52 protein-coding genes, 1 pseudogene and 1 riboswitch (1 of these 54 only partly in view) are annotated in these 57671 nt (G+C 39.9%); of the genes and pseudogenes, 18 read left to right on the forward strand and 35 right to left on the reverse strand.

Translation table 11 applies throughout. The annotated features are described in order from the left end of the window. Positions 1 to 49: 49 nt before the first annotated feature. Both F948_RS13715 and omp33-36 read left to right on the forward strand, forming a co-directional pair. Positions 50 to 727 carry an IS1595-like element ISAju1 family transposase gene (locus F948_RS13715; RefSeq protein WP_004880421.1) on the forward strand — a complete coding sequence of 226 codons (678 nt, stop codon included), beginning with the start codon at positions 50 to 52 and terminating at the stop codon, positions 725 to 727. Between the two features lie 807 nt (positions 728 to 1534). Continuing rightward, positions 1535 to 2401, forward strand: a complete 867-nt coding sequence (gene omp33-36, locus F948_RS13720) for a porin Omp33-36 (RefSeq protein WP_004964892.1) — start codon at positions 1535 to 1537, stop codon at positions 2399 to 2401. Between the two features lie 116 nt (positions 2402 to 2517). Here omp33-36 and F948_RS13725 read toward each other — a convergent pair whose 3' ends face one another. Further along, on the reverse strand, positions 2518 to 3168 hold the full coding sequence (locus F948_RS13725; protein ID WP_004909861.1) for a response regulator: 651 nt from the start codon (positions 3166 to 3168) through the stop codon (positions 2518 to 2520). Positions 3169 to 3521: 353 nt separating this feature from the next. Between F948_RS13725 and msuE the strand changes: the two genes are divergently transcribed. Both msuE and sfnG read left to right on the forward strand, forming a co-directional pair. Then, the gene (msuE, locus tag F948_RS13730) at positions 3522 to 4262 is read left to right on the forward strand and encodes an FMN reductase (protein WP_004964895.1); all 741 of its coding nucleotides are present in this window, start codon (positions 3522 to 3524) and stop codon (positions 4260 to 4262) included. A 22-nt stretch (positions 4263 to 4284) separates the two neighbouring features. After that, positions 4285 to 5397, forward strand: coding sequence for a dimethylsulfone monooxygenase SfnG (gene sfnG / locus F948_RS13735; protein ID WP_004964898.1), 1113 nt, complete (start codon positions 4285 to 4287; stop codon positions 5395 to 5397). Between the two features lie 73 nt (positions 5398 to 5470). Here sfnG and F948_RS13740 read toward each other — a convergent pair whose 3' ends face one another. Next, on the reverse strand, positions 5471 to 5884 hold the full coding sequence (locus tag F948_RS13740; RefSeq protein WP_004909867.1) for an Lrp/AsnC family transcriptional regulator: 414 nt from the start codon (positions 5882 to 5884) through the stop codon (positions 5471 to 5473). A gap of 102 nt (positions 5885 to 5986) precedes the next feature. Between F948_RS13740 and F948_RS13745 the strand changes: the two genes are divergently transcribed. Then, positions 5987 to 6529, forward strand: coding sequence for a cysteine hydrolase family protein (locus F948_RS13745; protein WP_004964900.1), 543 nt, complete (start codon positions 5987 to 5989; stop codon positions 6527 to 6529). A 55-nt stretch (positions 6530 to 6584) separates the two neighbouring features. Here F948_RS13745 and acs read toward each other — a convergent pair whose 3' ends face one another. Next, positions 6585 to 8528: an acetate--CoA ligase gene (gene acs / locus F948_RS13750; RefSeq protein ID WP_004964902.1), complete on the reverse strand. Its 1944-nt coding sequence runs from the start codon at positions 8526 to 8528 to the stop codon at positions 6585 to 6587. Between the two features lie 281 nt (positions 8529 to 8809). Between acs and F948_RS13755 the strand changes: the two genes are divergently transcribed. Continuing rightward, on the forward strand, positions 8810 to 9379 hold the full coding sequence (locus F948_RS13755; protein ID WP_004964904.1) for a DUF805 domain-containing protein: 570 nt from the start codon (positions 8810 to 8812) through the stop codon (positions 9377 to 9379). Between the two features lie 107 nt (positions 9380 to 9486). Further along, the gene (locus F948_RS13760) at positions 9487 to 10467 is read left to right on the forward strand and encodes a mechanosensitive ion channel family protein (RefSeq protein WP_004909876.1); all 981 of its coding nucleotides are present in this window, start codon (positions 9487 to 9489) and stop codon (positions 10465 to 10467) included. Here the strand turns inward: F948_RS13760 and F948_RS13765 are convergent. The 5 genes from F948_RS13765 to prfB all read right to left on the reverse strand — a co-directional run bounded on the left by F948_RS13765 (position 10447) and on the right by prfB (position 15225). Continuing rightward, positions 10447 to 11157: a 16S rRNA (uracil(1498)-N(3))-methyltransferase gene (locus F948_RS13765; protein WP_004964907.1), complete on the reverse strand. Its 711-nt coding sequence runs from the start codon at positions 11155 to 11157 to the stop codon at positions 10447 to 10449. The two genes, F948_RS13760 and F948_RS13765, sit on opposite strands and share 21 nt — an antisense overlap. Then, a complete protein-coding gene (locus F948_RS13770; RefSeq protein ID WP_004964912.1) occupies positions 11154 to 12473 on the reverse strand; it encodes a 3-deoxy-D-manno-octulosonic acid transferase in 1320 nt (439 codons plus the stop codon). The genes F948_RS13765 and F948_RS13770 overlap by 4 nt, the downstream gene beginning before the upstream one ends. 101 nt (positions 12474 to 12574) lie before the next feature. After that, entirely contained in the window at positions 12575 to 13639 is a 1065-nt protein-coding gene (locus F948_RS13775) for an alkene reductase (RefSeq protein WP_004909880.1), read from the reverse strand. 26 nt (positions 13640 to 13665) lie between these two features. After that, positions 13666 to 13968, reverse strand: coding sequence for an ArsR/SmtB family transcription factor (locus F948_RS13780; RefSeq protein WP_005403396.1), 303 nt, complete (start codon positions 13966 to 13968; stop codon positions 13666 to 13668). A 161-nt stretch (positions 13969 to 14129) separates the two neighbouring features. After that, a protein-coding gene (prfB, locus tag F948_RS13785; protein ID WP_099947891.1) for a peptide chain release factor 2 occupies positions 14130 to 15225 on the reverse strand; the annotation gives its coding sequence in 2 pieces (ribosomal slippage) (positions 14130 to 15152 and positions 15154 to 15225; 1095 coding nt in all). A gap of 406 nt (positions 15226 to 15631) precedes the next feature. Here prfB and F948_RS13790 point away from each other — a divergent pair. Together F948_RS13790 and F948_RS13795 are read left to right on the forward strand one after the other, a co-directional pair. Beyond that, positions 15632 to 16399 (forward strand): putative porin, encoded by a 768-nt coding sequence (locus tag F948_RS13790; protein WP_004909885.1) that lies wholly within the window; start codon positions 15632 to 15634, stop codon positions 16397 to 16399. Positions 16400 to 16654: 255 nt separating this feature from the next. Continuing rightward, the gene (locus F948_RS13795) at positions 16655 to 17578 is read left to right on the forward strand and encodes a putative porin (protein WP_004964918.1); all 924 of its coding nucleotides are present in this window, start codon (positions 16655 to 16657) and stop codon (positions 17576 to 17578) included. Positions 17579 to 17612: 34 nt separating this feature from the next. Here F948_RS13795 and recJ read toward each other — a convergent pair whose 3' ends face one another. From recJ to F948_RS13825, 6 genes are all read right to left on the reverse strand, one after another. Then, entirely contained in the window at positions 17613 to 19313 is a 1701-nt protein-coding gene (recJ, locus tag F948_RS13800) for a single-stranded-DNA-specific exonuclease RecJ (protein WP_004964921.1), read from the reverse strand. Continuing rightward, entirely contained in the window at positions 19314 to 19970 is a 657-nt protein-coding gene (gene pdxH / locus F948_RS13805) for a pyridoxamine 5'-phosphate oxidase (protein WP_004909891.1), read from the reverse strand. Positions 19971 to 19982: 12 nt separating this feature from the next. Further along, a complete protein-coding gene (glmM, locus tag F948_RS13810) occupies positions 19983 to 21320 on the reverse strand; it encodes a phosphoglucosamine mutase (RefSeq protein WP_004951321.1) in 1338 nt (445 codons plus the stop codon). Positions 21321 to 21446: 126 nt separating this feature from the next. Beyond that, the gene (gene guaB, locus F948_RS13815; RefSeq protein WP_004909894.1) at positions 21447 to 22913 is read right to left on the reverse strand and encodes an IMP dehydrogenase; all 1467 of its coding nucleotides are present in this window, start codon (positions 22911 to 22913) and stop codon (positions 21447 to 21449) included. Positions 22914 to 23052: 139 nt separating this feature from the next. Beyond that, positions 23053 to 23418, reverse strand: a complete 366-nt coding sequence (locus tag F948_RS13820; RefSeq protein WP_004909895.1) for a YkgJ family cysteine cluster protein — start codon at positions 23416 to 23418, stop codon at positions 23053 to 23055. 135 nt (positions 23419 to 23553) lie between these two features. Beyond that, positions 23554 to 24354, reverse strand: coding sequence for an oxygen-binding di-iron domain-containing protein (locus tag F948_RS13825; RefSeq protein WP_004909897.1), 801 nt, complete (start codon positions 24352 to 24354; stop codon positions 23554 to 23556). Between the two features lie 213 nt (positions 24355 to 24567). Between F948_RS13825 and F948_RS13830 the strand changes: the two genes are divergently transcribed. After that, positions 24568 to 26697 (forward strand): TonB-dependent siderophore receptor, encoded by a 2130-nt coding sequence (locus F948_RS13830; protein ID WP_004964929.1) that lies wholly within the window; start codon positions 24568 to 24570, stop codon positions 26695 to 26697. Positions 26698 to 26754: 57 nt separating this feature from the next. Here F948_RS13830 and F948_RS13835 read toward each other — a convergent pair whose 3' ends face one another. The 5 genes from F948_RS13835 to F948_RS13855 form a co-directional block, all read right to left on the reverse strand. Next, positions 26755 to 27333 carry a TMEM165/GDT1 family protein gene (locus F948_RS13835; RefSeq protein WP_004951316.1) on the reverse strand — a complete coding sequence of 193 codons (579 nt, stop codon included), beginning with the start codon at positions 27331 to 27333 and terminating at the stop codon, positions 26755 to 26757. An 83-nt stretch (positions 27334 to 27416) separates the two neighbouring features. Beyond that, positions 27417 to 27558, reverse strand: a riboswitch (yybP-ykoY riboswitch). Positions 27559 to 27592: 34 nt separating this feature from the next. Further along, entirely contained in the window at positions 27593 to 27880 is a 288-nt protein-coding gene (locus F948_RS13840) for a hypothetical protein (protein WP_004909902.1), read from the reverse strand. 133 nt (positions 27881 to 28013) lie between these two features. Next, the gene (locus tag F948_RS13845) at positions 28014 to 29963 is read right to left on the reverse strand and encodes a 2-oxo acid dehydrogenase subunit E2 (RefSeq protein WP_004909906.1); all 1950 of its coding nucleotides are present in this window, start codon (positions 29961 to 29963) and stop codon (positions 28014 to 28016) included. Positions 29964 to 29965: 2 nt separating this feature from the next. After that, positions 29966 to 32683: a pyruvate dehydrogenase (acetyl-transferring), homodimeric type gene (aceE, locus tag F948_RS13850; protein WP_004964934.1), complete on the reverse strand. Its 2718-nt coding sequence runs from the start codon at positions 32681 to 32683 to the stop codon at positions 29966 to 29968. Between the two features lie 203 nt (positions 32684 to 32886). Continuing rightward, positions 32887 to 33594, reverse strand: a complete 708-nt coding sequence (locus F948_RS13855) for a M23 family metallopeptidase (RefSeq protein WP_004909910.1) — start codon at positions 33592 to 33594, stop codon at positions 32887 to 32889. Positions 33595 to 33701: 107 nt separating this feature from the next. Here F948_RS13855 and F948_RS13860 point away from each other — a divergent pair, with 107 nt between their 5' ends. Beyond that, complete coding sequence (locus tag F948_RS13860; protein WP_004964937.1) at positions 33702 to 34142, forward strand: DciA family protein; 441 nt, start codon at positions 33702 to 33704, stop codon at positions 34140 to 34142. Positions 34143 to 34240: 98 nt separating this feature from the next. On the opposite strand, the gene lpxC is transcribed toward F948_RS13860, so the two are convergent. The 9 genes from lpxC to F948_RS13905 all read right to left on the reverse strand — a co-directional run bounded on the left by lpxC (position 34241) and on the right by F948_RS13905 (position 44268). After that, entirely contained in the window at positions 34241 to 35143 is a 903-nt protein-coding gene (gene lpxC / locus F948_RS13865; protein ID WP_004909915.1) for a UDP-3-O-acyl-N-acetylglucosamine deacetylase, read from the reverse strand. 111 nt (positions 35144 to 35254) lie between these two features. Further along, a complete protein-coding gene (gene ftsZ, locus F948_RS13870) occupies positions 35255 to 36436 on the reverse strand; it encodes a cell division protein FtsZ (protein ID WP_004909919.1) in 1182 nt (393 codons plus the stop codon). A gap of 166 nt (positions 36437 to 36602) precedes the next feature. Then, positions 36603 to 37865: a cell division protein FtsA gene (gene ftsA, locus F948_RS13875; protein ID WP_004909921.1), complete on the reverse strand. Its 1263-nt coding sequence runs from the start codon at positions 37863 to 37865 to the stop codon at positions 36603 to 36605. A 65-nt stretch (positions 37866 to 37930) separates the two neighbouring features. Next, positions 37931 to 38788 carry a cell division protein FtsQ/DivIB gene (locus tag F948_RS13880; protein WP_004951291.1) on the reverse strand — a complete coding sequence of 286 codons (858 nt, stop codon included), beginning with the start codon at positions 38786 to 38788 and terminating at the stop codon, positions 37931 to 37933. A gap of 6 nt (positions 38789 to 38794) precedes the next feature. Then, positions 38795 to 39721, reverse strand: coding sequence for a D-alanine--D-alanine ligase (locus F948_RS13885; protein ID WP_004964941.1), 927 nt, complete (start codon positions 39719 to 39721; stop codon positions 38795 to 38797). A gap of 110 nt (positions 39722 to 39831) precedes the next feature. Further along, the gene (gene murC / locus F948_RS13890) at positions 39832 to 41277 is read right to left on the reverse strand and encodes a UDP-N-acetylmuramate--L-alanine ligase (protein ID WP_004909932.1); all 1446 of its coding nucleotides are present in this window, start codon (positions 41275 to 41277) and stop codon (positions 39832 to 39834) included. Positions 41278 to 41290: 13 nt separating this feature from the next. Next, entirely contained in the window at positions 41291 to 42388 is a 1098-nt protein-coding gene (gene murG, locus F948_RS13895; protein WP_017397599.1) for an undecaprenyldiphospho-muramoylpentapeptide beta-N-acetylglucosaminyltransferase, read from the reverse strand. A gap of 229 nt (positions 42389 to 42617) precedes the next feature. Then, entirely contained in the window at positions 42618 to 43562 is a 945-nt protein-coding gene (gene gshB, locus F948_RS13900; RefSeq protein WP_004909938.1) for a glutathione synthase, read from the reverse strand. Between the two features lie 223 nt (positions 43563 to 43785). Next, a complete protein-coding gene (locus F948_RS13905; RefSeq protein WP_004951282.1) occupies positions 43786 to 44268 on the reverse strand; it encodes a glutathione peroxidase in 483 nt (160 codons plus the stop codon). 179 nt (positions 44269 to 44447) lie between these two features. On the opposite strand from F948_RS13905, the gene F948_RS13910 reads away from it, so the two are divergent. After that, positions 44448 to 44900, forward strand: a complete 453-nt coding sequence (locus F948_RS13910) for a MarR family winged helix-turn-helix transcriptional regulator (RefSeq protein ID WP_004964947.1) — start codon at positions 44448 to 44450, stop codon at positions 44898 to 44900. After that, positions 44901 to 45086: pseudogene (locus F948_RS16755) on the forward strand (DUF3565 domain-containing protein); the annotation flags it as partial. A gap of 50 nt (positions 45087 to 45136) precedes the next feature. Here the strand turns inward: F948_RS16755 and F948_RS13915 are convergent. The 3 genes from F948_RS13915 to F948_RS13925 all read right to left on the reverse strand — a co-directional run bounded on the left by F948_RS13915 (position 45137) and on the right by F948_RS13925 (position 48625). Continuing rightward, on the reverse strand, positions 45137 to 46462 hold the full coding sequence (locus tag F948_RS13915) for an ISNCY family transposase (RefSeq protein ID WP_008942541.1): 1326 nt from the start codon (positions 46460 to 46462) through the stop codon (positions 45137 to 45139). A 170-nt stretch (positions 46463 to 46632) separates the two neighbouring features. Continuing rightward, positions 46633 to 47367 (reverse strand): RloB family protein, encoded by a 735-nt coding sequence (locus F948_RS13920; RefSeq protein ID WP_004964955.1) that lies wholly within the window; start codon positions 47365 to 47367, stop codon positions 46633 to 46635. 19 nt (positions 47368 to 47386) lie between these two features. Further along, entirely contained in the window at positions 47387 to 48625 is a 1239-nt protein-coding gene (locus F948_RS13925) for an AAA family ATPase (RefSeq protein WP_004964960.1), read from the reverse strand. Positions 48626 to 48901: 276 nt separating this feature from the next. Between F948_RS13925 and F948_RS13930 the strand changes: the two genes are divergently transcribed. Next, positions 48902 to 50227 carry an ISNCY family transposase gene (locus F948_RS13930; protein WP_008942541.1) on the forward strand — a complete coding sequence of 442 codons (1326 nt, stop codon included), beginning with the start codon at positions 48902 to 48904 and terminating at the stop codon, positions 50225 to 50227. Between the two features lie 229 nt (positions 50228 to 50456). On the opposite strand, the gene pyrE is transcribed toward F948_RS13930, so the two are convergent. Continuing rightward, positions 50457 to 51107 carry an orotate phosphoribosyltransferase gene (gene pyrE, locus F948_RS13935; RefSeq protein ID WP_004964964.1) on the reverse strand — a complete coding sequence of 217 codons (651 nt, stop codon included), beginning with the start codon at positions 51105 to 51107 and terminating at the stop codon, positions 50457 to 50459. A gap of 39 nt (positions 51108 to 51146) precedes the next feature. On the opposite strand from pyrE, the gene F948_RS13940 reads away from it, so the two are divergent. Continuing rightward, positions 51147 to 51971, forward strand: a complete 825-nt coding sequence (locus F948_RS13940) for an exodeoxyribonuclease III (RefSeq protein WP_004964967.1) — start codon at positions 51147 to 51149, stop codon at positions 51969 to 51971. A gap of 438 nt (positions 51972 to 52409) precedes the next feature. Further along, complete coding sequence (locus tag F948_RS13945; RefSeq protein WP_005403416.1) at positions 52410 to 52760, forward strand: arsenate reductase; 351 nt, start codon at positions 52410 to 52412, stop codon at positions 52758 to 52760. A gap of 61 nt (positions 52761 to 52821) precedes the next feature. Here the strand turns inward: F948_RS13945 and F948_RS13950 are convergent, their stop codons facing one another. Next, positions 52822 to 53259 carry a DUF2147 domain-containing protein gene (locus F948_RS13950; protein WP_004964971.1) on the reverse strand — a complete coding sequence of 146 codons (438 nt, stop codon included), beginning with the start codon at positions 53257 to 53259 and terminating at the stop codon, positions 52822 to 52824. A gap of 188 nt (positions 53260 to 53447) precedes the next feature. Here F948_RS13950 and F948_RS13955 point away from each other — a divergent pair, with 188 nt between their 5' ends. Both F948_RS13955 and F948_RS13960 read left to right on the forward strand, forming a co-directional pair. Further along, a complete protein-coding gene (locus F948_RS13955) occupies positions 53448 to 54359 on the forward strand; it encodes an alpha/beta hydrolase (protein ID WP_004909966.1) in 912 nt (303 codons plus the stop codon). A gap of 284 nt (positions 54360 to 54643) precedes the next feature. Continuing rightward, a complete protein-coding gene (locus tag F948_RS13960; protein ID WP_004964973.1) occupies positions 54644 to 55825 on the forward strand; it encodes a GGDEF domain-containing protein in 1182 nt (393 codons plus the stop codon). 37 nt (positions 55826 to 55862) lie between these two features. Here F948_RS13960 and F948_RS13965 read toward each other — a convergent pair whose 3' ends face one another. Both F948_RS13965 and dsbD read right to left on the reverse strand, forming a co-directional pair. Next, complete coding sequence (locus tag F948_RS13965) at positions 55863 to 56561, reverse strand: glutathione S-transferase family protein (protein WP_004964976.1); 699 nt, start codon at positions 56559 to 56561, stop codon at positions 55863 to 55865. Beyond that, positions 56558 to 57671, reverse strand: partial view of a protein-disulfide reductase DsbD gene (gene dsbD / locus F948_RS13970; protein ID WP_004964978.1) — the 3' portion only. 731 nt of this gene lie beyond the right edge of the window; only the last 1114 of its 1845 coding nucleotides appear in the window; its start codon lies off the right edge, out of view; it ends in the stop codon at positions 56558 to 56560. Before dsbD ends, F948_RS13965 begins: the two co-directional genes overlap by 4 nt.

Below are 57671 nucleotides of genomic sequence, written 5' to 3' on the forward strand. Positions count from 1 at the left end.
AAGGGGCTTAGGAAGTTAAGCATATCAAAAAGTATGGTAACTTCCTTATATGAAAGCAAAAAATAGATACTATTCCCGTTCAAGAATCACAGAGGCAAAATTCAGACAGATCATTCGCTTTTTTGCCATGGATTTAACTGCTTCAGATACAGCTAAACTCACCAATATTTCTGTACGTTCCATCAATACAATTTACATCAGGTTGCGTAAAAAGATTGCGGCTCAATGTGAGGAAATATCTCCTTTCAACGGTATCGTTGAACTTGATGAATCCTACTTTGGTGCTCGTCGTATTCGAGGAAAACGTGGACGTGGTGCATCAGGAAAAACCATTGTATTTGGACTACTCAAAAGAGATGGAAACGTATACACAGAAATTGTGCCTGATTGCTCCAAAGCTACGCTACAGGGCATTATTCGGGGGCAGATAGAGCTTGATTCTGTGATCAATACAGATGGATGGAGAGGCTATGATGGTTTAGTTGATATTGGTTTTGACAAACATTTAAGAGTGAATCATGGGAACAACGAATTTGCATGCGGGGAGCGTCATATTAACGGCATAGAATCATTCTGGGGATATGCTAAAAAGCGACTCGTCAAGTTTAATGGAATTGACAAAAAGATGTTTTATTTGCATCTTAAAGAAACGGAGTATCGCTTCAATCATCGGAACGGTAATTTATATCTCGATTTGCTTAAATTACTCCGTAACAATCCTCTTTAACTTCCTAAGCCCCTTTTTAAAACTAACTGCATGTGGTTTTTTTTAATATTGTCATACTTTGTCTTACAACATGATGTCTGAAGCTGATCAAAACAGTCGATCGAACAGCTATTTCATAGATTTATAAATAATTTTTTATTTGAACAACTTATAAATCAAATTTCCTACACTAAAAAATTGATAAAAAAAAGCTCAGCCTTGGGGAAAGCCGAGCTAGTAAAATCAGATGCTTTTAAACATCGAATACTCAAGAAAATGTTATGAGATAGAATGCTAAACAAATATCTCTTGGGTGCAATTATGTGAACTAAGTCTCCAAATGTAAAGTCGATTAAATAGATCAGGATTCTTTTTTTGATCGTTTTTTGGAATCAAAAAATAACACTGTTCAATTAAATATTCTATTAAATAGCAAACCTTGACCCGAACTACTGTTAAAAAATATGATTTATCATTCCAATTTGTAAAAAAAATAGATTTTGAACACAATTTTTCCAGCCAATTATGACAGTTTTAAGAAACCAATAATTGATAAATTAGATTAATACAATCGTATTTATCAATCAAAATAGTAAATTATGAACCCCAAATAATATGTGCTTTTATTCACTATTTTGAATCTATCTATTTGTAAGATATAAACTTCAATCTCGGTTGACAGCACCACACACAGTTGTATGTATTTTGATCACAACCTGAGTGCATTATGATCGTTTATCGGGTTCTCAGATTTATTACATTGACATCATATTTTGTTACAATACAATGACTCAACTTTATTCATTACTGTTAAAGCTGGAAATTATTATGAAAAAACTCGGTTTAGCCACTGCTTTAGTATTAGCCATGACCGGTGCTCACGCTTACCAATTCGAAATACAAGGTCAGTCTGAAGCTCTAGATTCTAACGATGAAAACAGAGATTTTAATAATTACACTGTTGGCGGACAAGCAACTTACTACTTCAAAAATGTAGATGCTTCTAAAGGTCCTTTAGCTGAAGCAGCTTTTGTTAACCAAGCTTCTAACGTATCTCTTGGTTATAACTTTGCTAATCTTGACGAAGTTAAATCTCAAAACGTAGGTGTTAAAGCTGAAGCTTATGTACCAACTCCATATACACCAGCGTATGCAAGCTTAAGCTATAGCGCGACTGACAATGACGGTAAATATGGTCTTAATGATGACCGTGGTCAGCGTTGGGCTGTTGAATTTGGTTCGGTAATCGCTCCAAACTTCCTTGTTGCTGTAGGTTATACAAACGTTGTTGAACAAACATCTTTGGATACTTTCAAAATCTTAAATAGTGGTTTTGCTAAAGCAGTTGGTGAAACAGCGACTATCGCTGATGACCAAGATGCAATCACTGCTCGTACTAAATACGTGGGTGCGATCGATGGTACTCCAATGTCAATCGGTTTTGAAACTGGTCTCGTTTATGGTGAAGACACTGCATACGAGTTAAAAACTGATTTGTACTTAAACTCTCAACTTAGCGCTGGTGTTTCTTACGCTGAATCTAGCTTTGCTGGTTCACCAGACTCAGCTTGGGGCGTGAACGTAAATTACTTCATCACTCCAGCGATCGCTGTTGGTGCAAGCTACTTAAATGCTAATGGTGTTAATGCAGCTGATATGCAAACTGTAGGCTTAAACGCTAAAGTACGCTTCTAATGCAGTCATAGATGTTCTAATTAAGCATCTATGCATAAAAAACCCAGTTCATATGAACTGGGTTTTTTATTGTCTTTAAACATTTGAATAACCGAATGAGTTATTCAACTTGTTAATTACATCTTTTTATCTTCGATATTTAATGCACTAATCGCAAGTACTGCCTGCGTACGGTTTTGTACGCCTAATTTGCGGAAAATTGCTGTCACATGCGCTTTAATTGTCGCTTCTGATACATCTAGCTCATAAGCAATTTGTTTATTTAACAAGCCTTCAGCAACCATCATCAACACACGGAACTGTTGTGGTGTGAGTGATTGTAAACGTTCTGCCAAAGCCGTTTCATCGGCAGCTCGAGGATCAAAACCTGAATGTGTCGGTAGATTTGGAGGTAACCAAATCTCACCTTCCAAAACATGTTTAATAGCTTCACCAATATGACTTGGATGAGATGATTTTGGAATATAACCCATCGCACCATGTGCAATCGCACGCTGAATGATGGAGGTTTCTTCATGTGCAGAAACAACAATGATAGGAATTGCAGGATATTGCGCTCTCACATATACCAACGCAGAAAAACCAGAGGCACCTGGTAGATTTAAATCCAACAAAACTAAATCTGGCTCTGCACCATGTTCTAAGCGTTCATAAAATTCATCAACATCCGCAGTTTCCTGAATTTGTGCCTGCGGAATGCTATAACGAACCGCTTGAATCAAAGCGTGTCTAAATAACGGATGGTCGTCTACAATTAAAATATTCATAAGCGCTTTACGCAATCTGCAAGTACGTCACTGTACGGTGTTTATTCAAATCTAATCTATCTTAGCCTATTTTTGAAATAAACTGTTGTAAGAGCATCAAAACTTATTTATTTCGCAAATATGAAAAATAAATCAGATAATGATATAACTCACACAACCTAGATCATTCCCAAACTACTATACCGAAATAGCGAATAGAAACAGAGCATTAAATTCATTTAATTTGCTTCAAAACGTGATTTTTCAACTTATATTTAAAAAAGATAAGCTTGCAGCATTTCCTTATTTTACAGTCGACAGGAGCTATAGATAAATAAATAGCAATTCCTTATTGCTGATTTAGGCGTTTATCCATGTCACATCAAAATAACCTTTCTACTCCCTTAAATATTGTTGCGGTCTCAGGTGGCTTAAATAGCCCATCAAAAACAGAAAGCTTGGTACAAGCAATTTTGGATGAACTTGCGGAGGCAACTCAGATCCATGTGCATTTTATTAAACTCAGTGAGATTGGTCCCTTATTAGGAGGTGCCATCTATCGAAATCAGTTACCACAACGTGTCCAAGATGATTTAGCTGCAGTTGAAGCTGCCGATGCATTGATCGTGGGAACACCTGTTTACCGTGCTTCATTTACAGGGTTGTTTAAATACTTTTTTGATTTCGTAGAGCAAACCGCTTTAGTTGATGTACCTGTTTTGTTGGCTGCATCAGGAGGAAGCGACCGCCATGCTTTGGTACTAGAACATCAATTACGCCCGTTATTTAGCTTTTTCCAAGCACAAACCTTACCTATCGGGGTTTATGCAACTGATCGCGACTTTACCCCAGAATATACTGTTAAAAGTGAACAATTGGCGGATCGAGTCACCTTGGCTGTAGCACGAGCTCTGCCTATTTTGGAATGGGCACCCACCAAAGGCAAACGTGCCGAAGTTATCAAAGCAAAAACTGAACAGGCCAATCAGAATCTCGGCATTAATAAACAAATTGAACAAGCCGAAGTTCTCCCTTCAGCCGCTGTCCCAGATTTGGATGCTGCGGAATCACGTTTACATCAGAAATCTAATAAAAATTTAACTCAGGTTGCATAAGCGACCTGAGGGAGGAAAATCTATGTCCTTGCAATCATCAGAAATTAAGTTTGCATATTGGGTTCCAAATGTGAGTGGTGGTTTAGTGGTCAGTACAATTGAACAACGTACTGACTGGAGTTATGACTACAACATTCGTTTGGCGCAAACAGCAGAAAAAAATGGTTTCGAATATGCACTCACTCAAATCCGTTTTACTGCGGGCTATGGTGCAGAAAATCAGCATGAATCGGTGAGCTTTAGTCACGCTTTGTTGGCAAAAACAGAGAAACTCAAAGTGATTGCGGCCATTTTGCCAGGGCCGTGGAAACCAGCACTTGCAGCAAAGCAATTGGCAACGATTGATTATTTAACTCAAGGTCGTATTGCCATTAATGTGGTCAGTGGATGGTTCCGTGGAGAATTTGATGCAATCGGTGAGCCTTGGCCTGAGCATGATGAACGATATATCCGTTCTGAAGAGTTTATTCGAACCCTTAAAGGCATTTGGACTACAGATAATTATAGTTTTGAAGGTAAATATTACCAATTCCAAAACTATACGCTAAAACCAAAGCCAGCACAGAAACCCTATATCGAAGTCTTTCAAGGTGGTAGTTCACGCGCCGCACGAGACATGGCAGCTCGTGTTTCTGATTGGTATTTTACCAATGGGAATAGCGTTGCAGAGATTAAGAAACAGATTGATGATGTCCGTGCCAAAGCAAAACTCGAAAATCGCCATGTGAAAATCGGAGTGAATGCTTTTATTATTGCACGTGATACGGAGCAAGAAGCTCAAGCCGTGCTGAATGAAATCATCGCTAAGGCAAATGTCGAAGCAGTCAATGCATTTGGTGATGCAACACGTGAAGCAGGTGCAGCAGCACCAGAACAAGAAGGAAATTGGGCTAAATCAACCTTTGATGATCTAGTACAATACAACGATGGTTTTAAAACTAATTTGATCGGTACACCACAGCAGATAGCTGAACGAATCGTGGATTTAAAAAACGTAGGCGTTGATCTCATCCTGTCAGGCTTTCTGCATTTCATTGAAGAGGTTGAGTATTTCGGTGAAAACGTTCTACCTTTGGTTCGACAAATCGAACAGCAGCAATTACAACACTTGCAAGTACCTGCCAAATCAGCTTGACACACTGTGATATAAGAAGAAAAAGAAAGAGTAAAAAACCTTTTCCTCAAGACTCGGCTTGGGGATTTTTATTTTAGTGAAGCTCTATTTCTCGCATCACAGTTTCAACTGAATAGCGACTCCACTGCGATAATTTCTCTATAAACTGATTTAATTGGGATGGATTAAAATGACTCACAATCATATAGCAGCCATTTCCTAAGGTTTTAAAACATTCATCAATCTGCGGATATTGCTTGACCAGTTGCTCAATCTCTGTAAAAGCCTGTTGCTCATTTAAGAACAGTTGAATGAATTGTTTATATTCATAACCTATCGTGATGGTGTAATTCTTAATAATACCCGCATCCATGAGTTGTGCGATGCGAGCACCTACGGCTTGCCCTGTACGATGCACGTGTTGTCCGATCTGCTTATGAGTCAGACGTGAATCGTGTTTGAGTAACGCAATAATTTTTAAATCAATTGGATCAAGTTCAATATTCATTTTTCATTACGAAAGAAAATAGGATTCAAAGCTTTCATCAGACTATAGCTGATTTTTCATCATCTCCCTAAGCTTGTTTTATCTCCTATTGGGACATTTAAAATGAAACAAGCACTCCTCATTATCGACGTTCAAAATGATTATTTTAAAGATGGCAAAATGGAATTAGTGAATCCAGAGCATGCTTTAGAAAAAATCAATCAATTAGAATATTACTTTAATCAAAACAATTTACCGATTATTTATATTCAACATATCAACCCTGCATCTGCGGGCTTTTTCCTTGAAAATACGCTGGGTGTTGAATTACATCCTGAACTTCTACTTAGCGACTCATCACTCGTTGTGCAAAAGCATTTTCCGAATAGTTTCTTGAAAACAAATCTTCAATCAATGCTTCAAAAGCTTCAGATCGAACAACTCGTGATTACAGGCATGATGACGCATATGTGTATAGATTCAGGTACACGTGCCGCATGCGAGCTTGGCTATCAACCCATATTAATTGCCGATGCAACAGCAACTCGTGATCTAGAATATAAAAACTCCATCGTCAAAGCATCGGATGTACAGTCAGCGTTTTTATCAGCTCTAAATGTTTTTGCGAAAGTACAAAATACCTCTGATTTCCTGAACAATCAGTAAGCGCGAAAATAAAAAAAGAGCGTTCAGATGAACGCTCTTTCCAGATATTTTAAATTCAACGATTTGGATAAACCGTTGCAATCAGGTTTTCCACCACTGCTGGCTCAGCCAATGTTGAAGTATCTCCTAAGCTATCTAACTCATTTGCCGCGATCTTACGCAAGATACGACGCATGATCTTACCTGAGCGTGTTTTGGGTAAAGCAGGCGCCCAATGCAAAGCATCTGGTGTCGCCACAGGACCAAGTACTTTACGTACCCAATCCACGAGCTCTTTACGAAGTTCTTCAGATTCTGCAACATCAGCCTGCAAAGTGACAAAAGTACAAATTCCTTGTCCTTTAATATCATGTGGCATACCAACGACCGCCGCTTCAGCGACTGCCTCATGCGCAACTAGCGCACTTTCTATTTCAGCTGTTCCCAAACGGTGTCCTGAAACATTCAGCACATCATCTACACGTCCAGTAATCCAGTAATAGCCATCAGCATCACGGCGTGCACCATCTCCTGTGAAATAGCAGTTTTTAAAAGTTGAAAAATAAGCTTCGATAAAACGCTGCGGGTCACCCCAAATCGTACGCATTTGACCTGGCCAAGAATCTTTAATCACAAGATTCCCTTCTGCTGCACCCTCTAACTCGTTGCCTTCACCATCAACTAAAGCAGGTTGCACACCAAACAATGGACGTGTTGCAGAACCTGGTTTGAGTGCAGTTGCACCTGGTAATGGTGAAATTAGAATACCGCCTGTTTCAGTTTGCCACCATGTATCAACAATTGGGCAACGGCCTTCACCGACCACTTCGTGATACCAGTTCCATGCTTCAGGGTTAATTGGTTCACCCACCGAACCAAGCAAACGTAAACTGCTGCGATCACTTTCACGGACATAGGCATCACCTTCACGCATCATCGCGCGAATCGCAGTTGGTGCAGTATACAAAATGGTAACGTTATGCTTATCAATTACATGCCCGATACGTGCCCACGTTGGGTATTGAGGAATCCCTTCAAACATCACTGTGGTGGTTGCATTGCTTAATGGACCATACAACAAATAGCTATGTCCTGTAATCCAACCCACATCAGCAGTACACCAGTACACATCATCTTCTTTTAGATCAAAGACTTCTCTAAATGTGGTGTTCACATAAACTAAATAACCACCTGTGGTATGTAATACCCCTTTTGGTTTGCCTGTAGAACCCGAGGTATAGAGAATGAATAGAGGATCTTCCGCTTTCATCGGTTCAGGTGGGCAATGCTCATCCACTTCCATGATGGCAAGGTGGTACCAAACGTCACGATCATCATTGAATTGAATTGGGTTTCCAGTACGATGAACCACGATTACATGTTCAACACTTTCTGTCCCTTTGATTTGCAAAGCAGCATCTACATTCTCTTTCAATGGAATAAGCTTGCCACCGCGCATGCCAGCATCTGCAGTAATCACTAATTTTGCTTGGCTATCTTCAATACGACTCGCCAATGAGTCGGGTGAGAAACCACCAAACACTACACAATGGACTGCCCCAATGCGTGCACAAGCCAACATCGCAATTGCTGCTTCAGGCACCATTGGCATATATAAAACGACACGATCACCCTTCACAATGCCCTGCTTTTTCAATACATTTGCGAAGCGGCATACTTCGTCATGTAATTCAGCAAAAGAAATAATTTTATGACGTGATGGATGATCACCTTCCCAAATAATGGCAGGCTTTAAAGGGTTGGTTTTTAGATGGCGATCCAGACAGTTTGCGGAGACGTTCAACTCCCCATCTGCAAACCATTCGATCTTGAAATTGTCCTGTTGAAAACTAGTATTTTTCACTTGGGTAAAAGGCTTGATCCAATCGACCTTTTTCGCTTCTTCAGCCCAGAATGCATCTGGCTGCTCGATAGAGTACTGATAACGTTTGAAATAGTCTGTTTCCGAGATTCTTGCCGTTTCTTTAAATTTCTCTGGCACTGGGTAGATTTCTTTCATAGCTCACTTCCTTGGTTTTTTATTTCATACCTTAGATATACTCATCTAGCATTGGTATGTTTTGTTTTCTCTTGCAGTATGGTCACCATTAACAAGAGCAAACAATTCGGCTTTGGTCGTAGGACTGTTATTGTTTTACAACCAATTTTATTTCAAAAATTTACTCAAAATAATTTAAAATTTAACAGCTTGTCTATGCTTTTTCTTTTTAAAATAAGTGAATATTTTGATCATTATGCATAGATTTAAAGATTAAATAATCAAAAAAATAGGTATCTGTAATGTTTGACTCTTCATCCACTGGTCGTAATGCTTTAGTAAAAGATAATCCACTGTCACCTAAAGGACGTTTTAATCGTCTAAGTTATTTGGGTTGGTATGGGTTACTGACCATCGTTTATCTCGCCACCTTCATTTGTATTATTGTCTTTGCAGGTCAATTGAGCATCAACAGTGTCAATGTAAATGATCCTATCATGCCTGCATTTTCAGGCATTGCGGTACTCGCACTAGTGATTTCATGGTTTCTCGCTTTTTATTTTCAAATCGTTTTTCTTATTCGACGTTTACATGATTTGAATAAAACAGGTTGGTTAAGCTTGTTATTACTGGTGCCATTTATCCAATTAGTTTTCACTCTCTATGTATTACTTGCAGCAGGAACACCTCACCGAAACGATTATGGGGATGTTCGCCCATCAAGAACTTGGGAAAAATTACTCGCTTGGATCATGATTCTCCTCAGTCTATTTATGATTTTCGGCATGTTTATTTTTGCTTATTATTTCGCAAGTCCTGATTTTTGGGATGCGCCGACACAGATGATTCAAAACACAACCGAATATTTCTAAATCGACATCAATCGCTACTGTTAACGAATTTTTCATGCGTGCTGACGATAAATTTATTATGATTGCGTTCCTCATCACACCCAACTTTGCGAAATAGAGATTTTCTTGTGGCAAATGAACAACCGACATTGACTGATGTCGCAAAAGATACTGGCGAATTGATTCACCAAGCAGGTGCCAAAACAACGCAAACTGTATTGGCACACACTGAAAAATATCAAGATGCATATACGACCATCGATAAGATCATGGACAGTTTCTGGGAACGTGTTCCTTATATTTGTATTGCCTTGGTCGTTTTTATCATTTTCTGGTTACTGACCAAACTATTTAAATTGTTTATTCGTAAAACCTTGGAAAATCGAACTTACACGCGTCAAAATTTGGTGTTGGTATTAAACCGTGTCGGAAGTACCTTTATTATTTTCTTTGGTTTTCTAATCGCACTTGTGATCGCAATTCCAGGTTTTACACCGAGTCAATTGATTGGTGCTCTTGGAATTGGTTCGGTAGCAATTGGTTTTGCCTTTAAAGATATTTTCCAAAACTTACTGTCAGGAATCTTAATCTTGCTCAGTGAGCCTTTCCGTATCGGTGACGATATCGTAGTCAATGGTTTGGAAGGAAATGTTGAAGATATCCAAATTCGTGCAACATTTTTACGCTCTCCCGATGGTCGTCGCATCGTGATTCCAAACGCAACGGTATATACCAGCGCTGTTATTGTGAACAGTGCGTATCAACGTCGCCGCTGCGAGTTTGTTGTAGGCATTGGGTATGAAGATGACATGCAAAAAGCTAAGAAAATTATTCTGGATATCCTGAATAATAATATGACTGTACTCAGTCAGCCTGCTTTTTCTGTAAATGTCACTGCTTTGGCGGATTTCTCAATTAATTTAACCGTGCGTTGGTGGGTCAACACCACCGAGACATCGACCTCTGCATCGATCAGTGAAATTCAAGAATTGGTTGTTACGGCTTTTGATGAGAAAGGGATTTCGATTCCTTACCCTGTGCAAGAAGTCAAAGTCTATCGCGGTGATCAATCAGATAACACCGAAAATTTAGACAAACAAACGACCTAAGATATTCGACACCGCTGTTTCAGTTCGCAAAATTCGGTTGCCTAGACTCATTGCTTGGCAACCATTTTTTTTGAGTAACTCAATTTCGTACGGTATAAACCCACCTTCTGGCCCTACAATTAAATTACAGCCATGAGCTATCGCATGGGGCATCGATTGTTCTGCATAAGGATGTGCGACATAAGCAGGTCTTTGCTCTGAGATCAAAGTTGGTAAGACATCTTCAACAAAAGGTTTAAACCGTTTGTAGAGTTGAATTTCAGGAACAATCGTATCGCCAGCCTGCTCTAAGCCGAGTGTCACATAATCATCGAGTTGTTGCAGAAAAGGACTTTGCCAATAACTTTTATCAACCCGATAGCTATGAATCAAACTTATGCGTTCCACACCTAGCGTCACCGCATCCATAATCATACGTCGCAACACTTTGGGGCGAGGTAAAGCCAAGATCAAATGCACAGGAACTTTGTTCGGCACACTTTCTGTTTGAATGGGTCTTAGCATAATCTGCTGTGCTGTAAAACTCTGCACCTCAGTGAGATAACGCTGACCATCACGAACGCCTACCTTTAAAGTATCTCCAACCTTTAATTGAAGATGTTGATTCAAGTGCTTGATTTGACGTTGATCCTCGATTGACCAAATATCACTTGAGCAATCTTGGTTAGCGTTCAGTAAAACGATATTCATGAAGCAGTTCGTTGCGCTAAATAATGGTCAATTAATTGAATATGTTTTTGCAATGAGCCTTTATTGCGTTGCAACACCAATTCAGCTTGATGAATCAATCGCTGGCTTTGCTCTGGATGATTTAGGCAACTCATCAGATTTTGTATAACTAGTTCAGCATTTTCAGCAACAAAGATCCCTTGTTCCGTCACAAACTCATCGACAATCGTTTGAAAATTAAAATAGCGAGGGCCAATCACAGTGGGTACATCTAAAACCATTGGTTCTAAGATATTGTGCCCACCTCCTGGCTCATTGAGTGAACCACCAACAAAACATGCCTGACTTAATGCATACCATAACCACATCTCACCCATACTATCTGCAAGATATACCTTTGTATCCGCTGTAATCTCTTGTTTAAGACTACGCCGCTGCGTATTTAAATTCAGGGTTTGGCAGATCTTATGTACCTCATCAAAACGCTCTGGATGACGTGGTACAACGATACACAACAAATGAGGGTTTGAATTTAAATGTGGCTGTAACTGTTTAAGTAACTGTTCTTCTTCAGGTGCATGTGTGCTGGCTAAAGTAATTATTTGGCGTTTCTCTAACTGCCATTCCTGTTTTAACTGTTCAGCTTGCTCAATAAAGGAGGTTGGAGCACTAATATCAAATTTAATATTTCCAACAACCTGACTTTTGGCTTTCTCTAATCCTAAATCCACATAGCGTTGCTGTGTCGCTTGATCTTGCGCCAACATCCACGTTAATTGTTGCAACATGGCTTGGGTAAGTCGACTCACCTTGGCATAGCCTTTGGCGGATTTTTCGGAAAGACGTGCATTAAGCAAAATACATGGAATCTGTTGCTGTTTCGCTTGGGCAATTAAATTTGGCCAAATCTCAGTTTCAACTAAAGCGAGTAGCTTCGGCTGATACAAATCAAAAAATTGCTTGAGTAATGGTTTTTGATCAACAGGCAAATATACAGCTTGAAATAACGCTAAGTAGGGTGCTTTAAGAAAAAGTGATTTGGCACGGGCTTGTCCCGTTTTTGTGGTATTGGTCACTAAGACAGGATGACCTAATTTTAAATAATGCTCGATAAGAGGTTGTGCAGCATTGGTTTCACCTACAGAAACCACATGGAACCAGATCGTATGCAGGTTTTTTGGCGTTTGAAATGGTCCAAAACGCTCAAGGCATTCTTGTTGAAAGAGCTCTTCGCTTTCAGCACGTTGTTTTATTTTCCAGCGGTATAAAGGCTTGAGACAAGCCAATAAAATGTTATACCAAAATGGTGTTTGTTGTGCTGCGATTTCCTGCGCCATCCTAGACCATATATTTCGATTTGATTTCAGCACATTATGCGGAATTTCAAAAAAAAACTCATGCCATTTTGGTAAATGACATGAGTAATTCTAAAAACAACTTAAGCTTCGAGTTGTTCAAAAACAGGATAATCCGTATAACCTTCGGCACTCGGACCATACAAGGTATCGAATTGAACCTGATTAAGCGGTAGATCATTTTCCAAACGCTCGAATAAATCAGGATTTGCGATATATGCTAAACCAAATGCAACTGCATCCGCTTGTTCAGTCGCTAAAATACGCTTGGCTGAATCTGGCGTTAATTTTTCGTTGGCAATCCAAGCACCTTTGAATTTAGGACGCAACTTTGGTTGTAAACTATCTTCAGCTTCATACTCGCGAGTAAAGATAAACGCAACATTACGCTGATCCAATTGCTCAACGACATAACCAAAAGTTGCTAATGGATTATCATCACCCATATCATGAGAATCAGCACGTGGCGCTAAATGTACACCGACACGACCTGCACCCCATACTTCAATAAAGGCATCCACGACTTGCAACAACAAACGTGCACGGTTTTCAATTGAACCACCGTATTCATCTTCGCGAGTATTGGTTTTACTTTGCAAGAATTGATCGATTAGATATCCATTGGCAGCATGCAGCTCAACACCATCAAAACCTGCAGCCTTTGCAAGTTCAGCAGCGTGTTTATACTCAACTACAATTTCTTGAATTTCTTCGTGCGATAAAGCTCTAGGTGTCACAAACGGGCGTTTCGGACGAAGTAAACTCACTTCCCCTGCTGGCTGGATTGCACTTGGTGCGACAGGTGTATCACCATCTAATAAGTCTGGATGTGAAATACGTCCTACATGCCATAACTGAACGACAATTTTTGAACCTTGCGCATGCACGGCTTTTACGATTTTATTCCAAGCTTGCGCTTGTTCTTGTGACCATAAACCTGGGGTATTGGCATATCCTACCGCTTTCGGGCTAATCACAGTCGCTTCAGTAATAATCAGACCTGCATTAGCACGTTGTTGGTAATACTCAACCATCAGATCATTTGGGATACGTTGTTCACCGCTACGTGCTCTTGTTAACGGTGCTAAAACCAAACGGTTCTTGATTGTAAAGTCACCGACTTGCAATGCAGAATTTAACTCAGCCATAATCGCCTCAACTTACACTTGTTACTTTAAAGTGTTTGTTTTAAATGTTCGATGTATTGCTGAATCAAAGCTTCATTACGCGTAAAATATGACCATTGCCCATATTTCTCAACCTTAATCAAACCTGCTTGCTGTAATACAGACAGATGATTTGACATGGTCGATTGAGCAACCTTTCCTAAACGTTCGATGTGTCCTGCACATACGCCGCGTTCGAAACTGCCACCACATTCTTGTACAGGTAAAAATTGCTCAGGCTCTTTTAGCCATTGCAAAATCTGTCGACGCAACGGATTGGCTAAGGCTTTGCTTATAACATCAATATCCATAGACTCACCACGTTTCTCAACAGGCAAAGCTTTGTTCAGCATCTCAACCCAGTATATCGAATTTTATAAATATTAATATCTATTTTTTTCGATATTAATATCATATTTTTTCGATTAAGGGTCGAGAGCTGAACGAGATTGCCGTTTTTATTGGATAAAACTTACAGACCTTGTTTTAAACTCGCTTCAATAAACTTGTCTAAATCCCCATCAAGCACAGCTTTTGTATTGGAGTTTTCGACACCTGTACGCAAGTCTTTAATACGTGAGTCATCAAGTACATAAGAGCGAATCTGACTTCCCCAGCCAATATCCGATTTAGAATCTTCGAGCGCCTGAGCTGCTTCGTTGCGCTTGCTCATTTCTAACTCATAGAGTTTGGCACGTAGTTGTTTCCACGCATGGTCACGGTTGGCATGTTGTGAACGTTGGTTCTGACATGCAACCACAATACCTGTTGGCGCGTGAGTCAGACGAACAGCTGAGTCAGTTTTGTTAATATGCTGACCACCCGCGCCTGATGCACGATAGGTATCCGTACGGACATCTGATGGATTGATATCAATTTCGATATTGTCATCAATCTCTGGTGAAACGAATACTGCAGAGAATGAAGTGTGACGGTTATTATTACTATCGAATGGAGATTTACGAACTAAACGGTGTACACCACTTTCTGTACGTAACCAACCATAAGCAAATTCACCATCAACTCGAATCGTCGCTGATTTAATACCCGCCACGTCACCATCAGAAACTTCCATCAGTTCTGCTTTGAAACCATGACGCTCGATCCAACGCATATACATACGTAATAACATCGAAGCCCAGTCTTGTGCCTCTGTACCACCCGAACCAGATTGGATTTCAAGGAAGCATGGGTTTGGATCCATCGGATTACTAAACATACGACGGAATTCGAGGTTCCCAAGAGCTTGTTCAGCGCTATCTAATTCTGCTTGCACATCTTCAAGTAAGCTTTCATCATCAGCTTCAACAGCCAGATCAAGCATTGCTTTTGCATCATCTAACTGTTCTGCAAGACGATCAAATACACCTAAAGTATTTTCTAAACTGCCCTTTTCTTTCGCAATTGCTTGCGCACGACTTTGGTCATTCCAAATCGCAGGGTCTTCTAATTCTCTTAAAACTTCTTCTAAACGCTCTGCTTTTAGATCGTAGTCAAAGATACCCCCGTAGTGTTTGGCTACGATCAGATAAATCTTTCAATTGGATTAAATACGGATTGATTTCCACGCGTCTGTTCTCACAAATTTTCACCTAACCTAATATTTTAACATAAGTGCTTTATGCGACACAGCCATAACCTTTTAAAGTGTTTTTCTTATAGATTTACTACTTTTTTATCAGAAATACTGAAAAAAAATAATCGTACTTTGAAACATCTAGCGACAAGATTGTCACTTAAATACACGAAAATTACCTAAACACACAATCTCTCCTAAGTTTTAATAAATCAAAACATTATTAAATATTAAATATAAATCAATATCTTATATTTTAAATTTTACACAAAAATTACATTCGTACAGTTTGATTACTTTCCTTTGATTGACCCGCTAAAGTTTTTAACTAGACTGAGAGTTGTAACAAAACATGTAATTAACATTCAATTGGTTCATTATCTCAAAGGGGAGTAGCCATGAAAAAATTAGCAATTGCATCAGCACTTTTATCTGCTTTGGCAGTAACAGGTACTGCACATGCGTATCAAGCTGAAGTCGGTGGTTCATATACTTATACAGATTGGGATCAGTTCGATAGTACACATAGTTTTGGTGTAGATGGGACTTATTACTTTAATCCAGTCCAAACACGTAATGCACCTCTTGCTGAAGCAGCGTTCTTGAACCGCTCTAGTAATGTAAATGCAAAAGTGAATTATGCCGACAATGACGGTGTGAAGAACTCGCAATACGGTGTTGGTGTTGAATACTTCGTTCCGAACAGTGACTTTTACTTAAGCGGTAATTTAGGTCGTGACGAACTTGAAGTAGACAACCTGCCAATCGATCAAAAAGTAACAACTTATAGTGCTGAGGTAGGTTATTTACCAGCACCAGGTTTATTACTTGCGCTTGGTGTTAAAGGATACGATGAGAAAGATGGTGAAGATGGCGCTGACCCAACAGTTCGTGCTAAATACGTCACTCAGGTTGGAGCGAATGATGTCAACCTGGAAGCTTATGGTGCATTTGGTGATTTAGATGAGTACGGTGTTAAAGGTGACTTCTATCTCGACAAAACCTTAAGTGTCGGTGCAGATTACTACAACAATGACCTCACAAAACGTGATGAATGGGGTATTTCTGCGAAGAAATTCCTAAATCAACAAGTAAGTTTAGAAGGTCGTGTTGGTTTTGGTGATGACTACAATACCTATGGTATCCGTGGTGCATATCGCTTCTAAATAAGAAAGTGACTAAACATCACTTCATACGAAAAGACAAAAGCCCTGCTCTTTAAGATCAGGGCTTTTTTTAATTTCTTAGATAAAAGTACATAGAAAAAGAATTAAGTCTCAAACCAATGGGTCGAAAAAAATATCAATAAAATTTTACTGTCCATTTAAGCATTATTGACGTGTTTTCAAATATCACTACACTACATCGCGCAATAACTTATTAATAGCACGTATTATTTTAAAAAGGGGTCAGGTTTTTTTATGAAAAAATTAAGTCTTATTACTGCACTATTAACATCTTGCATCGGTTTAAATGCAAATGCATACCAAACTCAGCTTATGGGTGCTTATGAATATACATATATTAAAAACAGCGAAATGGATAGCCATCGCGTTAATACCGCAAGTGTAAACGGTAAATATTATTTTAACCCAGTTCAAACACGTAATGCTCCACTAGCGGAAGCGGCATTCTTAGATAAAACATCAAACATTGGCTTAGGTTATACCTATGCAGAAGAATCAGGTATTTATTCTTTTGTGAATTTTGGCGGAATACCGCAAATAAACGTAGATTTCAAACAAGAGTTCAACTCTATCGGTCTTAATGGTGAATTTTATATTCCCAACACGCAATTCTATATCTCAGGAAGTCTGCATAGAACCGACATAGAAGCGATTGCAAAGAGCTATAATGAGTCTTACAAATTTGCGAGTGATGATGGCAATGGTTATTCGGCTGAAGTAGGCTTTCTTCCAACACATGGGATGCTACTTGCCGTAGGTGTCGCAGATTTATCGAAAAGTTTTGATCCTATTCAAGCTGCTCAATATGGCTTTATCACAACTTATTCAAATGCAGTCGCTATCACAGGCGAAGACGATGAAGACACTGCGATTACGCTTCGTGCTAAATATGTTTCACCTATTGCAGGTTATTACACCAATTTTGAAGCTCAGAGCTATATAGGTGATGAGACAACATATCGTTTAGCTGCTGATCTCTATCTAGACCCAACACTCAGTGTCGGAATTGCATTCGCAGATTCAACCGCTGAAGATGCAGATACCATTTTCAGCATTCGTGCGCAAAAATTCTTTACTCCAACATTTGCTGTGGGTGTTGGTTATACAGGGATCGACGGCGCGAACTCGTATGGAATTAACGGCACATTCCGCTACTAATCTTTCTAAAAACCGCTCAAATTTGAGCGGTTTTTTATTGTTTTAAATGCACAACCTGTAATTGTAGACTGACATTTCCATTAAAAACATTACGCTCCAAGGTATAGACCAAATCAACAAAACCCTGCATTGGATTAAACTCAAAACGGTCAACCGCATTAAATGCAATTGCATCAATCGACTGTGTACCAAGTGAAAGTTTTAACTTGAGATGCTGATCTTTCAACCAGCGATAATCAATGACTTTGAATGTTCCTTGAAATTGTGGAAATGGAAATTTTTGTCCCCATGGGCCCATTTGTTCAATCCAATCCACTGTAGATAGATCTAAAGCGTTCTCAGGCAATTCACCATCTGTCCAAATCGTTGCATGAAACAATTCAGCATCCATTTCAGCAATTGTCTGAATAAATAGCTGTTTGAACTCATTAAAATGTGCTTTTTTGAGCGTCAAACCCGCTGCCGCTGCATGCCCACCAAAATGAGTCACAAGATGCGGATATTGCTCTGCGACATGTTCAATCATATCGCGGATATGAATCCCATCAATAGAACGTGCAGATCCCTTAATATGAATACCATCTTCATCGGGGGCAAAAACTAAACTCGGACGATGAAACTGCTCCTTTAAACGTCCAGCGACAATCCCAATTACACCTTGATGCCACTGTTCGTCATACATCACGATAGCGGGCGGAATTTGATCTGTTTCAAGTTGAACGTTTTGCAAAGCAATTAATGCTTGTTGCTTCATTTCAGTTTCAACTTGGCGTCGCTCAACATTTAACTGATTGAGTTGCTGTGCCAGTGGATAAGCTGTTGCCATATCCTCCGCGAGTAAGCATTCGATCCCAATTCTCATACTTTCCATACGACCAGCAGCATTGATTCTCGGTCCTAAGACGAAACCCAAATCTTGTGCTCGCAAAGTTGAAGCCTCTCGACCTGCGACGTCAAGTAGCGCGAGAATACCTGCCCGACATTGGTTTTGCTGAATACGTTTTAGACCTGCATCAATCAAAATACGATTGTTATAATCCAAACTTGCAACATCCGCATAAGTACCTAAAGCAACCAAATCCAAGTATTGAGACACTTTGCTAGTACTTTTATTTTGCTGACTACGGTGAGTTGCCAATTTTGCTAAGACATAGAAAGCAACGCCAACCCCCGCCAGTGACTTACTCGAAAAGTCACAATCCAACTGATTAGGATTAACCACAGCTTCCGCACTTGGTTTTGGCTTAGTGGTCAGGTGATGATCTGTAATGATCACCTGCATCCCCAGTGCTTGAGCGACCTCAACACCTGCATGGCTTGAAATTCCATTATCAACGGTAATCAATAAATCTGGGCGATAAGTCTGGGCTGCTAACTCTGCAATCTTAGGTGTTAAACCATAACCATATTTAAATCGATCAGGAACAAGATACTCAACTCTTGCTCCCATCTCTCGAAGTACGAGAACCATCAAAGCCGTACTGGTTGCACCATCAGCATCATAATCTCCCACAATCACGATTTGTAATTGACGATCAATTGCTTGATCAATGATTTCTACAGCTCGATCCAAATCTTTTAGATTGGGTGCAAGCAGATGTTTAAGCTTCAGTTCTAGTTCTTGCTCTGAGGCAACACCACGTCGTGCCAAAATCTCGGCAATAAACGTTGGCACGCCCTGAAACTGTTCAGGGCGTGTGAGTAATGGTCTTTCTAAAATTTGAATTTTTGTCATTTATGGCATCAATCGTTGAACAACCCAAACCTGATCTGTTCTTTCATAACTCAAACGATCATGTAAACGATTTGGTCGACCTTGCCAAAACTCATAATAATCTGCTTCTAAACGATAACCGCCCCAAAATACAGGTTTAGCAAGCTCCTCTTGATCGCCCACTTGCTGCTGCAAGTCCTCAAAACGAGACTGTAATGCTTCACGATCAGCAATCACACCACTTTGAGGTGTACTGATATGTGCTGCAATCTGACTGTCACGTGGGCGTTTATGGTAATAGTCGGTTGATTCCTGTTCAGAAATCTTAGTCACCTTTCCACTAATCCGCACTTGTCGTTCCAAACTCGGCCAATAAAACAATAACTCAGCGTATGGATTTTCCGCGAGATCCAAACCTTTTTGACTATCGTAATTGGTGTAGAAATCGTATCCGTTTTCAGTCGCTCCACGGAGTAAAACCGTACGAACATGTGGTCGACCTAGTCGATTAGCTGTTGCCAACGACATTGCGTACGGTTCATGCAAATTTGCAGCTAAGGCGTGATTAAACCAGTTTAAAAATTGAAGATGAGGATCATGACTGATTTGAGACTCATGCAACTCACCTTGCTCATAGCTTAAACGTAGTTCACTCAAATCTTTAATAACATCGTTCATTCTTGTCACCTTTTAAGCAGCTTGTGCTTGAGCTCGGACCGCTTCTGCTAAGTGATTTGCCAAGGCTTCAACTTCTTCCAATTGATCACCTTCCACCATGACACGAATCACAGGCTCAGTACCTGATTTACGAATCAAAATACGTCCACGACCTTCAAGTTGTTTTTCGGCTTTATCAAATTCAGCAACTAAGGCTGGGATAGAATATGGGTCGAGCATTTGCTGCAAACGAACATTTACCAACACTTGAGGGAATAAAACAAAATCTTCAACCAATTCATGCAAAGCTTTACTTTGCTCTACCATGACAGTGAGCACTTGCAATGCAGCAATAATAGCATCGCCTGTCGTGCTCTTATCAAGGGTCAAGATATGACCAGATGGTTCACCACCAATCACCCAATTATTTTCTTCAAGTGCCTGTAATACATAACGGTCACCGACTTTAGCTCGTACAAAATTGACATTTGCTTTTGCTAAAGCCAACTCAAGTGCCATATTACTCATCACTGTACCCACAATACCCGCAGGTTTATGACTTGCTTGAGTCGCCAGAATATACAGAATATGGTCACCATCAACCAATTGACCGTGTTTATCAACCATCACGACACGATCTGCATCACCATCAAAAGCAATACCTAGATCTGCTTGTTGCTCTACAACGGCTTTCTGCAATAGTTCAGGATGCGTTGAGCCACAGTTTTCATTGATGTTTAAACCATCAGGCTCATTAAATAATGGAATCACCTTCGCACCCAACTCACGGAATACAGAAGGTCCAACGCTGTAGGCTGCACCATTTGCACAATCGACAACAATTTTTAAATTTCGTAAGTCAAAATGATATGGGAAAGTTGATTTGCAGAACTCGATATAACGACCATTGGCATCTTTGACACGAACGCTTTTACCCAAATTAGCCGTATCTTCAATGATCAAATCTTTTTCTAATTCTTGATTGATTTCTTCTTGCAAAGAATCTGGTAGCTTTTTGCCTTCACTTGAAAAGAATTTAATTCCATTATCAAAATAAGGATTATGTGAAGCAGAAATCACAATACCCGCATGGGCATGGAGGGCACGTGTTAAATGCGCAATCGCAGGTGTCGGCAATGGACCTAGTAAGTGAACATACACTCCTGCTGCATTCAAACCTGCTTGCAAAGCAGCTTCCAAAATATAGCCCGATAATCGCGTATCTTTCCCCAATACAACAATCGGTTTATTTTTGGGACTGTTTCGTTTCAACACCTTGCCCGCAGCAAAACCTAATTTTAATGCAAACTCAGGAGTAATGGGCATTTGTCCAAACTTGCCACGAATTCCATCAGTTCCAAAATAGCTCATCTTCTACTCACTTTCTTATCTTTTATATGACCTTTAGTCATAGCTTTTTTACCCGTTTCACTTTACACCAAAACGAAAAAACCGTCAGCGAACTGACGGTTTTTCTATCGGTAAAATTACGAAATATCAACCAACTCGATAGTTCGGCGCTTCTTTTGTAATCGTAACATCATGCACATGTGATTCAGACATACCTGCTGAAGTAATTTTCACAAATTTTGCATTTTGGCGAAGATCTTCAATTACAGATGAACCTGTATAACCCATAGAAGAACGTAAACCGCCCATCATTTGGTGTACGATGTTACCCATAGGACCTTTATAAGGAACACGACCTTCAATACCTTCTGGTACTAACTTTTCAGCACCCGCTTTAGAATCTTGGAAATAACGGTCGGCAGAGCCAGTTGCTCCAGCCATTGCACCCAATGAACCCATACCGCGATAAGCTTTGTAGTAACGACCTTGGAAGAATTCAACTTCACCAGGTGCTTCTTCAGTACCTGCAAGTAGTGAACCCACCATAATTGTGCTTGCACCCGCACCAATTGCTTTTGCCATATCGCCAGAGAAACGAATACCACCATCCGCAATTAACGGAATTTGGTCTTTCAATGCACTTGCAACACTGTCAATTGCAGAGATCTGCGGCATACCAATACCAGCAACAATACGTGTTGTACAGATCGAACCTGGACCAATACCAACTTTAACAGCATCAGCACCCGCATCAAGTAACGCCAATGCAGCATCACCCGTTGCAATATTTCCACCAATCACTTGAACTTGTGGATAGTTTGCTTTAACCCAACGTACACGCTCAATCACACCAGCTGAGTGACCATGTGCAGTATCAACGACGATCGCATCAACACCCGCATCAACTAAGGCTTCAACACGGCTAGGTGTTTCAGCACCTGTACCAACTGCTGCACCAACGCGTAAACGACCAAGGTCATCTTTACAACTGTTTGGATAGCTTTCCGCTTTACGGAAGTCAGTCACCGTAATTAAGCCTTTGAGTTCATTGTTTTCGCCAACAACTAAGACTTTTTCAATACGGTGCTTTTGCAACAAAGCTTGAATATTTTCTTTCGACTCACCTTCACGAACAGTCACTAGACGGTCTTGACCCGTCATGATGTTGCTCACTGGTTGTTCAAGATTGGTTTCAAAACGAGTATCACGACCTGTGACGATACCCACAACTTTGCCATCTTTTACAACAGGTACACCGCTAATATTATTGGCTTGAGTAATTGCAATAAGTTCACGAACTGTCGTTTCAGGAGTTACTGTGATTGGGTCTTTCACCATTCCAGCTTCGAATTTTTTTACACGGCGTACTTCCGCAGCTTGTGCGGCAATATCCATGTTTTTATGCAAAATACCGATACCGCCATTTTGCGCCATCGCAATCGCCATACGTGATTCAGTCACGGTATCCATTGCAGCAGAAACAAGAGGGATATTAAGTTGAATTCCGCGAGTTAAACGTGTCTTTAAGGAGACATCTTTTGGGAGAACAGTTGAGTAGGCAGGAAGTAATAAGACATCATCGAAGGTTAACGCTTCTTGAACGATGGTCAGCATAACAATCTCACTGGTAAATTCCGTGAGCTATTATAAACAAATTTCAGGGTGATTTTCATTTTCTATGATGAAAATTATTTGAGAAAAGCTGTTGATCGATATATCAACTGCTTCAAAAACTCAATTTAAGCTATCGCAATCAACAGACTTGATCATAATCTTCATTATTTTCTGAGTCTTGTTGTTCAATATCTATCAACGGGATCAGATTGTATTTCAGCCTTGCTTTATTGCATTGTTCATCCGCAATTTTCACTTCTTTACAAGTTGTGCTTCGAGCATGATATATCGAACAACTCACACGCGTTCCAACCTCACCTTCAAGAGCAATGCATTTGGGCTGTGATTGGTTGGTTCCCTTCATACAAGAATAAATAGCTGTGAGTGGTTCAACCATAGTTTCAGGGATATATTCAGCTTCAGCCCAATAAAATGAAACTCGATAATTCGCGCAGCATGCACCACAAGTCATACATGCATCTGGCGTTGCAATTTGAGACAACATTTTTTTAAAATTCTCGTTATCAAAACCAATTCCTTTGCAACGAGAATCCTAAAAAAAGTCATTCTGAAAAACAATATTGCCTATAAATTTTTTATGCAATCATGCGTCGATTTTGCTAAATCACCTACATCCCAATTAGGTTGTTGGGCAGCTAAATACGTATTCGTTCATCAGATCAACACCGCATTCAAGTGTTTCAATCCAATCAAGAAATTGATTGATCATTTCTTTACCGACAAATGCCGTACCATGCTGTGGAACAATCATATCAATATCCATTTGACGAACCATATTGACCCATAAACGTATCACTTTGTTGGAACACATATAGCGTTGGTGAAAGCCTTTCATTTTTTTAATATGCGCTTCAAAGTCGACAATCGGCAGACTAGCATCTTCAACAATTGATGCGCCCATATCACCTGAGAAAAGAATCTTTGCAGTTGGGTCATAAAACTGAAAATTCCCGACGGAATGTAAGAAATGCGCAGGAACTGCAATAATCGCCGACTCTCCCAAAGGAATAACTTGACCTGTATCAGGGAGTTCAATCAAACGCTCTTCCCAATTGCCTTTCATTCGATCACTCATAAAAGCAGAATTGAGATGGGGTAAGAAACGTGCCCATAGCTTAGATGCAACGACTTTAGCATCGGTATAGACCAACCAACGTGGCATCGAAGTGATAATGTCAGGATCTTGATGCGAAGCCATCACATAATCTAGATTCTTCAATTTGGTATAGCGATTAAGTTCCATTGTGAGCGGGACATAAGTCAAATCACCACCTGGATCTAAGACAGCTGCACGATCATGATCAATAATTAAAAACTGGTTGGCTTGAATTCCCTCACCTTTTACCAAACTGGTAAAACTAATACATTTATGCTTACCATTATCGAATAATATCTGTGATGTTGTCCTTTCAAAGCTCATAGCAACCCCATAAAAATCTTTAAATATGAATTATTTTAATTCCATAATAAAATAATGGGATTAAGTTCATGTTTCAATCGAATGTTGGATATTTATCGTAATTTTTAAAAAAATTCTTTTTCGATATATTTATTGGATTTAACACGCCTAAGCTATAAAATATAATAATTCTCATTAGCATCTTTATTGATCTGCCCTTTCTTGGAAATTTCTATGCTCTTTACGCGCCCCACTTTACTTGCAACCTTTATTTTGAGCCATATAACAAGCGCTGCTTATGCAACTGAAGATCAAAGCAATATCCTTCCAACAATTTCCATCAAAGCTCAACAAGATAAAAACAATGATTATGTGGCGACACAAGCAACATCCACTTTGAAATCAAATGCGCCATTATTTAAAACCGCACAGTCTGTTACGGTGATTACCCAAGAACAATTACAACAAAAACAAGCTCAAACTTTGGCTGAAGCCCTAAATGGTGTTGCAGGGGTCGTCTCAGGGCAACTCGGAAAACGGGGTTGGGATGATTTTATTATTCGTGGGCAAACTTCGTCTGATCAGGTCTTTATTGATGGGTTACGTCAAGGTCAAAGTACCTTTGTTGCTACTGAAATTTCAGGTATGGATCAAGTTCAAGTTTTAAAAGGGCCTGCATCGGTTAACTTTGGTTTAGTTCAACCTGGTGGCATGGTGAACATGGTCACCAAACGCCCACAAGCCGAGAGCTTTTACCGCAGCGCTATCACCTACGGCTCTCATCAACTCAAGCAAGCAACATTCGATATCAACTACAGTCCGAATGAAAGTGAGAAAGGTGCTTTTCGCTTAAATAGTCGCATCTCTGATCAAAATGATCCGACTGACTTTGTTTATTTTAAAAACTACTATATCTCACCTTCTTATAATTTTGATTTAGGCGATAAAACCGATTTATCAGTGATTGCCAGCTATCAACATCGTGAATATCTACGACAACAAGGTTTACCAGTCTTAGGTACATTATTAAATAATCCAAATGGCGCATTGAATCCCAAACTATTGATTAGTGAACCATCACATGGCGCTTATGAGGCCGATGTCTATCGTATAGGTTATAATTTCGCACATCGTTTTGAAAATGACTGGCAATTTAAACAAAACTTTGCAGTACAAAAAACAGAAATGCTTGGACCCGCAGTATTTGCTGCAACAGGTAAAAACTTTTGGGCAAAAAATGAAGAAGGTAAAATTGATTACACCACAATCCAACGACAAGGGCGTTATCAAGATGTCGATAACTTAAATTTTTCTATCGATAATCAACTGCAAAAAACATTAAATTTCGGCAATACCTCATATGAAATCACATTGGGAGTTGATGCCATGCAAGAAAAAAGTGATTACATCAATAACCGTTGTACAGTGGGTAATTTGAATCTCTATCAACCTGAATACAATATCAAGGTGACTTGCCCAGATATACCGACCAACCATGATATCAATCGTCTCAGATATACAGGTTTATATCTTCGTGATCGAATCGAATTGAATGATCAGCTGGTTTTGAATCTCGCAGGGCGACATGACTGGACTGAAACAACCACTCAAAATCTAGTTAAAAATACCGAAACAACCCAATCTGAGAATGCATTTACAGGTAATGCCTCTTTGCTTTACAGCATCAATGAAATCGCTGCACCTTATGTGAGTTATGCAACCTCATTCTTACCTGTAAGTGGTACGGATTTCCATGACCATGCCTTTAAACCCGAGAAAGGCAAGCAAATTGAAGTAGGTCTAAAACTACAAAGTCCAGATCAACGCATTCAAGGCAGTATCGCTTGGTTTGATTTACGTCGCCAAAATGTTTCCGTGACTGATCCAATCAACACAGGTTTTAAAGTACAACGTGGTGAACAACTGACACGTGGAATCGAAACAGAGCTTGCAGCTCATTTATTTGATCAACTCAAAATTACTGCTGCCTATACCTACACGCCTGATGCAGAAATAAGTAAAGATACTCAAGCTGAAAATATCGGATTAACGATAGATAATGTTCCAGAGCACAGTTATAGCTTATCTACACGCTATCGTTTTGAACCCAATTCAAATTTGGGTTGGTATGTAGGCGCTAGCTTTCGCGGTGAAAGTAAAAAAAGTGTCAATGGTTTAGCGATCGATCTTCCAAGCTATACCTTGTTTGATACTGAGGCAGGTTATGATGCCAAACACTGGGGTGCTCAACTGGCAATCCGCAATATGTTTGATAAAGATTATTATGCTGGTGCGCTCAACGAGAACTTGGTTACTTTAGGCAATCCACGCCAAATTAATTTTACAGTGAAGTTTAATTATTAATTTTCTCTCGACATAAAAAATGCACCTGCTCAACAACAGGTGCATGTTTGAATAAGATTAAGCAAAATAATAATGCTGAACTAAGGTTGAAATACCTACCACCAAGAAAATCGCTGCACCGATTTTATGGATTAAAGAGATTGGTAATTTATCAGCCAACTTATTACCAATAAATACTGCTGGGGCATTTGCAAGCATCATCCCAACAGTAGTACCACACATGACCCAAAATACGCTGTCAAAACGTGCGGCTAAGGCAACAGTTGCAATTTGGGTTTTATCACCGATTTCGGCCAAGAAAAATAAAATAAAGGTCGCGCCAAATACTCCAAATCTCTGCCATTTATTGATGCTTTCTGTTTCATCACCAAGTTCATCAGGGATCAACATCCAGATCGCCATCCCGATAAAACCAAGTGCAAGTATCCAAATCAAAATTTCAGGACTGAGAACGGTCGTAATCCATTGACCAAAAACAGCAGAAATACCGTGGTTAATCGTGGTTGCTAATAAAATTGCGATGAGGATTGGAACAGGTTTTCGGAAACGTGCTGCTAACAATAAAGCGAGTAATTGTGTCTTATCACCCATTTCAGCAAGGGCAACGATCGAAGTAGAGATGAGAAATTCATACATAATTGAATGCTCTGGCTAGCAATATATACCGATGATCTACCCCTCCTGCTAGCCAAAATCAATTAGATTGATGCAGAGTGATAAATCAAAGGTCTTGCCAACAAAAGCACAGCTAAATAGCTGTTCTTGGTTCTTTGCTATGATGACCATGTTCTGTTGAACAATTATGTTGATCATCACCTCTTTACTTTGCGTAAAGAGCGGCTACTCCCCAATGAAGTGTTTTTATTCTATCAAAGAACTTTATTGTTTTGAATCTTTAAGTCCAAAATTTTTGGTAACTCCACATTAACAATCGAACCAGACCTAATAGCAGAGCTAAATAAACACTTATACCAACAAAACTAAAACCACCCCAACCACTGCTCGTATTTAAATTTTGTGCCTGATATTCCATCGCCATCACAATGGTTGCGACTAATAGTTCAATCCCCATCACAATATAAAGCACCCACTCTGATGGAAAATGCAGAAAGCTCACCCATAATCCCATAAGCACAGAAACTAGCAGCAATAATGGCAACATGACTCTATAAATCGCAAACATTTCTCCACCTCAAATTCAGTGCTTGATTCCCTCATTGCTCATTTTCAAATTGATAGCAAATAAAGTAACGTTTTTCTATATTCAATAAAAAGAAAACCCCGCCTGAGCGAGGTATTCTTAAATCAATTATTCGTTAGAGCAATAAACTACGAATATCTTTTAATAGCTTGGTCAATTTATTGGTAAAGCGTGCCGCATCAGCCCCATTAATAACTCGATGATCATATGACAACGATAATGGCAACATTAAGCGTGGATCAAAATCTTTACCATTCCATACAGGTTGCATGGTTGCTGGAGAGATACCCAAAATTGCGACTTGAGGCCAGTTCACTAAAGGCGTAAATGCAGTTCCACCAATACTACCCAAGCTCGTAATGGTAAAGTTGGCACCTTGCAAATCTTTCGGTGATAACTTACGATCACGCGCTTTTTGACTGAGTTCAGCCAGTTCCATCGCGATTTGCTTAATGGATTTTTGGTCTGGATTACGCAGTACAGGAACTGTTAAACCATCAGGTGTAGCGACTGCGATACCCATATGAATTTCGTTACGCAACAACACTGACTTTTGATCATCTGCCAAATGACCCGCGAAATAAGGTTCTTCTTTTAACAAGTGAGCAACCGCTTTCGCGATGAACGCTAAAATAGTTAAGCTAATTCCTTGTTTTTTGAACCCATCTTTCAGTTCGCCACGCCATGCTTCAAGCTCAGTGATATCAGCCAAGTCAAACTGCGTTACTTGTGGTATGAAGTTATTCAATGACAATTGCGGAACAGAGACCTGTTGCAAACGTGTCATTGCTTTTACTTCGCCACCACCGAAGGCAGTGAAATCAGGTAATGATGGCAAGCCTGAAGCGACAGGTGCAGCCTGTGTACTAGGAGCAGCTTGTGGTGCAGTTAAACGCGTTTTTACATAAGCAAAAACATCGTCTTTCATCACACGACCGTGTTCGCCAGAGGCTTTCACTTGACCAAGGACTACTCCGAGTTCACGCGCCAATTTACGTACCGCTGGACCCGCATAAACTTTGGCATTGTCAGCTTCTTGCTCTTTGGTCAGCTTCTCAGCTTGCGCTGGCGCACTCGGTGCTGCTGTCGCTACCGTCTGTGGTTTTACTGGTGCAGCTTCAGTAGCAGTTGGTTGAGTTTTTGGTGCTACTTGAGCAGCAGCCTGACCACTCACCTCTATCGTTGCCAAACCCATGCCTTGACGAACTTCTTGATTGGCTGACACATGGATTGCTCTCACAATCCCCGCAACCGAGCTTGGAACTTCAACAGATGCCTTATCTGACTCAACCACGCATAAGCTTTGTTGAGCTTTAACGCGATCACCAACATTGACCAAAATTTCTGAAACAAGTGCTTTTTCTACACCTAGATCAGGTACTTCAATTTCAACATTACCTGTTGAGCTATTAGTTGCAGCTGAGGCTTCTGTAGTTGCTACTGTTTGAGCTGGAGCTACTTGCGGTTCAGATGGTACTACAGCACTCGCGGTCTTGACCTGAATCAACACCACTCCTTCCTTAATGCTGTCACCCTCTTTGATTTGAATCGCTTCAACTACGCCTGCAACTGAACTCGGAACTTCGACCGTTGCCTTATCTGACTCAACAACGACAATACTTTGTTCAACTTCAATTTCATCGCCAACTTTTACAAGAACTTCGGCAACCAAAGCTTTTTCAACACCAATATCTGGAACTTTTACATCCACAACTTGCGTCGAAGTCGCAGATTGGTTAACGACAGGTGCAGATGGAGTTTCAATCTGTTCAGATTGAGTTTCTACCTTCGGAGTTTCAACTTGAGCTGTTTCAACAACACGACTTTCCGTTGCTTGAGATTCTGCTTCCAGCTCAACTAAAGCAACACCTTCAGTAACTTCATCACCTTGTTTAACCAAAATACTTTTCACGATACCTGCGGCAGTACTTGGAACTTCTACCGTCGCTTTATCAGACTCTAGAACTAAAAGACTATCTTCTACAGCGACTCGATCACCTATTTTTACCAAGATTTCGGCGACCAAAGCTTTATCAACGCCAATATCAGGTGCTTGGATTTGCATGATTAGTTCCCCTCACCTGTTTGGTTTTCGTGATATTCAGCCACAGCTTGCACTTGCGGGTGCGCCTGTGGTGCCCATGCAACTGGACGATCTGTATCTAACTCAAATGATGAGATTGCGTCTTTTACTAAACGGTTTTCCACCTCACCTTCGTCGGCTAATTTTTTCAAAGTCGCAACTACGATATGTGCCGCATCAACTCCGAAATAGCTACGCAAATTAGCACGAGTATCTGAGCGACCATAACCATCTGTCCCCAAAGTGACATATGGACGATTGTCTGGTAAATATGCTCGGATTTGCTCACTATAAACGCGCATGTGATCCGTAGCTGAAACTACAATACCGTCAGTATCACGTAATTGCTGAGATACCCAAGATTCTTTTGCTGTCTCAGTCAAAGGATGTAAACGATTATATTCGTCACATGCCATACCATCACGTGCTAGCTCGTTGAAACTCGTCACACTCCAGACATTTGAATGAATCTGATATTCATCACGAAGTATTTTTGCTGCTTTGATCACTTCACGTAAAATGACACCTGAGCCTAATAATTGAACTGTTGCTTGCTCATCTTTCTGCAACAAATACATACCACGCTTAATGCCTTCTTCTGCACCTTCAGGCATTTCAGGATGTTCGTAGTTTTCGTTCATCACTGTTAAATAATAGAACACACGCTCTTGATCTTGATACATGCGTTTCAAGCCGTCATGCACAATCACCGCAAGTTCATAACCAAAACAAGGATCATAAGAAACACAGTTTGGAATCGTACCTGCCAAGATATGAGAATGACCATCTTGGTGTTGTAGACCCTCACCATTTAAGGTGGTACGTCCAGCAGTTGCACCTAACAAGAAGCCTTGCGCTTGTGCATCACCTGCCGCCCATGCGATATCCCCAATACGTTGGAAACCAAACATTGAGTAATACATGTACATCGGAATCATTGGTAAGTTATTGGTTGAATAACTAGTCCCTAACGCAGCCCAAGCACTCATCGCACCAGCTTCGTTAATCCCTTCTTGCAACATATGACCATCTTTCGCTTCACGATAATTCATGAGCTGTTCATTGTCTTCAGGGGTATATTTTTGTCCGTGTGCGGCATAAATCCCGAGTTGGCGGAACATACCTTCCAAGCCGAATGTACGAGCCTCATCTGGAACGATTGGGACAACATGATCTTTGATAGCTTTTTCTTTTAACAAAGCTGAGATCAAACGTACCATCAACATCGTCGTTGATTGCTCTTTTCCACCGCTGCCTTTTAATACGGCATCAAATACTGACAGTTCAGGTATTGGCAAAGAAGTACTTTCCTTACGACGTGCAGGTAGGTAACCACCTAACGCTTCACGACGTGCTTTCATGTACTTCATTTCTGGAGAGTTTTCACTTGGACGGTAGAATGGAAGCTCTTCTAACTTATCATCTGTAAATGGCAAGTTAAAACGGTCACGCACATATTTCAAAGAGTCGATCTGCATTTTTTTGATTTGGTGAGTTTTGTTCACCGCTTCAATTTCTTCAGACAAACCATAACCTTTAACCGTTTTTGCAAGAATAACGGTTGGTTGACCTTTGGCTTTCATTGCTTCTGCGTAGGCAGCAAAAACTTTGTATGGGTCATGACCCCCACGGTTCAGATTATCGATATCTTCATCGCTTAAATCTTTTACCAGTTCTGCAGCTTCTGGGTACTTGCCAAAGAATTTCTCACGCGTATACGCACCGCCTTTCACTTGATAGCGTTGGTACTCACCATCAACAGTTTCTTCCATGACCGCTTTTAAAGCGCCTGAAGTATCTTGAGCAAGTAGTGGATCCCAATGACGACCCCAAACTACTTTAATGACACGCCAGCCTGCACCACGGAATAAAGATTCTAATTCTTGAATAATTTTACCGTTACCACGTACAGGACCATCGAGGCGCTGTAGATTACAATTCACGACCCAAATCAGGTTATCAAGCTTTTCACGCCCCGCAAGTGAAATTGCACCAGTACTTTCTGGCTCATCCATCTCACCATCGCCAAGATATGCCCAGACTTTACGATTCTCTTCTTTAATCAAACCACGATTCATCAAGTACTTTTGAATATGAGCTTGATAAATTGACATGATTGGACCAAGACCCATCGATACGGTAGGGAATTGCCAATAGTCAGGCATCAAATATGGATGAGGATAACTTGGGAGACCATTACCACCCACTTCACGACGGAAATTATTAAGTTGCTCTTCATTCAAACGTCCTTCCAAGAAAGAACGCGCATAAATACCAGGTGCACAGTGACCTTGGTAGTAAATCATGTCGCCACCAAAATTATCAGAGGCAGCGCGGAAGAAATGGTTAAAACCAACATCATATAACGTCGCAGAAGATGCGAAACTAGCAAGGTGACCACCTAAGTCATCACCTGTTTTGTTTGCACGTAAAACCATTGCAAGTGCATTCCAACGAATCAAGGCACGAATACGACGCTCCATGTCTTGATCGCCTGGCATTGCTGGTTGTTCTTCAACTGAGATCGTGTTGAGATAAGGTGTATTTAAGCGTTGGATCGGCACATGTTTTGCAATCGCACGTTGATATAGTTTTTCTAGTAAGAAAGCAGCGCGTTCTGTGCCCATGTGTTGTAATACTGAATCAAATGCTTCTTGCCATTCCTGGGTTTCTTGCGCGTCAGAGTCGCCATAAAACGCCATACAATTCACCTTTTCCCTTAAGTTATTTTGACGTTCTATTTTTATCATGTTTTGGCTTCATAAAGGTATCGCCCCAAATGAATACAAAATGCCTTAATATTTTCTCACTAAATAGTCATTGACCTAAATAAAACAAAAGACATAAAAAATCGCCAATAATGGCGATTTTCTCAGAATTAATATACAAATGTTATACAAATGACTTAAGGCAGCATCGCTAAGTATGTTGATGGATTTTTACGCTGACCATCTTTAACAACTTCAAAATGTAAATGCGGACCAGTACAACGACCAGTACAACCTACATTTGCAATGTGTTCACCTGCACTCACTCGATCACCAGCATTTACGATTAAACGCGAAGCATGAGCGTAGCGTGTGATATATCCATTGCCATGATCAATTTCAACGTATTGTCCATAACCTGAACCCCAACCAGATTTTGTTACAACGCCAGGACCGGTTGCATAAATCGGAGTTCCAGATGGTGCTGAAAGATCAATACCTGAATGGTGACGAGTAGAACCGAGTAAAGTACGAGTTCCCCAAGATGAACTTACACGACCCTCTTCCAACGGATGGCTCACTAACCAAGAATAACCCGTATTTGATGAAAATGATGATGTAGATTTTTCTTTCGGAGTAGAAATTGCCGAACGGCCATATTTCTTTTCAATCATTGCGTTGTTTAATTCAATCGTCTTTTCACGCAACTGAACAGATACATTTGAAACTGCTGGTAGATCTATATCATCTGGATGATTATAAGAACCTTGAGCAAGTGTTTTTGATAATTCTTCTAAACGGTCATCACCCGTAGTTTGAGTGATATTTTGATAATCTGCAAAGGCAACCGATGCTGCAGAAGCAGCTAATGAAAATGCGAGTAAAATACGACGCGTATGATGCATAAAAAACCTCTTGAAACCGTCCTTACTAAAGTTCCTTTATCATCTCTTCCTTGAAATCAGCTGAAGTGAACGCTTAAGATGAACATCTAACCTCGTGGGAAGTTAAAATGTCTGAACCTACAAACGTCTTTCAACAGAAAGGACAACACATAAAAACAGGAAACTTAACGTTTCTGACTACGCAAGTCACACAATGGAAACAACTTACGAAAATTATTCAACCATTATTGCCCCAACCAGAACAATGGCAGGTTGTTTGTTATCAACATGGCGTTTTGACCATAACAGGTGAAAATCAAGCAATGATTAGTCAGCTCAGTTATTTACAAAGTCACTATGTTGCGCAGTTAGCTCAGCTTGAAGGTCTCAGAGATTTAAGAAAAATCCAAGTCCGTTTAAGAAATAAGACCGTGGTTTCTCAACAAGTCTCTCCCCCGCCTCAAGCACTTTCTTCAGAGACAAAGGAGCTATTACGCAGTGCCGCTGAATATGTGAGCGACGCTAAGCTTAGCCAAGCTTTACTACGTTTGGCAAGCAATAAAAAGTAAAGTACCGATATTGACGATCGAAACACTCAATCAAATAACGAGAACTACATCACAATTTTAATTGTTATAATATAACATACACAATATAAGACAATGACTTATGTCACACTTACATACGGAATCGGACATTCATTCTCGTTAATAAATGTTACAATTTCATAGCTGCTTGGATCGTTTTGAACATTGCGAAGAAGCTGATTATTCAGAGCGTGTCCTGACTTATAGCCATCAAATTTCGCAATAATTTGATGCCCTAATAGATATAAATCACCTACTGCGTCTAAAATCTTATGGCGAACAAACTCATCGGCGAAGCGCAGCCCTTCTTCATTGACTACGCCTGTATCATCAACACCAATCGCATTTTCCAAACTTGCACCTAATGCAAGATTGTTGGCTTTTAAATAATCCAAATCTTTCATGAAACCAAAAGTTCGGGCTTCGCTAACTTCATAGACAAAGGTTTCTGTAGAGAAGTCGATACTGACAGATTGATATTCTTTTGCGAAGGCGGGATGGTCAAAATCGATCGTAAAATTAAGTTGAAAACCTGAATGAGGGGTAAAAATAGCACGCTTATCCTCAAGCAGCGCTTCTACAGGTTTTAAAATTCGGATAAATTTCTTCGGTGCATTTTGCTCTGCGAGCTCACCTTGCATAAGAAGATAGATAAATGGACCAGCACTACCATCCATGATTGGCACTTCAGATGCAGACACTTCAACGATAAGGTTATCAATCCCCAATCCTGCAATCGCACTCATCACATGCTCAATCGTTCCGACTTTAATGTCTTCTCGAACGAGATTGGAGCACATAAAGGCTTCTTGGATAAGTAAAGCATTTGCTGGAATATCAACTGGCGGATTTAAATCAATACGGCGAAAGACAATACCTCCATCAATATGGTGTGGAACAAAATTAATCAGCACCTTTTGACCACTGTGCAGACCAATACCGCTCGCTTTCACCACACGTTTCAAAGTACGTTGTTTCACCATGCCACGCCAACTTCATTTGCAAAAACCGATATAACTTAGCATATTTTGCCATTTTAAAAAAATAAAAAAGGGGACAATTACTGTCCCCCTTTAGCTAAACATATGATTTTGTTATTTACGCTGTTGATTTTTCAGATAGTCCTGAATGCTCATCGGCGAAGAACGCGGGGTTGAACTTGGTGCGTTCGCTACTGGTGATTCAGCATTTGTACGCTTACTAATTGCAGGTACATCATCTTCATCAACTGATTGTTGGGCTGTATGTGCTGTGGCATGATGCGTTGTCGTAACGCGCTTCTTCGCCTCAACTTCGCTCGCATTACGAGTCAGACCAGTTGCAATTACAGTCACACGAAGTTCATCACGTGCATCAGGATCAAATACCGTACCGTAGAAGATTTCACCTTCGTCCAAATCAACAATTTGATTGACCACATCGGTAATAATTTCTGTTTCACGTAAGGTAATATCATCACCACCAGTAATATTGATCAATACACCTTTAGCATTGATAATATTCACGTTATCGAGTAATGGGCTACGGATTGCTTGTTCAGCTGCTTGGCGAGCACGGTCTTCACCACGTCCCAAACCAGCACCCATCATTGCATAACCACGTGTGCTCATCGCAGTTTTTAAGTCAGCAAAGTCTAGGTTAATGTGACCACGATTTACCACTAAGTCAAAAATACTGCGAACAGCATTTAACAATACATCGTCTGCCTTTTTATAGGCATCTTTCATTGAGATGTCACCATACACGCTGAGTAAGCGTTGATTTGGGATAATAATCAACGAATCTACATGTGCTTCAAGTGCATCAATACCTTTTTCAGCTGATTTTTGACGACGACGACCTTCAAAATTAAAAGGGGTTGTCACAACACCAACGGTCAAAATACCCATTTCTTTAGCTACTTCGGCAACCACAGGTGCTGCACCTGTACCTGTACCACCGCCCATACCTGCAGTGACAAAAACCATGTCCGTGCCTTCGAGATGTTGACGAATCACTTCACGGCTTTCTTCAGCAGCAATCTGACCAACCTCTGGATTTGCACCTGCACCTAAACCACGAGTACTTTGCTCACCCAGCTGGATCTTGAATGGAGCATTCATGCTATCTAGGGCTTGTTTATCCGTGTTTGCACAAACAAACTTTACGCCTTTGATGTCTGACTGCACCATGTGTTGAACAGCGTTACCGCCACCACCACCCACGCCAAATACTGTGAAACGGGCTTGACCGTTGCCATCGTCTAGTTCATCTTCTATAAATTCAAATGAGGCCATGACCTTTAGATTTCCTAATATATAAATGGCAGTTACTTCAGCCCGTTACTGCCTTGATTTTTAAAACTACTGATGCCTAGGATGCTGTTCAATATTACTCAGCTTGTCAAGTCCAGTGACTTACTATTACAACTTCCTAACAATTTTTCCCCAAAATACCTACAAGTTAGAAAATCGCCTTAAGCTTGCTATTGAGTGCATTCCAACCATTTGCGACACGATCCATAAAACTCCGATCATTCGCTTCTTCAGGTTCTTCAACAGCATCTTGTAAGTCACTTTGGCTAAACATCAACAACCCTGCCGCTGTCGCATACATTGAACGACGCAATGCAGGTAAGTGCTGATCTTCAGCATAAACTTGCAAAGGCGGATTACCCAAGTGTGCAGATACACCAAGCATACGACGTGCCAAATTCACCATTCCTTCAATTTGACAAGCATCACCTGTGAGTACAACACCATGATATAAACCATGTATTGCACCACTATGCTCTAACTCTTCACGGATAGATGTAAAGATTTCTTCATAACGTGCAATTACAATTTCTGCAAGCTCAATACGACTAATGGTTTGCGTACCATCAATACCTTGAACTTGAATCATATGGTCTGGTTTGACCACACTGATATCGACACAACCATGTAAAATTTTGATGCGTTCGGCTTCTTCAGTTGTAGTCTGTAAAACTGCTGCAATATCACGTGTCACATTTTCACCACCACGCGGTAAAGTACGTGCTAATGCCAAACGTCCATCCAAATAAACCGCAATATTGGTAATACCTGCACCAATATCAACTAAACAAACACCATATTCTTTTTCATCTTTCAGCAAGCTCGATTCAGCTGTTGCAAGGCAAGATACCACCATTTTCTCAACACCAATGTTCGCACCTTTCATCGCGCGATCAAGGTTTTGCATAGTGCTGATCGGCATCATCATCAGCTGATAGTGTCCTGTCATGCTATGTGCTGACATATTCACAGGATTTTGTACCCATTCAGCAGAGTCACCTAACTCAAAGCCTAAAGGCACAGCACTTGCCAAATAATAATCAGGGGTCACATGGCTCGCTTTAGCCAACTCTAACGCTCTAACTACTTCATTTGTCGTAATAATATGATCATGATTTGCGACAGGAGTGCGACCTGAAGCATAAAAACTTTGTAATTCAGTACTTGGTATCGACACCCATGCGCTATGAATACGACATTCCGCCATATCTTCTGCTTCGGATACTGCATTTTTAATGGCAGCAATCACTTTGTCTAAGCTGACAATCTTGCCTTTAACCATACCTCGGTTGCGAGCAGTTGCCATGCCGATCACTTGGATTTTATCCGGTGCATGGATCTTACCAATCAAAACTGAGACTTTATGAGTCCCAATATCAATCGCAACAACTGAGGGAACAGCTTCACTCATTACTTCAATACCATATCTTTTGTTGTTTATACGGGCAAAATTGCCTGTTATTTTCAAGCCACGTATTATGGCTTTGCCTGAATTGCACCCGCAAGGTTTGTGTCATCAATCGTTACAACTAATTGACCATTGACAATCTTTGGCGGCATTGCATTTTTCCACTGAATGGCTAAACCATTTCGGTAACGTAAATCAATCGCCGAGATTTTTGACCATACAGGTTTTAAATCCGTTTGTGCCAATTGGCTCAAGCGTTGTAACTTATTCATGGTTTGATCTTGGTCAACAATAATACGTAAACCTGAGTCAAACTGCATGAACCATGTCATACGCTCTGTTAAATAAAGCTCTTTTAACCGCAAATTTGCAGGATAAAACAACTGATTAATTTCATTATAGCGACGCATCATCATTTTGGATTGGCTGACTGGACCATGCAAAAGCGGCAAGTTTGGATGTACCTTTGGCACAGCTTCGCTAAATACATCGCCATTATCACTGAGCAAGCGCCCTGTTCCCCAACGTGCAATCGCATGTCGCGGCATCACCCGCACACGAATTGCATTTGGCCAAGCTCGTGAAACTACCACCCGATCAACCCATGAGACTTGTAACGCCTGATCACGAATTAATTCTAAATCTGAAGTGAAATAATTATCTTTAATTATAGGATTGAGATGTTGAACCAACTGTTGGTTCTCAACTTCTGATTGAGTACCCACCACCTGCAATTGTGCCACAGTTGCATCTGTCATGACTTTATATAAGCCATAAAGACCAACTGCAAGCACGGCAAATGCAACAACAAGAAGCAGCCAACCACCCGCGTTCACCATTTTTTGTTTAGGCGAAGGCGGTTTCTCATGAATAGAGCTGATGGCAGGTCGTGTTTTACGACGCATTGATGCAGGAAGTTGAGCCATGAATAATTAAGCCGACTTTGCTAAAGTTTGCTCTAAAATTGCTAGGCAAAGCTCATCAAAACTATAACCGACCGCTTGTGCAGCTTTAGGTACAAGCGAGTGGCTGGTCATACCAGGTACAGTATTTACCTCTAACAACCAGAAATTACCTTGCTCATCTTGCATCGCATCAATACGTCCCCAACCTTCTGCACCTACTGCTTGAAATGCACGTAAGCATAGCGCTTGCAAAGACTTTTCTTCAGTTTCACTCAAACCACATGGAATACCATATTGCACATCATCGCGTTGGTACTTCGCTTCATAGTCATAAAATGCGACATCAGCTGGGGGTTGCAAACGAATAACTGGCAACGGTTGACCATTCAGGAAAGAAATCGTGAATTCACGACCCGTAATCCATTTTTCAGCCATGACCACTGCATCATGTTGAGTCGCTTTCTCGATTGCCGCAGCAAAATCTTCTGCTTTTTCAACTTTACTCATCCCGACACTCGAACCTTCATGTACAGGCTTGATGATCACGGGCAAGCCTAGATCAGCTATAACTGAGTTCAAATCAGAATCTTTTGTAATAATGCGGTATGGAGCTGTTGGCAAATCACTACCCTGCCAAATTTGTTTGGTTTTGACTTTATCCATACCAATCGCAGAGCCTTGAACGCCCGTTCCTGTATATGGAATATTTAACCACTCAAGCACACCTTGAATTTGTCCGTCTTCACCACCACGACCGTGCAATACAATAAATGCACGATCATAGGCAACAAGCTCAGTTACGCTTTTTTCTTGTGGATCAAATGCTTCTGCTTGTACACCTGAACGCAATAAAGCCTCTAATACAGCTTGACCACTGTCTAATGACACAGCACGCTCAGCCGACTTCCCACCAAATAACACAGCAACTTTGCCGAATTTTGCAGCATTTGACACGTTTATATCCTTAAAACTTTTCTAAATTCTCTAAATCTTCCCGCCCCATCTTTATGAAAGAGGGGAACTCCGCCCTTTGTTAAAAGAAGGTTGGGAGGAATTTTCTAAAACTACTGGGCATACAAGCGATGCTGAGCCAATTCTACCGAAATTGCACCGACGTTACCCGCACCTTGTGTTAATAACAGGTCATTCGGTTGTAACACTTTTTGCAAAACGTTTGGTAAATTTCCTTCAACAGGATCAACTAAAATCGGCTCAACCTGACCACGCAAACGAATACTACGCGCAAGAGCACGGCTGTCTGCACCCACAATCGGCTTTTCACCCGCTGGATAAACTTCTAACAATAAAAGTTGATCAACTTGCGAAAGAACATCCACGAAGTCATCAAAGCAATCACGAGTACGACTAAAACGATGTGGTTGGAACATCATGACTAAACGGCGATCTGGATGACTGGCACGCGCTGCCTTAATCGTTGCTTCAACTTCTTTTGGATGGTGGCCATAATCATCAACGAGTTTAACAGTGCCTTCACCAACCTCAAATTCACCTTGAACTTGGAAACGACGACCAACACCGCTAAAGCCTTCTAAAGCACGACAAATCGCACCATCAGAAACACCTTCATCTGTCGCAACACCAATCGCCGCAAGCGCATTTAGGACATTGTGTAAACCTGGTTGGTTAATCGTGACACGTAATGGCTCACGATCTTTACGCAATACAGTGAAATGTGAGCGCATACCATCTTGTTCAACGTCAACGGCACGTACATCATTATCTTCATTAAAACCATAGGTCAGTACTGGACGCCCAACACGCGGTAAAATTTCGCGAATATTGGCATCATCACCACATACCACAGCCAAGCCATAGAACGGCAAGTTATGTAGGAATTGAATAAAGGTATCTTTTAATTTATCGAAACTACCTTCATAAGTGTCCATATGATCGGCATCGATGTTGGTCACAATCGCGGCCATTGGCTGCAAATATAAGAATGAAGCATCTGACTCATCCGCTTCTGCCACGATAAAACGGCTTTCACCCAATGCCGCATTTACCCCTGTACTATTCAGCAATCCACCAATCACGTATGTCGGGTCAAGATTTTCTTCCGCCAACATCGTTGTTAATAAACTAGTCGTTGTAGTTTTACCATGTGTACCTGCAACTGCAATACCATGACGATAACGCATCAACTCACCAAGCATTTCAGCACGACGTACAATCGGTGTACGTTGTTCAATCGCGGCTTTAATCTCTGGATTTTCAGGATCAATCGCTGTTGAAACAACAAGGACGTTGGCATTTTTAATATTGTCAGCGCTATGTCCAATAAAGACTTTAACGCCATTCGCTTCGAGTTGCGCTGTGGTTTTTGAGGCTTTAATGTCTGAACCCGAAATTTTATAACCTTGGTTGGCTAATACCTCAGCGATACCGCACATCCCCGCACCACCAATACCAACAAAGTGGATGTTTTTAATACGGCGCATTTCAGGCACTTTGATTAGCTTTTTGGCTTGGTTTGGATTTGTAGGTGACATAGATGGACTCGAATTACAATTTTTTAATCAGATCAACCACATGCTGTGTAGCATTTGGTTGTGCTTGTTGACGTGCTTTAACTGCCATTTCAGAAAGTAACTGACGATTGATCAAGCTACTTAGCAGTTTATCTAACACATCAGGTGTCATTTCTGCTTGTTGACAAATCTTAGCCGCACCAACATTTGCTAAAAACTTCGCATTTGCAGTTTGGTGATCATCTACAGCGATCGGTAGTGGAACAAAAACTGCAGCAACCCCTGCTGTCGCAACCTCGGTGACGGTTAACGCACCCGCACGACAGATAATCAAATCTGCTTCACTATACGCCTTTGCCATATCATGAATGAATGGCTGAACATCAACTTTTAATGTCGCTGGCGCATCTTGATAACGCTCAAGCGTGACATCCTGTTGGTTCTGACCACATTGATGGAATACATTGAGAGGCGCATTTATTTTTTTCAATGCTGCGGGTAAGCGCTCATTCAACGCTTGTGCCCCCAATGACCCTCCCACAATCAAGATGCTAATCGGTTGATGCTCCTGCTCTCGGGTTTGATAACGCCAAGAAGGATTCAAAATCGAACTAATTTCCGCACGTACAGGATTGCCTGTGGTGACGACTTTATCACTGTTTGGGAAAGTATTTGGAAATGCCTGACACACGGTTTTGGCAATACGAGCCAATTGGGTGTTGGTAAATCCTGCAATCGCATTTTGCTCATGAATTAATACAGGAATACCAAGTAAACGTGCAGCTAAACCACCTGGTCCTGCGACATAACCACCAAAGCCTGCAACTACATCAACTTTCAACTGTTTCATGTAGCGCATAGCGCTTAAGGTCGCTTTTAAGATTTTAAAAGGTGCGCTGAGTTTACGGACTAAACCATTACCGCGTACACCTTGAATATCAATTTGATAGATTGGAATATTTTGATCTTTAAGTAAGCGATTTTCCATACCCGATGGTGTCGCTAACCATGAGACTTGGCAACCTTCTTGTTGAAGTTGTTTCGCAACTGCAAGTGCTGGAAAGACATGTCCACCTGTACCAGCGGCCATCATCATGACATGTTTGGGTTTGTTCTGTGGCGAATTGGTCACGGTCTAATTCTTCAACTCAAAAAAGAAGGTTATCGTCTATTGTTTTCGGGAGTTATTTTAATCCTAAAGCTTCATTCACGAAAAGCGAATTTCACCTGTTTACAACAGAAAGCGTAGCTTTTTTCAATTGTTTGCTAAAAACATGGTTCTGTCGACATCTAAATGCCCATTCGTATGTTAATTTTCGCAAAAAACAAATGGGCATTTGGGTCAAAATCTAACAGCTCAATTAATTTGAACGGCCTGCTTCTAAGACATTGAATAGATCGTCTGCAATCGACGTCCCAAATTGTGCATCAATCTCACGGATACAGGTTGGGCTCGTGACATTAATCTCTGTCACATAATTACCAATCACATCAAGACCGACAAAAACTAAGCCTTTTTCACGCAGGAAAGGACCCACTTTTGCTGCGATCATTTTATCATTTTCAGTGAGTGGACGCGCCTGACCTAGACCACCCGCAGCCAAGTTACCACGCACTTCGCCATTTTGTGGAATACGTGCCAAACAATAAGGTACAGGTTCACCGTTCACCATCAAAATACGCTTATCTCCTTCGACGATTTCAGGAATATAACGTTGCGCCATGATTGGACGTGTGCCCATTTCGGTGAGCATTTCTAGAGTTGAACCGATATTTACGCCATCTTGATATAAACGGAAAATCCCCATTCCACCCATTCCATCGAGTGGTTTTACGATCACATCGCCATGTTCTTTAATAAATTCACGAATCAGGCTTTGTTGTGAAGTCACTAAAGTGGGCACTTGAAGTTCTGGGAATTGAGTTGCAAACAATTTTTCATTGCAGTCGCGTAAGGATTGGGGTTTGTTAATAATCCACGCGCCTTCACGTTCTGCTTGTTCCAAAATATAAGTGGTATAGACAAAATTCATGTCAAATGGCGGGTCTTTGCGCATCAACACCACATCGTAGTCAGCCAATGACTCTTTGCGCTTGTCACCCAAGTCATAATAATGATCATAATTTTCAAAAACTTTAAGCGGTGCAATCAGACCAAATGCTTTACCTTGATCAATATATAAATCGTGTTGTAATGCATAACCCAATTCATGCCCGCGACGACTTGCCGCCCATAACATTGCCATCGTGGAATCTTTCTTAAGATTTACCGTTTCGATTGGGTCCATCACTACAAGTACACGCATAATTTGACGCTCGTATTTTTAATCTTGGCAAAAAGTATAGCGAAGTTTAGTGATGATGTTTAAACAAGTTATGTAATTCTTAAATCTAAAAAATTCTAATTTATTCAGATCACTAGATTCTATTTATTTAAATAGACGATTTTCTGAGTGATAAAAATTATAAAATTACTGGCAAATGATTTCATTGCCAGTAATTCGTGCAGCATTCGCTTTCAGCATCAAATTAAGCCAAAAGTTTCTGAATATCTTTGCCAATTTTTTCAGGTTTGGTCGTTGGAGAATAACGTTTAATCACTTCGCCATTTTGATTAATCAAAAACTTGGTGAAATTCCATTTGATGCTTTCACTACCTAAAATACCTTTGGCTTCTGAGGTGAGGTATTTATAAATCGGATGTGCATTTGAACCATTCACATCGACTTTGGCAAACATAGGAAATGACACACCATAGTTGCGCTGACAGAAGCTGCCAATTTCTTCATTGCTTGATGGGTCTTGGTTTGCAAACTGATTACATGGAAAACCTAAAATCACCAAACCTTGTTGTTGATAGTCTTGATATAGCTTCTCAAGCCCTTCAAATTGTGGGGTTAAGCCACATTGACTTGCAGTGTTCACTACCAATAAAACTTTGCCTTGATAGTCTGCAAGGTTCTTTTGCTCACCTTCTAAAAGTTCAGCCTGAAAATCATAAATTGTGGTCATACAACATCTCGCTCTGATTCAATCCATCTTATTTGCTTAATAGCTTTGTCTATTTGTTCAGCTATGCGAATTAATATTGCACACAATTATCTTGCATACAAGTTAATTATGCGCAATATACTTTTCTTATTAACCAATCTATACTGTGAGCTAGCAAAGGTGACCTTGGGGAGTAAAGCATGACTGAATTTTCTTACTTGGATAATCAAGTGTGTTTTGCAATGTATTCCGCGACCAATGCAATGATTCGTCAATATCGTCCCTTACTTCAGGAATACGACCTAACCTATCCGCAATTTATCGTACTGTTGGCTTTGTATGAAAAGGACAATGTGACGTTGTCTGAAATTGGACAAAAGACCTTTTTTGATTCAGGCACGCTGACGCCAATTATTAAAAAACTTGAAGAAAAGCAATTTTTAAAGCGCGTTGCGGTAAAAGAAGATGAGCGTATGAAAAAGGTAATCTTGCTAGAAAAAGCACTTGCTGCAAAAGATCAAATTACCTTAATTCCTTTTAAACTCGCCTGCTCATTGGGTCTCGATCCCAATGATTTGGTGGCAATTCATAATCTATGCCATCGTTTTTTAAAGGGTTTAGAGGATTCTAAACTCGAAAGTTTGAGTGAATAAATGCAGCAAGCTATTGTTGGTTTTCATATCGATGAAGAAAATCATTGGGTTGCTGATCTAGCTTGTGGTCATACGCAGCATGTGCGCCATGATCCACCGTGGCAAAATCGCCCTTGGGTGTTGACGGAGCAAGGGCGTAAGGAAAAGTTAGGGGTGATGTTGGAATGTAAGAAGTGTGAGGAGAAGTTGTTATTCCCAAGTAGAAATGTCCTACCTAATAACCAAATAGAAATGTCCTATATGGACATTTCCAAGTCAAGCACAGGATTTAGATTTCGTTGTTCAATCGCTGTTTTCTGTGCTTGTCTACGTGGCATCTTTTGAGAACGATTGCGTTTGTTTTGGTGTTCCAGTTGTTCATGCTGTTGTTGAATATGTGCCAGCACAGAACCCAAACGTTTATTCTCAACGATCTCTCGCTGGTTGAGCTGACTTAATTTATCAAAGATGCTGTAATTGATTTTTCTTCCCTGATATTCAATGGCTACAGTACCATCCGGATATTCCAGGAACTCAAGATACTTGCCGCCCAATCTTTGATTTTCTTCGCTGTTTTCCAAGATATATACGCATTTATCATAAGTAATCGTCAAGCTGTTCGTGACCCTGCGGGGTTCACGCCAGGTAAAAACATCATCTAATTCTTCGGCTGTTTCAGCGATAGGCCGATGTAGATCCTTGGAATTAAAAGCCATCTTGGCGAATTTACGATTAAATTGCTCAATAAAGCACGGCAGCCACTTATTGGCATCTGCAATTGAACTGATGCCTTCTAGACGCATCTCCTTAATCAGACGATCCTGAAGTGTTCTATTCGCTCGTTCTACACGACCTTTGGCTTGAGGGGAGTTAGCGAAAATGATATCGATATTGAGAGTGCTCAGAACACGTCCAAACTGGGTAATCTTGGTGTCTTTCTTGCTACTTTGATTCACCCTAAAAACTGAATGTTTGTCACTGTAAAATGCCAATGGCTTACCATGCTGTTCGATATATAAACGTGTCGAAATCATATAGTCAAAGGCTGACTCTGACGCACAGAAGCGTAAATGCTGCAATTTTCCTGTGGCATCATCGATGAATACTAGCAGACAGCATTTAGGTGCTCGACCTTCAAACCAATCATGGTGTGAGCCATCAATTTGGATCAATTCACCATAACAATCTCGGTTATAACGAGGCTGATATGGTCGTTTCAGGCGCTTGCAGCGAGGGATCCATAAATCGGCTGCAATCATCCAGGAACGCAGGGTTTCTACTGAAAGATCGAATCCATGCACGGTGGTGAGCTTTTCATGCGCTAAAGTGGGTCCGAAACCATAAAGTTGATCTGAAACAATATTGAGACACTTAAGTCTGAGTTCTTCAGGAAGTTTAGAATTGCTGATTTGGCCACGACCGGCATGGGCTAATGCAGCGGGACCTTGAGCTTTGTATTTCTGCAGTAAGCGTCTGATGTGACGTTCTGAGATATGAAGTAGCTGAGCAGCCTGGGATTGAGTTATACGTTGATCACAGATTTCTTGCAAGACCGACAATCGTTTAAGTTCTTTATCCGACATAGACACCAACATATCAAACCGTCCGCTAAGGAAATTGCAAAAGCGCATATTCTAAAAGCGGACATTTTTACTTTGGAGAAACCGGACATTTCTATTTTGGGCTTACAGAAGTGATTCGCATTAGAGATTTTATGTTAAATGAGAAAGCACCTAGGTAGGTGCCTTCTGATTTAGATTTTTGATTCAATGAAGTCTTCTATATCTCTCTCAAATATATAAGAACTATTTTTGCAAAATATTGATTCTAATAATATGAGTAGTTTATGGACTGTACTTATAGGATTAATAGAGTCAACAGAAACCTGTTGCTCTATTAGCTTTGTAGAGTGATATATAGCTCTCTTATATTCATAAGTTAGTTTTTCAATGCTTTCTTTATTCGTCTCAGAATATTCATTGTCAAATTTTTGCCTAAAGTAGTCTTTTACAGTATCTCCAATAGATTTATTACCTGTAACATGAAAAGGCTTCGTGCATATTTCAAAATGAAGAGAAAAAAAGACTTCGATACAAGGAAAAGAATATATTGGAAAAATTCTAGTTTCCTTTGATTTGTAGTTACTTATCACATCAAGGAACTTTTTATTTTTTACCGTATCCAAATCAAATATGCAGAATATATATGTATAAGCATTCCCTTTTCTTTCTTCCGCTTTTGCTAATTTCACAGCCTCACTAACAATACCTACACTATCCGTACATGAGCTTTTTTCAGAAAAAACAGTAGGTAACGACATATTTTCAATTAGTTTCTGAAAATATATTTCTTCTGAATCGCCCTCTGTAAGTATTAGGACTTTAGGAATAAGACTACGATTACCGGCTGAACGTTTTGCAAGTTTACGATCTTCTTTTGCTTTGCGACTGGCTGCAATTCTCTTCTTCGCTATATCATCAGTACCCATTAAAAATCTCTATGTACAATTATTTTAAAAATGGTGTTGCACCATACCTTCCTGATAAATAACGTAACTCCCAGTTTTCGCGATCATTTCTTGGGTTAAATTCTAATAAAGAATAAAGAGATGAAGCTTGATCGTTATCTTTTTCTACAAAGTAGATTTGATCTTTTCTTAAGAAATCAGGATCAATTAAGTGAGTGTCGTGAGTGACACAAATCATTTGGTTATCATTCTCATGAAAAGTTTTTAAAAAATTTCTTACAAGAAGAGGGTGTAATGCAGAACTAAGTTCATCTACGTAAAATGTCTTAGTGGGTTCTTCTGAATTTTTTACAACAAGTGGAGATAAAGCAAATAATTTATGAGTGCCATTAGACTCTAATCCAAATTCGAAAGGTACTAAATCACCATCAATGTCCTTATGGACAGTTTGGATATCATAAACCATCTCATCTTTGAAATTACTCATAATTTTCTCCTTCATTTCTGGAGGAATATTTTTATCACTTTTAAGAATTTTTTCAGCTAATGATGAGGGATCAACATTAACATTAACAATGTCTATATCCTGTTTACTAATAAAATTTAGAAACTGGTTTTTGAAAGTATCATCACTATAGATTTTTTTTGCAGCGTCTTCTAATGAAGTTTGCTCTACAAGTACTTGATCAAACCAATCATAAATTGGTTTTAAAAACTTACTATTATCTTGAACTGCTTTTGATAAAAATAAAACATTTTCGGAAGTTCTGATTGCGATATCTTCATAAATTCTTTTAGGTTTTAAATCATCACCAAAGCTATAAAAATATTCTTTTGTATCGTCTAATTGTCGTGTAAAAATATTCTTTTTGTATTTCTTTGGATAATAAGAAAGATGCTCAAAATAGACTCTCTGTGAATCTAGTTCAATCAAGTAATTATATCTGATGCCATTACATAAAAAATTAAGCTCAAAAGTAGAAGGAGTAATACGACTTTCTTTATCTAACTTGAATGGCAAAATTTTAGTTTCATCATTTGGTGAATGACTAACAGAATTTACAACTAATTTTTTTAAACGATGTAGAGCTGATAAAAAATTAGATTTTCCTGACGCATTAGGGCCATAGATGACCGCCACTTTTAAAAGTTTAAGATCCTTAATAGGTGTATCTAATAAGTGGTTACTATGGGCTAAATTCTTATTGTCAGCAATAAAACTTAATGTTTGTTGTTCTCTAAAAGATAGAAAATTTTCTACTGTGAAGTCAATAATCATATATAAAACCTAATTTCTATGGACATTTTATCCATAAAATGGATTATTCATTATAAATTTTACTATATCAAATCTATTTGAGAATGAAAGACAAAATTAATCTTTCTTTTTAGAGATTATTTATTAATTTTTCTAAAATTAACATAATACACCTTATGCGAAATACTTGTGTAAGCCCAAAATAGAAATGTCCGGTTTCTCCAAAGTAAAAATGTCCGCTTTTAGAATATGCGCTTTTGCAATTTCCTTAGCGGACGGTTTGATATGTTGGTGTCTATGTCGGATAAAGAACTTAAACGATTGTCGGTCTTGCAAGAAATCTGTGATCAACGTATAACTCAATCCCAGGCTGCTCAGCTACTTCATATCTCAGAACGTCACATCAGACGCTTACTGCAGAAATACAAAGCTCAAGGTCCCGCTGCATTAGCCCATGCCGGTCGTGGCCAAATCAGCAATTCTAAACTTCCTGAAGAACTCAGACTTAAGTGTCTCAATATTGTTTCAGATCAACTTTATGGTTTCGGACCCACTTTAGCGCATGAAAAGCTCACCACCGTGCATGGATTCGATCTTTCAGTAGAAACCCTGCGTTCCTGGATGATTGCAGCCGATTTATGGATCCCTCGCTGCAAGCGCCTGAAACGACCATATCAGCCTCGTTATAACCGAGATTGTTATGGTGAATTGATCCAAATTGATGGCTCACACCATGATTGGTTTGAAGGTCGAGCACCTAAATGCTGTCTGCTAGTATTCATCGATGATGCCACAGGAAAATTGCAGCATTTACGCTTCTGTGCGTCAGAGTCAGCCTTTGACTATATGATTTCGACACGTTTATATATCGAACAGCATGGTAAGCCATTGGCATTTTACAGTGACAAACATTCAGTTTTTAGGGTGAATCAAAGTAGCAAGAAAGACACCAAGATTACCCAGTTTGGACGTGTTCTGAGCACTCTCAATATCGATATCATTTTCGCTAACTCCCCTCAAGCCAAAGGTCGTGTAGAACGAGCGAATAGAACACTTCAGGATCGTCTGATTAAGGAGATGCGTCTAGAAGGCATCAGTTCAATTGCAGATGCCAATAAGTGGCTGCCGTGCTTTATTGAGCAATTTAATCGTAAATTCGCCAAGATGGCTTTTAATTCCAAGGATCTACATCGGCCTATCGCTGAAACAGCCGAAGAATTAGATGATGTTTTTACCTGGCGTGAACCCCGCAGGGTCACGAACAGCTTGACGATTACTTATGATAAATGCGTATATATCTTGGAAAACAGCGAAGAAAATCAAAGATTGGGCGGCAAGTATCTTGAGTTCCTGGAATATCCGGATGGTACTGTAGCCATTGAATATCAGGGAAGAAAAATCAATTACAGCATCTTTGATAAATTAAGTCAGCTCAACCAGCGAGAGATCGTTGAGAATAAACGTTTGGGTTCTGTGCTGGCACATATTCAACAACAGCATGAACAACTGGAACACCAAAACAAACGCAATCGTTCTCAAAAGATGCCACGTAGACAAGCACAGAAAACAGCGATTGAACAACGAAATCTAAATCCTGTGCTTGACTTGGAAATGTCCATATAGGACATTTCTATTTGGTTATTAGGTAGGACATTTCTACTTGGGAATAACAACTTGAGATTTTAACATAAATATCAATATCTTAAATTAGGTCGTTCTAGGGTTCAGCATACTGAAACGGCTTTTATATGATTTTTCACGTTCCACGCTTATTTTTCAATCATTATTTCCAATAATTGATGAATTAAACTCAATAAAAAGGAAGCATCAGCTTCCTTTCTCTATCTAAAACTTAGATGCCATATTTTTCACGATAAGCCTGCATATTTGCCAATGCTTCTTTCTCGCCTTTGGCATCCAAATAATCCATCAAATCTTTCATTGTGATTAAAGCATGCACTGGGATTTCGAGTTCTTTTTGTACTTCCTGAATCGCAGAAAGTTCACCTTGACCACGTTCTTGACGATCTAATGCAACCAATACCCCCGCAATCGTTGCACCAGCATTTTTTAAGATAGTCACAACTTCACGAATCGCAGTCCCCGCAGTGATCACATCATCAATGATCCAGACTTTTTGACCTGCAACCGATGCACCAACCAACACACCACCTTCACCATGATCTTTAGCTTCTTTACGGTTAAAACCCCAAGGAACGCTCTTGCCATGTATTTGAGACAAGGCCACCGCAGTTGCTGCTACAAAAGGAATACCTTTGTACGCAGGACCAAAAATCAAACCGACATTGTCACACTGAACCAATTTATCTGCATAGCCTTGTGCTAAAAGAGAGAGTGCTTCACCATCATTTAACAAACCTGCGTTAAAGAAATAAGGACTGACACGACCTGATTTTAAGGTAAACTCACCAAATTTAAGCACACCACGTGATAATGCGAGTTCAATAAAAGCTTGCGGATTAAATGACACAGGCGTTGTCATAAGGTGCTCCAAATTCATCAATTGAGGTTAAACATACGCATGATACCAAAGGATAGCTATCCAAGTGATGTAAAAATTCTTCGAGTCGTCTCAATTAACGTAAATGGGCTACGTTCATCAGTAACCAAAGGTCTACTCGAATGGTTAGAACAGTCCGATGCGGATGTCGTATGTATGCAAGAAAGCCGCATCACCCATGAACAATGGACTGATAAATTCAAACCTGAGGGTTGGTATACGCACTTATTTCCAGCTGAACGTGCAGGCTATGCAGGTACAGCAATTTATAGTCGTTTGCCATTTATTACGGTGAAAAATGGACTTGGCTTTGAACTTGCTGACTCGCAAGGGCGTTTTATCACGGCGGAGTTTGATTTAGGACTGTCACATCCTGTTCATATTGCTTCTCTATACTTACCATCAGGTTCAAGTGGTGAAGATGCACAAGCACGTAAAGATTTATTTTTACTAGAATACGCCAAGATTTTAAAACAATGGCGAGATGAAAATAAATCGATCATCGTCTGTGGTGACTATAATATCGTGCATAAACGTATTGATATTAAAAACTGGTCAGGCAATCAAAAATCATCAGGCTGCTTACCACATGAACGAGCATGGCTTGATCACATTTATGATGATTTGGGCTATGTGGATACTTTCCGTGAAGTCCGCCAAGAAGCAGAATTATATTCATGGTGGTCAAATCGCGGTCAAGCCCGTGCGAAAAATGTCGGTTGGCGCATCGACTATCAAGCTTGCTCTCCAGACTGGAAAGCACGTACAACCAATGCATGGGTCTATAAAGAACAATGGTTTAGCGACCATGCCCCTGTGATCATCGACTACAAAATAAACGAATAAGTGAACAAGTGTTCACTTTGACCGCTTCTTTAGCTTACATATCGTGTCGTTTTTTGTGTATTTTTATTTATCACCTGTAACGGCATTATAGCACCACGGCACAGGGAAGCGGTCAGGATGACCAGAAGGGATAGGACGCCGTAGGAAGATAAAATAAACTTAGTTTAAGTTTATTTGCAAGGATGAGACATTGGACGTTGAAATGAGACCCGCATGATCAGGATGATTAGATGCGGGTTTTCTCTTTTTTAGATATTCGATTTTTTTCTTGACGCTGTCTTTAGCTTTTATGCTCAATATATAAGAACAATTTAATCAATCACCCATCTTTTAGAAATCTCTCAATCAACTTTATAAACAATATCGATTGGCAACTGAGTCAGTTTTTACGTTAGGCTTTCGAATAAATCTTTTCATCAATCTATATGGTTTTTCAGTATGTTTAAAATTTACGGTATTAAAAATTGCAATTCAATGAAAAAAGCTTTCGATGCTTTAACTGCCAAAGGAATTGCTTACGAATTTCATGATTATAAAAAACAAGGTATTGATGCTGAAACTTTAACAGTCTGGCTGAAAGAGATTGGCGCAGACAAAGTATTAAATAAAAAAGGCACCACATGGCGCAAACTCAGCGAAGCGGAACAAAATCATGCGACTAGTAACGAATCAAATCTGATTGAAACATTGATCGCACAACCGAGCTTGATTAAACGCCCAGTTTTACAAACTCCTCAAGGTTATGTGATCGGTTTTGATGAGGCGGCTTATGCAAATTTATCGGCTTAAAATAAGCAAACAATAAAAAACCGAGTGGATTTACACTCGGTTTTTTTATATCGAATTCGGTTTAGTTGGTACGAATCCAAGTTTGGTTACGACCTAATGCTGCAACGCCGATGTAGCCACGTAATTTAAGCTTTTTACCACCATCGATGATTTCAGCTTTCAATTTATAAGTTTTACCATTTTTAGGATCAATGATAGAACCGCCATCATAATTTGTACCGCCTGCATTTTTAAGACCATGAACAATTGTCACGCCTTTCAGCGGTTTATTTTTAAAAGTACCTTCACATTTAGTGCAGGCATTTTCCTGACCAGCCACTAAAAATTTTTGAATTGATGCATTGAGCGTACCGTCTTTTTGCTCTGTAAACTTCACAATCGCTTTCGGTTGTTTAGTTTCATCATCAATCGTTTGCCAAACACTACCGTTAAGCACATCTGCCGCATTGGCAAAAGTTGTTAAACCGAGCAATCCAAATGCTAAAGCAATTTTCTTCATTTTTGTAATATCCTTAAGGGGGTCTTTTCAAGACTAAGAGTATTGAGAATTTCTATCAATATTGCAATTCTTGATTATGACTATTGGGTATAGCCTGAGCAACAACAAAACATTGCTGTAATTACAGTGCAAGGCACATGAGTCAAAACTCTCTTAGTTATATACTGAACTAACAATATGGAAAAATTATGAAATTTGGTACTGTTTGGAAATATTATTTTACTGAATCGTTACTAAAAGCGACTATTCGCACGCCGAGTCAGTTTAATTTAGCACCGAATGCGTTACGACCTGTTTTAGATCAACTTTGTCGCTTGTTTCCTCAGAATCCAACAGTACAAATTCGACCACTACGTTTGGCTGGTGTTCGCGGTGAAGAAATCAAAGCTCAAGCTTCTGCAACCCAACTGATCTTTCATATTCATGGGGGTGCCTTTTTCTTAGGTAGCCTAAACACACATCGTGCATTAATGACTGACATCTCAGCTCGTACTCAAATGCAGGTGATCCATGTAGATTATCCACTCGCACCTGAACATCCATTCCCAGAGGCGATTGATGCAATTTTTGATGTATACCAAGCACTACTGGTACAAGGAATTAAACCCAAAGATATTATTGTCTCTGGCGACTCGTGTGGGGCTAACCTTGCATTGGCGCTTTGCTTACGCTTGAAGCAACAGCCTGAACTGATGCCAAGTGGTATGATTTTAATGTCACCATATTTAGATCTGACACTCACCAGTGAATCATTACGTTTCAATCAGAAGCATGATGCTTTACTTTCGATTGAAGCTTTACAAGCAGGAATCAATCATTATTTGAAGGATGGGATTCAAGCGGATGATCCTCGCGTATCTCCTTTATTTGATGATCTAAAAGGTTTACCGCCAACGTTGGTTCAAGTCGGCTCTAAGGAAATCCTATTGGATGATTCAAAACGCTTTAGAGAAAAGGCGGAAAAAGCCAATGTCAAAGTGAACTTCAAACTTTACACAGGTATGTGGCATAACTTCCAAATGTTTAATGCATGGTTCCCTGAAGCGAAACAAGCACTAGCGGATATTGCTGAGTTTGCTCATTCCTTAGATCGAAATTAACTCATTTTCTCCAAATGAAAAAAATGGTCAGCAATGGCTGACCATTGTCACTCTTAATTTGTTTTTGTCATAATAGTTAAAATTTGATCGATTATTTAGATAACCAAGCCTTTTTCCAAAAAATTTTCCCTTGCGATTTAACATTAAAAACCGAGAGCTAGACTTTTTTCTCAATCTAAAGATGCTATTGTAATTTCAATAATCGTTTTTCAATTTTTTTGATGACAAATTTACACTTATAACCGTTCTTAGGAATCTCATTGCATAAAGGATGCATGTCAATCATGAAGGTTCACTTTAAGAGTTTAGCAAAACGTGAAAAATGGAATTTCTCACAACTTTGGGAGCATGAACCGCTTATCAATTGGGACATGCTGAAAAAAAGTATTTTGTTGCTAATACTCACTGCACTGATGAGCTTGTTTGGAATTTTGTGGGACAGTTTTGTCTTGCTGAATCCTAGTACATGGCAATGGGTGAATTTACCACTCGTTCGCTCAAAACTACTCACCAACTTGATCATGCTGATCGTTTTTCTCAGCTTGATTATTGCTTGTTATTTTTACAAAGATCGAGTGTGGGTTCAGGAAATTATTCCTATTTTGAGTGTACAGATTGTTACGGTATTGCTTTGCCATACAGGCTATCTGATCGGCAGTTTTAGCCCTGCGACCATGGTGACATACGCTAGTGTAGTCGGTGTCGGTCTCATCTTGTTTGATCGTCGTATGATCTACTGCGCATTGATTCCCGCGACTATTGCTATGCTCTTTTGTAATTTCCTCAGTATGTATGGCATCCTTCAGTATGCGCCAATATTTAATCCTGAGATCTTAAATCAAGCGGAAATGCACCCTTTCTGGGTTGGCAGTATGTTCTTCTTCCTGCTCCCAATTCTATTGGCTTGTTTGTATTTGTTTGAAATTTTACTGCAACAATGGCGTACTCGTGAAACTGCCATTCAAGCTCTGAGCCGCCTCGATCCTTTAACCAATGTCATGAATCGTAGAAGCATTAGTAATCAGCTAGAGAAGCTCAATCAACAAGTCGATCAGTTGTATTCTGTGATTTTGCTCGACCTTGATCATTTCAAAAATATTAATGATCACTTTGGACATAGTTTAGGGGACGAAGTATTAGTAAATGTCGCGAAATGCTTAACTGAAAATCTACGTGATCAAGACATGATTGGTCGCTTTGGGGGCGAGGAATTTATTATTTTGCTTCCCAACAACAGTACAACACAAGCAAAAAGTATTGCTGAACGTTGTCGAATTGCGATTTCACAATTAAGTTTTATTTCTGAAGATCATCAAGAATTTTCGGTTAGTGCTAGTTTTGGAATTAGCAGCTCACAAAATGCCAGTGAGTCACACTTAATTATTAGTCAAGCTGACCAAGCATTGTATGCAGTCAAAGCAAATGGGCGCAACCAAGTCAAAATATTTAGTGAGCTGGTGGGTTGATCAATAAAAGAGGGAAATTCCCTATTTTACTTTTTGTCTATTTCTTTAAATATTCATCTCGAGTCTGACGATATGGCTCATCAAAAGGTACAAACATTTGCTCTTGTTTTGCTTCCGCAATCCACTGTTGAACCGATGGTAAAGACAAAATCTTGTCTATATAGCTTTTGCCTGATGCTGAAATAGGTAAGTCAAAACATTCAAAACGCATCACCACTGGTGCATAAAATGCATCGGCAATACTAAACTCACCACACAAAAACTGATCTTCGCTTGGTCGCTCTGACCAAATTTGATCAATACGTGCGACTTCATTACGCAGTTGCTCATGCTCAACCCAAAGCTGTTTTCCTATATGTGATAAATCTGCTTCAACATTCATCGGACAAAGATTACGTAAATTATGAAAACCACTATGCATTTCTGCACTAATACAACGTGCGCGGGCACGTAACTTTTTATCTTGAGGTAATAAATTTTTATCAGGATGTTGTTCAGCAATATATTCTGCAATCGCCAGACTATCCCAAACAATAATATCCTCATCAACTAAAGCAGGTACTTTTCCTGTTGGATTAAGTTTTAGAATTTCAGTTTTGAACTGGCTATCTGGCTCAAAACTATCAAACTGAATCCAATGTTCTTGAAATGCAATACCCGCCTGTTTTAACAAAATCCACGGACGCATCGACCATGTGGAGTAATTTTTATTTCCGATGAACAGTTGATAACTCATAATGATTTCTCTTTTAATGCAGCGAGTTGTTGTATTAGTTCAGATTTCTGGAATGCACCCGTCAAACGTAAAGCACGTATTTCTTTCTTTTGTTGATCTAAGAATAAATAAGTTGGCGGACCTAATATGTCCCATTGATTGAGTAAGTTCTGATGCGATAGATCATACTGACTGAGGTCAAGCTTGATCAAATAATAAGGAGCCAAAGCATGTTGGACCTCTGAGTCTTTTAAAATCCGATGCTCAATCGGTTGGCATGCTACACACCAGTCTGCATACACATCAACCACGATCATTTGATCTTTCGGCGCAGTTGCAAGAAGTTGTTCAAACTCATCTGCTGTTCGTGCAATATGCCAAGTAGCAAGTTGATCAGCTTGTTGCGTTGTCAAATTCTGTACATGCTGATATTGATTAAATGCCAAAAAAGGAACAACAACCAACAACAATAATGCGTATAGCCATTTTAATTGGCTCGTCTTCACAAAGAGTCGATACGCTGCAAAAACAATAAATCCAAGACCTAATAATAGACTGAGAATCTGCATCGCCAATTCAGGTAGAAGTGGTCGAATAAAATACAAGCTTAGCGCCAACATCAAAAAAGCAAAAATCACCTTGATTTGATGCATCCATTCTCCCGCTTTAGGAAGTGCTTTTGCACCAAGTACACTCGCCAAAAGCAAAGGTATACCCATCCCAAATCCGAGCGTAAACAAGAGTAATGCACCTTGCCATTGATTTTGGGTCTGTGAAATAAACAGTAGCGTTCCAGCAAGTGGAGCAGTCATACATGGACCAACCAGCAAAGCTGAAATCATCCCCATCACACTTGCGCCAATCAAGGTGCCACCTTGTTGAACCGATTGCATTCGATCAAGATGATTGACCCATTTTTGTGGCAGTTTAATTTCAAATAAACCAAATAAATTGAGTGCAAAAACCACAAACAATAAACTAAAGGCAATTAATGTCGCTGGCTGTTGAAGCCACCGTTGAAAGTTCAACCCTGCAGCTGATGCGATTAATCCCAGTACCGCATATACCATCGCCATGCTGATCACAAAGGTCAATGCAATCATCCATGCTTTAACACCTTTATGTTCACGC

This window comes from Acinetobacter junii CIP 64.5 (assembly GCF_000368765.1).
Taxonomy (GTDB): Bacteria; Pseudomonadota; Gammaproteobacteria; order Pseudomonadales; family Moraxellaceae; genus Acinetobacter; species Acinetobacter junii.

What these genes read in the sequence shown, in the direction of transcription:
- F948_RS13715 (WP_004880421.1), top strand. Translation starts at nt 50, where the DNA reads ATGAAAGCAAAAAATAGATACTATTCCCGTTCAAGAATCACAGAGGCA.
- omp33-36 (WP_004964892.1), top strand. Translation starts at nt 1,535, where the DNA reads ATGAAAAAACTCGGTTTAGCCACTGCTTTAGTATTAGCCATGACCGGT.
- F948_RS13725 (WP_004909861.1), bottom strand. Translation starts at nt 3,168, where the DNA reads ATGAATATTTTAATTGTAGACGACCATCCGTTATTTAGACACGCTTTG.
- msuE (WP_004964895.1), top strand. Translation starts at nt 3,522, where the DNA reads ATGTCACATCAAAATAACCTTTCTACTCCCTTAAATATTGTTGCGGTC.
- sfnG (WP_004964898.1), top strand. Translation starts at nt 4,285, where the DNA reads ATGTCCTTGCAATCATCAGAAATTAAGTTTGCATATTGGGTTCCAAAT.
- F948_RS13740 (WP_004909867.1), bottom strand. Translation starts at nt 5,884, where the DNA reads ATGAATATTGAACTTGATCCAATTGATTTAAAAATTATTGCGTTACTC.
- F948_RS13745 (WP_004964900.1), top strand. Translation starts at nt 5,987, where the DNA reads ATGAAACAAGCACTCCTCATTATCGACGTTCAAAATGATTATTTTAAA.
- acs (WP_004964902.1), bottom strand. Translation starts at nt 8,528, where the DNA reads ATGAAAGAAATCTACCCAGTGCCAGAGAAATTTAAAGAAACGGCAAGA.
- F948_RS13755 (WP_004964904.1), top strand. Translation starts at nt 8,810, where the DNA reads ATGTTTGACTCTTCATCCACTGGTCGTAATGCTTTAGTAAAAGATAAT.
- F948_RS13765 (WP_004964907.1), bottom strand. Translation starts at nt 11,157, where the DNA reads ATGAATATCGTTTTACTGAACGCTAACCAAGATTGCTCAAGTGATATT.
- F948_RS13770 (WP_004964912.1), bottom strand. Translation starts at nt 12,473, where the DNA reads ATGGCGCAGGAAATCGCAGCACAACAAACACCATTTTGGTATAACATT.
- F948_RS13775 (WP_004909880.1), bottom strand. Translation starts at nt 13,639, where the DNA reads ATGGCTGAGTTAAATTCTGCATTGCAAGTCGGTGACTTTACAATCAAG.
- F948_RS13780 (WP_005403396.1), bottom strand. Translation starts at nt 13,968, where the DNA reads ATGGATATTGATGTTATAAGCAAAGCCTTAGCCAATCCGTTGCGTCGA.
- F948_RS13790 (WP_004909885.1), top strand. Translation starts at nt 15,632, where the DNA reads ATGAAAAAATTAGCAATTGCATCAGCACTTTTATCTGCTTTGGCAGTA.
- F948_RS13795 (WP_004964918.1), top strand. Translation starts at nt 16,655, where the DNA reads ATGAAAAAATTAAGTCTTATTACTGCACTATTAACATCTTGCATCGGT.
- recJ (WP_004964921.1), bottom strand. Translation starts at nt 19,313, where the DNA reads ATGACAAAAATTCAAATTTTAGAAAGACCATTACTCACACGCCCTGAA.
- pdxH (WP_004909891.1), bottom strand. Translation starts at nt 19,970, where the DNA reads ATGAACGATGTTATTAAAGATTTGAGTGAACTACGTTTAAGCTATGAG.
- glmM (WP_004951321.1), bottom strand. Translation starts at nt 21,320, where the DNA reads ATGAGCTATTTTGGAACTGATGGAATTCGTGGCAAGTTTGGACAAATG.
- guaB (WP_004909894.1), bottom strand. Translation starts at nt 22,913, where the DNA reads ATGCTGACCATCGTTCAAGAAGCGTTAACCTTCGATGATGTCTTATTA.
- F948_RS13820 (WP_004909895.1), bottom strand. Translation starts at nt 23,418, where the DNA reads ATGTTGTCTCAAATTGCAACGCCAGATGCATGTATGACTTGTGGTGCA.
- F948_RS13825 (WP_004909897.1), bottom strand. Translation starts at nt 24,354, where the DNA reads ATGAGCTTTGAAAGGACAACATCACAGATATTATTCGATAATGGTAAG.
- F948_RS13830 (WP_004964929.1), top strand. Translation starts at nt 24,568, where the DNA reads ATGCTCTTTACGCGCCCCACTTTACTTGCAACCTTTATTTTGAGCCAT.
- F948_RS13835 (WP_004951316.1), bottom strand. Translation starts at nt 27,333, where the DNA reads ATGTATGAATTTCTCATCTCTACTTCGATCGTTGCCCTTGCTGAAATG.
- F948_RS13840 (WP_004909902.1), bottom strand. Translation starts at nt 27,880, where the DNA reads ATGTTTGCGATTTATAGAGTCATGTTGCCATTATTGCTGCTAGTTTCT.
- F948_RS13845 (WP_004909906.1), bottom strand. Translation starts at nt 29,963, where the DNA reads ATGCAAATCCAAGCACCTGATATTGGCGTTGATAAAGCTTTGGTCGCC.
- aceE (WP_004964934.1), bottom strand. Translation starts at nt 32,683, where the DNA reads ATGGCGTTTTATGGCGACTCTGACGCGCAAGAAACCCAGGAATGGCAA.
- F948_RS13855 (WP_004909910.1), bottom strand. Translation starts at nt 33,594, where the DNA reads ATGCATCATACGCGTCGTATTTTACTCGCATTTTCATTAGCTGCTTCT.
- F948_RS13860 (WP_004964937.1), top strand. Translation starts at nt 33,702, where the DNA reads ATGTCTGAACCTACAAACGTCTTTCAACAGAAAGGACAACACATAAAA.
- lpxC (WP_004909915.1), bottom strand. Translation starts at nt 35,143, where the DNA reads ATGGTGAAACAACGTACTTTGAAACGTGTGGTGAAAGCGAGCGGTATT.
- ftsZ (WP_004909919.1), bottom strand. Translation starts at nt 36,436, where the DNA reads ATGGCCTCATTTGAATTTATAGAAGATGAACTAGACGATGGCAACGGT.
- ftsA (WP_004909921.1), bottom strand. Translation starts at nt 37,865, where the DNA reads ATGAGTGAAGCTGTTCCCTCAGTTGTTGCGATTGATATTGGGACTCAT.
- F948_RS13880 (WP_004951291.1), bottom strand. Translation starts at nt 38,788, where the DNA reads ATGGCTCAACTTCCTGCATCAATGCGTCGTAAAACACGACCTGCCATC.
- murC (WP_004909932.1), bottom strand. Translation starts at nt 41,277, where the DNA reads ATGTCACCTACAAATCCAAACCAAGCCAAAAAGCTAATCAAAGTGCCT.
- gshB (WP_004909938.1), bottom strand. Translation starts at nt 43,562, where the DNA reads ATGCGTGTACTTGTAGTGATGGACCCAATCGAAACGGTAAATCTTAAG.
- F948_RS13905 (WP_004951282.1), bottom strand. Translation starts at nt 44,268, where the DNA reads ATGACCACAATTTATGATTTTCAGGCTGAACTTTTAGAAGGTGAGCAA.
- F948_RS13910 (WP_004964947.1), top strand. Translation starts at nt 44,448, where the DNA reads ATGACTGAATTTTCTTACTTGGATAATCAAGTGTGTTTTGCAATGTAT.
- F948_RS13915 (WP_008942541.1), bottom strand. Translation starts at nt 46,462, where the DNA reads ATGTCGGATAAAGAACTTAAACGATTGTCGGTCTTGCAAGAAATCTGT.
- F948_RS13920 (WP_004964955.1), bottom strand. Translation starts at nt 47,367, where the DNA reads ATGGGTACTGATGATATAGCGAAGAAGAGAATTGCAGCCAGTCGCAAA.
- F948_RS13925 (WP_004964960.1), bottom strand. Translation starts at nt 48,625, where the DNA reads ATGATTATTGACTTCACAGTAGAAAATTTTCTATCTTTTAGAGAACAA.
- F948_RS13930 (WP_008942541.1), top strand. Translation starts at nt 48,902, where the DNA reads ATGTCGGATAAAGAACTTAAACGATTGTCGGTCTTGCAAGAAATCTGT.
- pyrE (WP_004964964.1), bottom strand. Translation starts at nt 51,107, where the DNA reads ATGACAACGCCTGTGTCATTTAATCCGCAAGCTTTTATTGAACTCGCA.
- F948_RS13940 (WP_004964967.1), top strand. Translation starts at nt 51,147, where the DNA reads ATGATACCAAAGGATAGCTATCCAAGTGATGTAAAAATTCTTCGAGTC.
- F948_RS13945 (WP_005403416.1), top strand. Translation starts at nt 52,410, where the DNA reads ATGTTTAAAATTTACGGTATTAAAAATTGCAATTCAATGAAAAAAGCT.
- F948_RS13950 (WP_004964971.1), bottom strand. Translation starts at nt 53,259, where the DNA reads ATGAAGAAAATTGCTTTAGCATTTGGATTGCTCGGTTTAACAACTTTT.
- F948_RS13955 (WP_004909966.1), top strand. Translation starts at nt 53,448, where the DNA reads ATGAAATTTGGTACTGTTTGGAAATATTATTTTACTGAATCGTTACTA.
- F948_RS13960 (WP_004964973.1), top strand. Translation starts at nt 54,644, where the DNA reads ATGAAGGTTCACTTTAAGAGTTTAGCAAAACGTGAAAAATGGAATTTC.
- F948_RS13965 (WP_004964976.1), bottom strand. Translation starts at nt 56,561, where the DNA reads ATGAGTTATCAACTGTTCATCGGAAATAAAAATTACTCCACATGGTCG.